The organism is Parafrankia elaeagni (assembly GCF_000374165.1).
Lineage (GTDB): Bacteria > Actinomycetota > Actinomycetes > Frankiales > Frankiaceae > Parafrankia > Parafrankia elaeagni.
Window position 1 is genome coordinate 1 of sequence record NZ_KB893751.1, and the last position, 41,193, is coordinate 41,193.

The 41,193-nt window shown below is 71.3% G+C and carries 40 protein-coding genes and 1 tRNA gene; 32 read left to right on the top strand and 9 right to left on the bottom strand.

Annotated elements, in window-relative coordinates:
- On the top strand, nt 1-243 hold a 243-nt coding region (locus B207_RS35315), incomplete at its 5' end, for an IS66 family transposase (RefSeq protein WP_018637685.1).
- 33 nt (nt 244-276) lie between these two features.
- Here B207_RS35315 and B207_RS35320 read toward each other — a convergent pair.
- Nucleotides 277-1,917: a diguanylate cyclase domain-containing protein gene (locus B207_RS35320; RefSeq protein ID WP_018639286.1), complete on the bottom strand. Its 1,641-nt coding sequence runs from the start codon at nt 1,915-1,917 to the stop codon at nt 277-279.
- A gap of 361 nt (nt 1,918-2,278) precedes the next feature.
- On the opposite strand from B207_RS35320, the gene B207_RS0124320 reads away from it, so the two are divergent.
- Nucleotides 2,279-3,151 (top strand): LLM class F420-dependent oxidoreductase, encoded by an 873-nt coding sequence (locus B207_RS0124320; RefSeq protein ID WP_026311405.1) that lies wholly within the window; start codon nt 2,279-2,281, stop codon nt 3,149-3,151.
- 133 nt (nt 3,152-3,284) lie between these two features.
- Here B207_RS0124320 and B207_RS0124325 read toward each other — a convergent pair whose 3' ends face one another.
- Nucleotides 3,285-4,115, bottom strand: a complete 831-nt coding sequence (locus B207_RS0124325) for a patatin-like phospholipase family protein (protein WP_018639288.1) — start codon at nt 4,113-4,115, stop codon at nt 3,285-3,287.
- A 275-nt stretch (nt 4,116-4,390) separates the two neighbouring features.
- Here B207_RS0124325 and B207_RS0124330 point away from each other — a divergent pair, with 275 nt between their 5' ends.
- Nucleotides 4,391-5,635 (top strand): TRM11 family methyltransferase, encoded by a 1,245-nt coding sequence (locus B207_RS0124330; protein WP_018639289.1) that lies wholly within the window; start codon nt 4,391-4,393, stop codon nt 5,633-5,635.
- Nucleotides 5,632-6,327, top strand: coding sequence for a hypothetical protein (locus B207_RS0124335; protein WP_018639290.1), 696 nt, complete (start codon nt 5,632-5,634; stop codon nt 6,325-6,327). The genes B207_RS0124330 and B207_RS0124335 overlap by 4 nt, the downstream gene beginning before the upstream one ends.
- A gap of 46 nt (nt 6,328-6,373) precedes the next feature.
- Here the strand turns inward: B207_RS0124335 and B207_RS0124340 are convergent, their stop codons facing one another.
- The 4 genes from B207_RS0124340 to B207_RS0124355 form a co-directional block, all read right to left on the bottom strand.
- A complete protein-coding gene (locus B207_RS0124340) occupies nt 6,374-6,799 on the bottom strand; it encodes a nitroreductase family deazaflavin-dependent oxidoreductase (RefSeq protein WP_035742121.1) in 426 nt (141 codons plus the stop codon).
- Nucleotides 6,800-6,948: 149 nt separating this feature from the next.
- Nucleotides 6,949-7,653, bottom strand: a complete 705-nt coding sequence (locus B207_RS0124345) for a hypothetical protein (protein WP_018639292.1) — start codon at nt 7,651-7,653, stop codon at nt 6,949-6,951.
- A gap of 162 nt (nt 7,654-7,815) precedes the next feature.
- A complete protein-coding gene (locus B207_RS35325; protein WP_035742124.1) occupies nt 7,816-8,337 on the bottom strand; it encodes a SigE family RNA polymerase sigma factor in 522 nt (173 codons plus the stop codon).
- A gap of 654 nt (nt 8,338-8,991) precedes the next feature.
- Nucleotides 8,992-9,063 (bottom strand) — tRNA-Arg (locus B207_RS0124355).
- Between the two features lie 73 nt (nt 9,064-9,136).
- Between B207_RS0124355 and B207_RS0124360 the strand changes: the two genes are divergently transcribed.
- The 22 genes from B207_RS0124360 (at nt 9,137) to B207_RS0124470 (ending at nt 32,372) form a co-directional block, all read left to right on the top strand.
- Entirely contained in the window at nt 9,137-9,523 is a 387-nt protein-coding gene (locus B207_RS0124360) for a response regulator transcription factor (RefSeq protein ID WP_018639294.1), read from the top strand.
- Nucleotides 9,524-9,627: 104 nt separating this feature from the next.
- Complete coding sequence (argS, locus tag B207_RS0124365) at nt 9,628-11,331, top strand: arginine--tRNA ligase (protein ID WP_018639295.1); 1,704 nt, start codon at nt 9,628-9,630, stop codon at nt 11,329-11,331.
- Between the two features lie 7 nt (nt 11,332-11,338).
- Nucleotides 11,339-12,676, top strand: a complete 1,338-nt coding sequence (locus B207_RS0124370) for a homoserine dehydrogenase (protein ID WP_018639296.1) — start codon at nt 11,339-11,341, stop codon at nt 12,674-12,676.
- A complete protein-coding gene (thrC, locus tag B207_RS0124375) occupies nt 12,673-13,806 on the top strand; it encodes a threonine synthase (protein WP_018639297.1) in 1,134 nt (377 codons plus the stop codon). Before B207_RS0124370 ends, thrC begins: the two co-directional genes overlap by 4 nt.
- A complete protein-coding gene (thrB, locus tag B207_RS0124380; RefSeq protein ID WP_018639298.1) occupies nt 13,803-14,942 on the top strand; it encodes a homoserine kinase in 1,140 nt (379 codons plus the stop codon). The genes thrC and thrB overlap by 4 nt, the downstream gene beginning before the upstream one ends.
- Before the next feature lie 529 nt (nt 14,943-15,471).
- Nucleotides 15,472-17,850 (top strand): transcription termination factor Rho, encoded by a 2,379-nt coding sequence (gene rho / locus B207_RS35330; RefSeq protein ID WP_018639299.1) that lies wholly within the window; start codon nt 15,472-15,474, stop codon nt 17,848-17,850.
- Between the two features lie 226 nt (nt 17,851-18,076).
- Nucleotides 18,077-18,313, top strand: a complete 237-nt coding sequence (rpmE, locus tag B207_RS0124390) for a 50S ribosomal protein L31 (RefSeq protein WP_018639300.1) — start codon at nt 18,077-18,079, stop codon at nt 18,311-18,313.
- Between the two features lie 204 nt (nt 18,314-18,517).
- Entirely contained in the window at nt 18,518-19,588 is a 1,071-nt protein-coding gene (gene prfA / locus B207_RS0124395) for a peptide chain release factor 1 (RefSeq protein ID WP_018639301.1), read from the top strand.
- A gap of 32 nt (nt 19,589-19,620) precedes the next feature.
- Nucleotides 19,621-20,673 carry a peptide chain release factor N(5)-glutamine methyltransferase gene (prmC, locus tag B207_RS0124400; RefSeq protein WP_407671461.1) on the top strand — a complete coding sequence of 351 codons (1,053 nt, stop codon included), beginning with the start codon at nt 19,621-19,623 and terminating at the stop codon, nt 20,671-20,673.
- A complete protein-coding gene (locus B207_RS0124405; protein ID WP_018639303.1) occupies nt 20,673-21,323 on the top strand; it encodes an L-threonylcarbamoyladenylate synthase in 651 nt (216 codons plus the stop codon). Before prmC ends, B207_RS0124405 begins: the two co-directional genes overlap by 1 nt.
- A gap of 44 nt (nt 21,324-21,367) precedes the next feature.
- Nucleotides 21,368-22,642: a serine hydroxymethyltransferase gene (locus B207_RS0124410; RefSeq protein WP_018639304.1), complete on the top strand. Its 1,275-nt coding sequence runs from the start codon at nt 21,368-21,370 to the stop codon at nt 22,640-22,642.
- 90 nt (nt 22,643-22,732) lie between these two features.
- The gene (locus B207_RS0124415) at nt 22,733-23,842 is read left to right on the top strand and encodes an MraY family glycosyltransferase (protein ID WP_018639305.1); all 1,110 of its coding nucleotides are present in this window, start codon (nt 22,733-22,735) and stop codon (nt 23,840-23,842) included.
- On the top strand, nt 23,839-24,498 hold the full coding sequence (locus B207_RS35335) for a hypothetical protein (RefSeq protein WP_018639307.1): 660 nt from the start codon (nt 23,839-23,841) through the stop codon (nt 24,496-24,498). The genes B207_RS0124415 and B207_RS35335 overlap by 4 nt, the downstream gene beginning before the upstream one ends.
- A 109-nt stretch (nt 24,499-24,607) precedes the next feature.
- Nucleotides 24,608-24,892, top strand: coding sequence for a hypothetical protein (locus tag B207_RS41855; protein WP_230205199.1), 285 nt, complete (start codon nt 24,608-24,610; stop codon nt 24,890-24,892).
- A 372-nt stretch (nt 24,893-25,264) separates the two neighbouring features.
- Nucleotides 25,265-26,149, top strand: a complete 885-nt coding sequence (atpB, locus tag B207_RS0124435; protein ID WP_018639309.1) for a F0F1 ATP synthase subunit A — start codon at nt 25,265-25,267, stop codon at nt 26,147-26,149.
- Between the two features lie 70 nt (nt 26,150-26,219).
- Entirely contained in the window at nt 26,220-26,474 is a 255-nt protein-coding gene (locus tag B207_RS0124440; protein WP_018639310.1) for an ATP synthase subunit c family protein, read from the top strand.
- A 13-nt stretch (nt 26,475-26,487) separates the two neighbouring features.
- Complete coding sequence (locus B207_RS0124445) at nt 26,488-27,066, top strand: F0F1 ATP synthase subunit B (RefSeq protein ID WP_018639311.1); 579 nt, start codon at nt 26,488-26,490, stop codon at nt 27,064-27,066.
- 2 nt (nt 27,067-27,068) lie between these two features.
- On the top strand, nt 27,069-27,911 hold the full coding sequence (locus tag B207_RS0124450) for a F0F1 ATP synthase subunit delta (protein ID WP_018639312.1): 843 nt from the start codon (nt 27,069-27,071) through the stop codon (nt 27,909-27,911).
- A 111-nt stretch (nt 27,912-28,022) separates the two neighbouring features.
- Nucleotides 28,023-29,684 (top strand): F0F1 ATP synthase subunit alpha, encoded by a 1,662-nt coding sequence (gene atpA, locus B207_RS0124455; protein ID WP_018639313.1) that lies wholly within the window; start codon nt 28,023-28,025, stop codon nt 29,682-29,684.
- Nucleotides 29,685-29,687: 3 nt separating this feature from the next.
- Complete coding sequence (locus B207_RS0124460; protein ID WP_018639314.1) at nt 29,688-30,584, top strand: F0F1 ATP synthase subunit gamma; 897 nt, start codon at nt 29,688-29,690, stop codon at nt 30,582-30,584.
- Between the two features lie 91 nt (nt 30,585-30,675).
- On the top strand, nt 30,676-32,115 hold the full coding sequence (atpD, locus tag B207_RS0124465; protein ID WP_018639315.1) for a F0F1 ATP synthase subunit beta: 1,440 nt from the start codon (nt 30,676-30,678) through the stop codon (nt 32,113-32,115).
- Nucleotides 32,115-32,372, top strand: coding sequence for a F0F1 ATP synthase subunit epsilon (locus tag B207_RS0124470; protein WP_018639316.1), 258 nt, complete (start codon nt 32,115-32,117; stop codon nt 32,370-32,372). Before atpD ends, B207_RS0124470 begins: the two co-directional genes overlap by 1 nt.
- A gap of 129 nt (nt 32,373-32,501) precedes the next feature.
- Here B207_RS0124470 and B207_RS0124475 read toward each other — a convergent pair whose 3' ends face one another.
- On the bottom strand, nt 32,502-33,074 hold the full coding sequence (locus tag B207_RS0124475) for a cob(I)yrinic acid a,c-diamide adenosyltransferase (protein ID WP_018639317.1): 573 nt from the start codon (nt 33,072-33,074) through the stop codon (nt 32,502-32,504).
- A 262-nt stretch (nt 33,075-33,336) separates the two neighbouring features.
- Between B207_RS0124475 and B207_RS0124485 the strand changes: the two genes are divergently transcribed.
- Both B207_RS0124485 and murA read left to right on the top strand, forming a co-directional pair.
- Complete coding sequence (locus B207_RS0124485) at nt 33,337-33,774, top strand: NUDIX hydrolase (RefSeq protein ID WP_018639319.1); 438 nt, start codon at nt 33,337-33,339, stop codon at nt 33,772-33,774.
- Between the two features lie 135 nt (nt 33,775-33,909).
- Nucleotides 33,910-35,187, top strand: a complete 1,278-nt coding sequence (gene murA / locus B207_RS0124490; protein ID WP_018639320.1) for a UDP-N-acetylglucosamine 1-carboxyvinyltransferase — start codon at nt 33,910-33,912, stop codon at nt 35,185-35,187.
- Between the two features lie 97 nt (nt 35,188-35,284).
- Here the strand turns inward: murA and B207_RS0124495 are convergent, their stop codons facing one another.
- A complete protein-coding gene (locus B207_RS0124495) occupies nt 35,285-36,328 on the bottom strand; it encodes an IS630 family transposase (protein ID WP_018639321.1) in 1,044 nt (347 codons plus the stop codon).
- 130 nt (nt 36,329-36,458) lie between these two features.
- Between B207_RS0124495 and B207_RS0124500 the strand changes: the two genes are divergently transcribed.
- A complete protein-coding gene (locus B207_RS0124500) occupies nt 36,459-36,806 on the top strand; it encodes a hypothetical protein (protein ID WP_018639322.1) in 348 nt (115 codons plus the stop codon).
- Between the two features lie 37 nt (nt 36,807-36,843).
- On the opposite strand, the gene B207_RS37240 is transcribed toward B207_RS0124500, so the two are convergent.
- Nucleotides 36,844-37,770, bottom strand: coding sequence for a hypothetical protein (locus B207_RS37240; RefSeq protein ID WP_195905343.1), 927 nt, complete (start codon nt 37,768-37,770; stop codon nt 36,844-36,846).
- Between the two features lie 393 nt (nt 37,771-38,163).
- Here B207_RS37240 and B207_RS38885 point away from each other — a divergent pair, with 393 nt between their 5' ends.
- From B207_RS38885 to B207_RS0124520, 3 genes are all read left to right on the top strand, one after another.
- Nucleotides 38,164-38,634, top strand: coding sequence for an STAS domain-containing protein (locus B207_RS38885; RefSeq protein ID WP_154675598.1), 471 nt, complete (start codon nt 38,164-38,166; stop codon nt 38,632-38,634).
- 155 nt (nt 38,635-38,789) lie between these two features.
- Complete coding sequence (locus B207_RS0124515) at nt 38,790-39,437, top strand: hypothetical protein (protein ID WP_018639324.1); 648 nt, start codon at nt 38,790-38,792, stop codon at nt 39,435-39,437.
- A 476-nt stretch (nt 39,438-39,913) separates the two neighbouring features.
- Nucleotides 39,914-41,193: methylmalonyl-CoA mutase family protein (locus B207_RS0124520; protein ID WP_018639325.1), on the top strand; the 1,280-nt coding region annotated here is incomplete at its 3' end.

The following is a 41,193-nucleotide window of genomic DNA, read 5'->3' on the forward strand; positions in this document are numbered from 1 at the left end:
CGGTTCGCGACCGACCTGACGGTCCCGTTCTCGAACAATCTCGCGGAACGCGACGTCCGCCCCGTCAAGATCCAGCAGCGGGTCTCCGGTGGCTGCTGGCGCACGCTCCAAGGCCTCGCTGACTTCGCTGTTGTGCAGTCCTACCTGTCGACCGCCAGCAAATGGGGCGTCGACACCCTCGATGCCCTCACCCGCCTGTTCACCACCGGCGCGTGGCTCCCACCCACCACACACCCGGCCTGAACAGCGCATTCAATCTCGACCTCAGCTGAACAGCTACGCCTCCGGCGTGAGCAGGCCCCGGCTCGGGTGGCGCCACCGGACGAGTGCCTCCACCCCGTGCGGCCGGCCGGACGCCAGCTCGATCTTGGTCTGGTAGTGGACCTCCAGCTGGCCGGTGCCCAGCGCGGCCCGGAGCGATTCGATCATGTCGAGACGCAGCAGTGTGTCGGCCTCGGTGCCCGGGCGGTAGTACTCGACCCCGGTCCGCCCGGACTTCGCTCCGTACATGGCGACGTCCGCGCGCTGCAGCAGCGTCTGCGCGTCGGGCGCGTGCTCCGGGTAGAGAGCGGCCCCGATGCTCGCCCCGACGTGCAGGGTCATCCCGCCGACCTCGAACGGCCCGGACAGCGCGTGCAGAACCCGGTCGGCGACCCGGCGGGCGGTGTCGCTGTCGGCGTTCTCCAGCAGGACGGCGAACTCGTCCCCGCCCAGCCGGGCCTGGACGTCCCCCGGCCGCAGCGCCCCGGAGATGCGGGAGCCGACCTCGACGAGCAGCGCGTCACCCATGTGGTGGCCGAAGGAGTCGTTGATCTCCTTGAACCGGTCCAGGTCCAGCAGGAGCAGCGCGGACGAGTCACCGTGCGAGGCGCGCGCCTCCATCTGGGACAGCCGTTCGAGGAACCCGCGCCGGTTCGTCAGACCGGTCAGATCGTCGGTGTGGGCGAGGATCTTGCTCTCGGCGAGCTGCTGTACCTCGACGAAGGTCAGCGCCGCGCGGGCCAGCGCGGTGAGCACGGTCGCGGCTGCCAGTACCACCGTCACGAACGGCAGGTCGACAGTGGAACCGAGGACGAGCAGCGCCAGCGCCACGACCGTCAGCACCAGCGGGACGGTGATCACGTTCCAGCCGGACATCCGGGCCGGTCGGCGCCAGGGCTGGCGCTGCCAGGCGGCGAACGCCGGGGCGAGCAGCGAGAGCACCCAGACGATGTCCAGCAGCCCGCCGGGGGAGTACTCGTCGTTCGTGATCAGCACGAGCACGCACGAGTCGGCGACCGCGAAGCCGCCGAGGCCGCCGCCGACCAGCCACCACACCCGGCCCGGGCGCCAGCGCAGCAGCCCGAACGCGGTGACCACCAGCAGCAGGAGCAGCAGGTCGGCGAGCGGGTAGATGAGGCCGAACGCGATCGCCGCGGTGTCGCCCTGGCCGGCGCCGATGATCCACGGCCCGATGCCGCTGCTGAGCGCGGCGACCCCGAGGACACCGACCAGCGCGTCGAGCCACACACTCGGGTGGAAGGCGATGAGCCGCTGACGCAGCAACAGGATGACGGCGACGTAGCAGGCGGGGTAGAACAGCAGCCAGCCGGCGTCCGCCGCGGAGGCCGCGCTCGCGGACCCGGCCACGGCCGGCTCCACCGCCAGGCTGAAGTAGACACCGGCCGTGCCGTAGCTGATGATCCCGGCGCCGAAGAGCGCCCACGGCGCCCGCTCGCCGCGCAGAAACGCCGCGCGCAGGATGCACAGCAGGCCCGAGACGAGAATGACGGACGCCCGCAGCGCCACGACCTCCGGTTCGCTCCCCTCCGTCCCGGCCAGGGTGACCGAGGCGAAGAGCCCGGCGGCGAGCACAAGCGCCATCTGCACCAGCCGGATCGCACGGAACCGGCGCGGTGCTGGCGGGGAGGTCGTCAAGCGCCCCTCGCCCGGCCCATGCCTGCCAGGCCGCCCGCGCCCGCCCACCCGGGGCGTCCCACGGAAGCTCCTGGCGCAGGTGCGGAACAGGAACAACGCAGAGGGCTGCAACGCAAAGGGCTGCAACCAGTGCGGAGACGGACTAGCCCGGACATGAGGGGAATTCTCATACATGCCGGCCGGCCCGCTGCGCGGGGTGGTGGTCCGTGGCCGCCGGTCTGGGTACATGTTGTGCGGGTCGTACCGCTGTGTGACCCGAGGTGCCCGCGGTGTCGTCGCGGCAGCGTGTCGGCCCGTGTGCGGGTTCGGACGTGTGACGACACTCCGAACGAGACCTGCTGCTTCAGCGAGGAGACGAGACGTGCGACTTGGAGTGCAGATTCCGGACTTCACCCGCCCCGCCGGGCCCGCGGACCTGGGCCGGGCGCTTGCCGAGGTCGCCGGGGAGGTGGACGGGGCGGGATTCGACTACCTGGCGGTCATGGACCACTTCTTCCAGATCCAGCACGTCGGTCCGGCGGAGCACGACATGCTTGAGGCCTACACCACCCTGGGTTTCCTGGCGGCACATACCAGCCGGGTCACCCTGCTCACGCTGGTGACCGGAACTATCTACCGCGAACCGGGCATTCTGGCGAAAATCATCAGTACTCTCGATGTTCTGTCCGGAGGCCGGGCCATGCTCGGAATCGGAGCGGCCTGGAACGAGGAGGAGTCCGCCGGCCTCGGTATTCCCTTCCCGCCGGTCGCCGAGCGTTTCGAGCGCCTGGAGGAGGCCCTGCAGATCTGCCTGCGGATGTGGTCGGACGACGAGAGCCCCTGGACCGGGAAGCACTACCAGCTGGCCCGGCCGCTGAACGTCCCCGCCCCGCTCACCCGCCCGCATCCGCCGATCATGATCGGCGGTTCGGGGGAGAAGAAGACGCTGCGCCTGGTCGCGCGGTACGGGCAGGCCTGCAACCTGTTCAACGGCCCCGATCTCAAGCACAAGCTGGACGTCCTGCGCCAGCACTGTGACACCGAGGGGCGCGACTACGACGAGATCACCAAGACCTGCTACTACGCCTTCGACGTGGGCCGGTCAGGCGAGAACGTGGGCCGCATCCTGGACGATCTCGGGACGCTGTCCGAGCTCGGCATCTCGGTGGCGCTCGGCGGCGTGGCGAACGTGTGGGACGTCGAGCCGCTGCGGATCCTCGGCGAGCGCGTCGTCCCCGCGGCCGCCGACCTCTGACCTCTGACCTCTGACCTCTGACCTCTGACAGATTCTGCCTCGCACCGCGGATGTCGGCCTCGGGCCGCGCTGGACGTCCAGCGCGGCCCGAGGCCGAAGATCCCGGTTCAGATCCCGGTTCAGATCCCCGGGCTCAGCCCTTCCACAGGTCGCGGACACCGTCCGCCACCGCGGCGGCCTGCGCCCGGCCGGCGGCCGCGGCCGCGGCCCGGATCGCCGGATCGAGAATGTTCGAGCCGAACGCGGCCCGGGACGCCTCGTCCGCGGCCACGACCAGCACCCGGCTGCCGGCGCGCTCCAGGCGGCGCACCTCGGTCGGAATGCCCATGCCGTTGACCGGGGCGAGAATCAGGACCCGTTCGTGGCCTTCCGCCAGGTCCGCATTGATCACGGACCGCATGCCCCCGTCCACGTACCGGCGATGGTCCACCGTGACCGGCGGGAACACCCCGGGCAGCGCGGAACTGGCCGCGACCGCGTCGACCAGGTGGACCCCGGAGTCGCGGTCGAAGGCCACCCAGTCACCTGTCTCGGCGTCGACCGCCACCACTATCAGGCGGCGCCGCGGCCATTCTCGGACGGGAAGCCGCCCGGCGACGATCTGCCACCGATCCTCCTCTGAGGGAACATCGGCGACCAGCGCGTACGCCCCGATCCGGGAACGCGCGTCGCGCGCGCCCCGGGAGCCCGCGGTGACCTGGGCCAGGGTCGACATGAGTTCGCTGTAGTCGAAGTCGACCGTCGGTTCCGCGGTCGGGTCGGCGGGGGCGATCTGCCGCGCGTAGAGCAGATCCAGGTCCGCGCCACTGCTGACCATCGCCCCCACGGCGGAACCCGCCGAGGTCCCGACGACCAGATCGGCCTCGGTGACGTCGATGCCTGCCTCGGCGAGACCGACCAACAGGCCGATCTCCCAGGCGATACCGGCCACGCCTCCGCCGCCGAGGACCAGCGCGTGCCGCATCCAACACACCTCTCCGCGAGGGTCCTCGTCAGGGCCCGTCGCTTTCCGAAGGGCTTTTGGGAAGTACGCACCGGAGGTGGCAAGGCACCGCCGAAATCACCCGAACGTGCCATGCCATTGCGGCATCGAGATCGTGCCGCGGTACCCGGGGGGACGGTGACCTGGGCATATTGTTCCCAAAGCCCTCGTGCCCCCGCGCAAGCCGCCGGGGCGCCGGCGCGGATACTGCGGTGCGGCGGTTCCACGCATCCGCGGGATCATCTGCTGGAGGCACCATGACGGCGGCAATAGACCGGACCTCCCTGGCGCGTAACGAACACCTGACCTTTCGGGCGAACCGGGAGGTCGGCCGGCACGGTTGGCTGCGTCTCACCCCCGCGTACGGCGTCCGGCTCGTGCGCGGCCGAATGTGCGGGCTGCCGCCCGGTTCGGTTGTCACCGACCCCTTCTCGGGAACCGGGACCACCCCGCTGGCCGCCGCCGAGCTCGGGCATGTGGGCCAGAGCACCGATGTGAACCCGTTCCTGGTCTGGCTGGGTCGGGCAAAGGTCCGGCACTATGCGCAGCGCACGCTCGACGAGGCACGTACCGCGGCGCTGGACGTCATGGCAGGCGCCGCCCGGGCTGATCCGGACGGCGCTCTGTGGCAGCCGGGCCTGCACCAGATCGAGAAATGGTGGAGTCCCGGCGCGCTCCACGCGCTCAAGGCGCTGAGGGCCGAGCTGGACGCGTATTGCGGCCCGGTGGCGGACCTGCTGCAGATAGCGCTGTGCCGGGTGCTCATCGCGGTCAGCAGCGCCGCGTTCAACCACCAGTCGATGTCCTTCGCAACCCGGCCGGACCGGTCACCGGCCCGCTTCGACCCGGCCGTGACCGCCACCACCGTCGCGCACTTCGGCGCCGAGGCGGCAGCGCTGATCGAGTCCGCCCGGCATGACCTGCCAGGCACCGCCACCGTGCACCAGGGTGACTCACGGATGTGCGCCGGCGGCCTGCGCGCGGCGGATCTCGTCCTGACCAGCCCGCCCTACGCGAACCGGATGTCCTACATCCGGGAGCTGCGCCCCTACATGTACTGGCTGCGTTTCCTCGACGAGGCCGGCGACGCCGGCCGGCTCGACTGGCAGGCGATCGGCGGCACCTGGGGCAGTGCGACCTCCAACCTGCGAGGATGGAAACCCACGACCGCGACCCCGGTTGACGACGAAATGGGTGTCGTGTGCGCGAGAATAGCGGCCGACGGCGGCCGCAGCGGCCCGCTGCTCGCCGCCTACGTCCACAAGTACCACCATGACATGTGGCTTCACTTCCAGGCCGCCGCAGGCCTGGTGCGGCCCGGTGGGAAGCTCTCCTACATTGTCGGGAACTCAACCTTCTACGGGCACGGGGTGCCCGCCCAGGAGTGGTACGCGTGCATGTTGCGGGAGCTGGGCTACGTTGACGTCCAGGTCGAGGTGATCCGGAAGAGAAACTCGAACAAGGCCCTGTTCGAGTTCGACGTGCGCGCCAGCCGGCCGTGACGGCCCCCGCGACCGGAATTCCGCCGGGGGCGCCACCCGCCGCCCGGGCCGCCGCCATTCTGTGCGAGATCGCGGCACCCACCGTCCTCGTCACGGCACTGCTGCTGCTCATGTCCTGGGCCGACGCGCCGGACGCCTGGCACGGCCTGCTCTGGGCCACGGTCTCGATTCTGTTCTGCACGGTCGTACCGATGGCCTTCGTTCTTCACGGAGTCCGCCGGCGCAGGTGGTCCGACCATCATGTTCCCGAACGCAGCAGGCGCATGGCACCGATGCTGTTCGGCTGCGCCTCGGTGACCACCGGCTACGTTCTCCTGCACGTGATGGACGCGTCGACAGACCTGGTCGCCGTCTACGCGGCCATCGTCGTCGAGGCTTTCGTCCTCGCCGCCATCACGAGGTTCTGGAAGATCAGCGGCCACGTGGCGGCCGCCGCCAGCTGCGCGACCGTCCTCACGCTCGCCTACGGCCCGCTGCCCGCCCTCACCTGGCTGCTTGTCCCCGTCATCGGCTGGGCCCGCGTCCAGGTCCGTCTCACCCGTCTGGCCACCCCCGCCACCCCCGCCGCCGCCTCCGCGAGCGTCGAGGACCACGACGAACTCGACGGCCACACCCCCGCCCAGGCCATGGCCGGCGCCGTCGTCGCCGCTGTGACAGTCACCGCCACCTACCTCCTGGCAGGCGGTTCCTAGCACGATGACCGGCACCAGGCCCTCTCAGGCCCGTCGCCGGTTCAGCTCAGGTCCGTTCGAGGACCACGACCGGGATGTTCCGATCCGTCGCGCTCTGGTAGGCGTCGTACTCCGGCCAGAGCGCCGTCATCGTGAGCCACAGGTGGGCCTTCTCGGCGGGCTCCGCCACCCGCGCCTTCGCCGGGAACCGTTCCGCCCCGACCTGCACCTCGGCCTCCGGGTGGGCGAGCAGGTTCAGATACCACTGCGGGTGCTCGGGAAAGCCGGCCTTCGACGCGACGACGACGTAGTCGTTCCCGTCCCGCCCGTAGATCAGGGGTGTGCGGCGCGGCTTCCCGCTGCGACGGCCCCGGGTCGTCAACAGCAGCGTCGGGGCTCCCTGGGTGAACGAGCCGTCGATGCCGTACCAGAGGTGCCCGTCGGCACCGCCGCTGTCGAGATAGCGGCGAGTGTGATCGGCTATCCAGTCCATCGGGCTGTCGCTGGGCGTCGTCTCGGTCACGCGATCTCCAGGCGAGTCGGTGTCGGGGTGCGTCGTGAGGATCGTGTCTGCGACCTGGACGGTGGCCGGCACCGCACGGATGACGGATTCTCCGAGTCTGGTCGACTTCACACCCTCTGTCAGGCGTTCGGGCCCCCGAAGGCTCCACCGCTACGCCCAGTGCTCGCCCAACGAACCGGCCCGATCGGTGCCGGTGCCCGGCCCGCCAGGCCCGGTCCGTGAGGCTGTCTCCTCGCGCTCCAGGCAGTGGCATGGTCGGGTCGGTGTAGGTGAGCGAGATCGAGGCCACGGCGTGCGTGGCGTCCCGTGGCGCCACCTCGTGCACCGTGGACCCGCAGCGTGCGCGCCAGTCCGGGGTGTTGGGCACGATGGCGCTCAAGACCGGGTGCGAGCTCCTCTCCGTTCTCGACCGCCGCGAGTGTCCGTCCCGTCGGGGTCCCGCCGGTGAACACCTGGGCCACGGCCGCACGGACAGCCCGGTCGAGAGTCGGATCGACGCGCGGCCGCGATCCGACCGTGAGTTCCTCCGAGACCCGGCGCATGTCGTCCTCGCTGACCGGCGTGCCCGCGGCGACGTCAAGGGCAAGCCCGTCCCGCTCGATCCAGACCAGGCTGAACTCCTCCTTGGCCTCCATACGGGTGAGCAGGGCGGATCTGCCTCCGACCGTCGTCCGGGCGAAGGTTCGCTGCGGCTGCGCGGAACGTATGGCGTCCTCGACCGCGGCGAGAGTCGGCACGTTCCCCCACTGCGCGGTGACGGCGACACCGCCCACGTCCCGGCCCGACGCCGGCGGGATGACGGTGCCGACCGCACCAGTGGTCACGGTGACAGGAGTGGGTGCCCCGACAGGAGTGGTCACGGCAGCCGGGGTGGTGGCGGTGTCGACGGAACCGCTCCCGGACGGCTTCCGCCAGGTTCGGCCCGGCTGTGACCCGCACTGTCTCGTCGCGCATGGCAGCCCGCAGGGGGCCCTCGAGATCAGCGCTCATGGCGTCCTCCCCGTCATCGGTAGGGAGCTGTGGAGGTCGACACTCGCCCGCAGCCGGGCGAGCCCGCGGGAGGCCTGGCTCTTGACCGAGCCGACGCTGCAGCCCAGGGCGGCAGCCACCTCGGCCTCCGGCAGGTCGTCGAAGTAGCGCAGCACGAGCACCGCCCGCTGGCGGGCCGGCAGGGTCATGGGCGCGCGGATCAGCTCGTCGCGCGTCGACAGCCGATCCGCGTGGTCGGTCGGCCCGGCCCGGCCGTGTGGCCCCAGCGGCACCTCCCTGACCCGGCTCCGTCGCCATCCGCTCGCCGCCGCGTTCACCAGAGCGTGGCGCACGTATGCCTCCGGATGGCCGGCTGACACCCGCGGCCAGTGCCGATAGGTGCGTTCCAGCGCCCCCTGGACCAGATCCTCCGCCGCGGAGTGGTCTGCGACCAGGAGGACGGCGCAGCGCAGCAGCCGGTCACCGGTGCGTGCGACGAACTCCTCGAACGCACGCTCATCGCGTTCCTCACCCGACACGTCCTCTCCGCGCTCCTGCCCCTTCTGAACGCCACGGAGGCGCCCCAGGTTGACAGGCCCGGCCGACTTCGTCGCCCGAGGCGGTTTTCGCGTCACCGCGGCTCGGATGATCTCCGAGTTGCGCTCCGACGACGCAGGGAACAGCCATCCGTAGTCGGACGAACGGCCGCGCGCGCTGATGGAGGACATGCTGGCCTGCAGCCGGGAGATCCTCGAGGAGGAGCACTCACATAACCGGGCGATCAGTCGAGCCCTGGCCGGCATGGAGAACGACGCGGCCGAACAGCCGAAGCGTCGGCGAGCACACCGCCGATCGACAGCCCTCGGCAAACCGCCCGACAGAGTCCAGCCAGCTTTCGCCAGGAGACCCTCTACCGAGCCGGCCGCGCCGGGCCCCCATCCATCGCGGAGCACGCTGAAGGCCAGGAAACTGCGTCTACCCAGAACCCTTGGCCCTGCAGCCTGTCAGGCCTGCGTCGGGGCACATCCATCACGAAACGCACTAAAGGCCAGAAGGCCATAACCGCCCCGAAACCCGCATCCCCCGCAAGCCACACCAGGCCACTCGGGGGGTATGGGGGGGCTAGGCCCCCCCAACCAACATGACACGACGCCCCGGTCCAGCCCCGCTGGACACATGCAGCCCAAGTCGTGTGCCCCCGGCAGGATTCGAACCTGCGCACCCGCCTCCGGAGGGCGGTGCTCTATCCCCTGAGCTACGGGGGCTCCAGGGCAAGCAGGCATACCGTACCAGGTGGGATCGGCAGACTGCGCAACCCGGTGCCCGTAAGCTTCGCCCGTGTACTTCACCGCCCCCAGGGTGCTCGTCGTGGACGACGATGCCGTGATCCGTCAGCTCGTGGTCGTCAACCTCGAACTGGAAGGCTTCGAGGTGCACACCGCGGTGGACGGGGCTGACTGCCTCGAGCGGGTCCACGAGATCGCGCCGCAGGTGATCACGCTCGACATCATGATGCCGCGGGTGAACGGCTGGGATGTCGCCGCGCGGCTGCGGGACGACCCGGCCACCGCCGGCATCAAGGTGATCATGCTGACGGCGCGCGCGCAGGAGGCGGACGTGAAACGCGGCGCCCGCCTGGGTGTGGACTACTACCTGACGAAGCCGTTCGATCCGGACATGCTGATCGGCGTGGTCAGCCGGCTCGCGGCGGGTCAGCCGGTCTGACGTCCGGGCGTGGCCCGGTGCGGCGCGCCGCCGGTTGCGGGGTCGGGGTCGGGCCGGGGGCGCGCGGCGACCGGATTGGTCGGGCGCGCCGATAGCATCGCGACATGACCCCCGCCGAGCTGGCCGACTCCATCGTTGCGGCCGTTCGTGATGCCGTCGCCAACGGCGAGCTCGACGTGGCCGTGCCTGCCGCGGTCACCGTCGAGCGCCCGCGGCAGCCCGAGCACGGCGACTACGCGTCGCCGGTCGCCCTGCAGCTCGCGAAGGCGGCTCGCCGCCCGCCGCGGGCGGTGGCTGATCTGCTCGCGGCGCGGCTGCGAACGGATCCGGGTGTGGCCGCGGTCGAGGTGGCCGGCCCGGGGTTCCTGAACATCCGGCTGGCCGGCGCGGCTATGGGCGGCATCGCCCGGTCGATCGTGGGCGCCGGTGCGGCGTATGGCCGGGCGGCTGCCGCACGTGGTGTCCGGGTGAACCTGGAGTTCGTCAGTTCGAATCCGACGGGTCCGGTGACGCTGGCGTCGGCGCGCTGGGCGGCGGTCGGTGACGCGCTGGCCCAGGTGATGTCGGCAGCCGGTTTCGAGGTCGGCACCGAGTACTACGTGAACGACGCCGGGGTGCAGGTCGAGCGGTTCGGCGCGTCGATCCTGGCGGCGCTGCGCGGTGAGCCGGCGCCCGCGGAGGGGTACCACGGCGCCTATGTCGCCGAGATCGCGACGAGGGTCCAGGCGGCGAATCCGGCGCTGGAGCAGCTGGTCGGGGCGGGTTCCGACGGGGCTGGCGCCGACGACAAGGCGCTGGCGGTGTGCGCCCGCGACGGCGTCGAGATCATGCTGGCGGAGATCCGGTCGACGCTTTCCGGGTTCGGTGTCGAGTTCGACCTGTGGAAGTCGGAGCGCAGCCTGCACGACGCGGGTGAGCTGACCGCCGCGGTGGCGGAGCTCCGTGCGAAGGGCCATGTCTTCGAGGCGGACGGCGCGGTCTGGCTGCGTACCACCGACTTCGGTGACGACAAGGACCGGGCGCTGGTCAAGAGCGACGGGCGGCCGACCTATTTCTGCGCCGACGCGGCCTACTATCGGGACAAGCGCCGCCGGGGGTTCGACCGGCTCTGCTACCTGCTGGGTGCCGACCATCACGGCTACATCGGCCGGCTGCGGGCCATCGCGGCGTGTTTCGGGGACGATCCCGAGCAGACCCTCGACGTGATCATCGGCCAGATGGTGACGCTGTCCCGGGGCGGCGAGGCCGTCAAGATGTCGAAGCGGGCCGGAACTTTCCTCACCCTGGACGACCTCGTGGGCGCGGTCGGGGTCGACGCGGCACGCTACTCGCTGGTCCGGGCGTCGATGGACTCCGCGCTCGACCTGGACCTCGATGTGATCGCCCGGCAGACCAGCGACAATCCGGTCTTCTACGTCCAGTACGCGCACGCGCGGATCAGCTCACTGATCCGCAACGCGGCCGCGCTGGGCCTGGCGACGTCGGCGGACGAGGCGTTCGACGCCGCTTCGGTCGACGTCTCGCTGCTCAGCCATCCGCGGGAGGTCGATCTGATCCGGGCACTGGGTGAGCTGCCGCGGGTCGTCGAGACGGCGGCGACGCTGCGTGCCCCGCACCGCATAGCCCGGTACCTGGAGGAGACAGCCGGGACATATCACCGTTTCTACGACTCCTGCCGGGTGCTTCCCCAGGGCGACGAGGAGCCCACGGCGGTGACGGCCGCCCGGCTGCTGCTGGTTGAGGCCACCCGGGTGGTCCTGGCGAACGGGCTGCGTCTGCTCGGCGTCAGCGCGCCGGAACGGATGTGAGGGGCGAATGACGACTGACGGGGGCCGCGGGGCCGACAGCCCGCCGAGTGCCGACCGCCCGCTGAGGATCGCGATGCTCGGGTGCGGCGTCGTCGGTTCCGAGGTGGTGCGCCTGCTGGGCATCCATTCCGACGAGCTGGCCGCCCGGGTCGGTACCCCGCTGGAGATCGCCGGGATCGCGGTTCGCGACCCTGGTCGGGTCCGCGGGGCGGCCGTCGACCGGGAGCTGCTCACCACCGACGCGGACGCGCTGATCGCCCGGAACGACGTCGACATCGTGATCGAGGTGGTCGGCGGGATCGAGCCGGCGCGCACCTGGCTGCTGTCGGCGCTGCGGTCGGGCAAGTCGGTGGTCAGCGCGAACAAGGCGCTGCTCGCCACGCACGGCTCGACGCTGCACGACGCGGCGGCCGCGGCCGGCGTCGACCTCTACTACGAGGCGGCGGTGGCCGGCGCGATCCCGCTGCTGCGCCCGTTGCGCGAGAGCCTGGCCGGGGACCGGATCCGCCGTGTCCTCGGCATCGTCAACGGCACGACGAACTACATCCTGACCCGGATGGACGAGACCGGGGCCTCGTTCGCCGAGGCACTGGCCGAAGCCGGGGAGCTCGGGTACGCGGAGGCTGATCCGTCCGCCGACATCGACGGCTTCGACGCCGCCGCGAAGGCCGCGATCATCGCCCAGCTGGCCTTCCACACCCCGGTGACCATCGACGACGTCTACCGGGAGGGCATCGGCGCGGTGACCGCCGCCGACATCGCCAGCGCCCGGGAGCTCGGCTGCACGATCAAGGCCCTGGTGATCGCGGAACGCGCTGGCGACCGCCCCGGCATCAGCCTGCGGGTCCACCCGGCGATGATCCCCCGCTCGCATCCGCTCGCCGGGGTGCGTGAGGCGTTCAACGCGGTCTTCGTGGAGGCGGAGGCCGCCGGGCAGCTGATGTTCTACGGCCGCGGCGCGGGCGGCGCGCCGACGGCGTCGGCGGTGCTCGGCGACGTGGTCGCGGTCGCCCGCAACCGCGTCGCGGGACGGCAGGGGCCGGGGGAGTCCGCGTACGCGGCGCTTCCGATCCTGCCGATGGGCCCGACGGTGACCAGCTATCACGTGCAGCTCGACGTCACGGACAAGGCCGGCGTGCTGGCCGCGGTCGCCGGTGCGTTCGCACGGCACGATGTCTCCATCAGAAGTGTTCGGCAGGACGGCCGTGGCGACGACGCCAGCCTGGTCCTGGTCACCCATCCGGCCGCGGACGCGGCGCTGTCCGCCACCGTCGAGGACCTGCGGGTTCTCGACGGCGTGCGGGCCGTGTCGGGCGTGGTGCGGGTCGAGGGAGTTGAGTCATGACCGCGGTGTCGTCGACGCCGGTATCGAGTGGACCGGGCACGCCGGGTGGGTCGGATGCCTCCGGGCACCTGCCCCGGGCCTGGCGAGGAATCATCGAGGAGTACCGGCACCGGCTTCCGGTCACCATGGACACGCCGGTGGTCACCCTGCGGGAGGGGGGCACCCCTCTTCTGCACGCGGACCACCTCTCCGAGCTGACCGGATGTGATGTTCATCTCAAAGTGGAGGGCGCCAACCCCACCGGCTCCTTCAAGGACCGCGGGATGACGGTCGCGATCAGCCGCGCCGTGGGGGAGGGCTCCCAGGTCGTCATCTGCGCCTCGACCGGGAACACCTCGGCCTCCGCCGCCGCCTACGCCGCGCGGGCCGGGCTCACCTGCGCGGTCCTCGTGCCCAGCGGCAAGATCGCGCTGGGCAAGCTCGCCCAGGCGCTGGTCCACGGGGCACGGCTGCTCCAGGTCGACGGATCGTTCGACGACTGCCTGCGGGTCGCGCGCGAGCTGGCCGACACCTTCCCCGTCACCCTGGTCAACTCGGTCAACCCCTACCGCCTCGAGGGCCAGAAGACCGCGGCCTTCGAGATCGTGGAAGCCCTCGGGCAGGCACCGGACATCCACTGCCTGCCCGTGGGGAACGCGGGGAACATCACGGCCTACTGGCGCGGTTACGTGGAGGACGACACCCGGGCCGGTACCGGGCGCCCGCGCATGTTCGGCTTCCAGGCCGCCGGAGCGGCGCCGATCGTCCGTGGCGAGGTGGTCACCTCCCCGCAGACCATCGCCACGGCGATCCGCATCGGCAATCCGGCGTCCTGGGACTTCGCGACCGACGCACGGGACGCCTCCGGAGGCCTCATCGACGCCGTCAACGACCGCCAGATCCTGGCGGCCTACCGCCTGCTGGCCCGCCGGGAGGGTGTCTTCGTGGAGCCGTCGAGTGCCGCGAGTGTCGCCGGGCTGCTGGCAACACACGCCGACGGCCGGCTGGACCCGGGCCAGCGGGTGGTGTGCACGGTCACCGGCAACGGCCTGAAGGACCCCGACTGGGCCATCAGCGGTGCCGCGAAGCCCGAGACCATCCCGCCGACCGTTGCCGGGGCGGCCGAGGCGCTCGGCCTGCGCGGCCTGTGACGGCCGTCGACCGCCGCGGCGCCAGCTCCACCGACGGCACCAGCTCCACCGGCGGCACCGTCGCGGCCGGTGCCGCCGGTGCCGCCGGGATCCCGGCTCCCACCGAGCCGCTCTCCGGGCCGCGGCACGACGGCGCGGCGCAGGTCGTGGCGGTGCGGGGGGCGGCGGAGACCGGCACGGCGGCGGAGACCGGCACGGCGGCGGGGGAGGCGCCGGCCGGTGCGGTCCGTCTGCTGGTGCCGGCGTCGAGCGCGAACCTCGGGCCGGGCTTCGACGCCCTGGGTCTCGCACTGGGCCTGTACGACGACGTGTCCGTGCGGCTGACGTCCACCGGCCTCACCGTCGACACCGTCGGGGCGGACACCGTCCCCGCCGACGAGGCGCATCTCGTGGTGCGGTCCATCCGCGCCACCTTCGACGAGCTGGGGCTGCCGCAGCCCGGCCTGGCGCTGCGGTGCGTGAACCGGATCCCGCACGGCCGGGGGCTCGGCTCCTCGGCCGCCGCCATCGTGGCGGGCGTGGTGGCTGCCGACGCGCTCGCCGGCTCCCCGCTGGGCCCGGCCGGGCTGCTGCGGGTGGCGACGGCGATCGAGGGCCATCCGGACAACGTGGCGGCCGCTCTGCTGGGTGGCCTCACCGTGGCCTGGTACGAGGCCGGGGTGCCGCGGGCGGTGCGGGTCGCGCCGCCGGCCGAGGTGCGGCCCGTGCTTTTCGTCCCGTCGGTCCGGCAGTCGACCGAGCAGGCCCGGGGTGCGCTGCCGGAGCGGGTTCCGCATGCCGACGCCGCCGTGAACGCCGGCCGGGCCGCCCTGCTGGCCCTCGCGCTCAGCGCCGCCGAGCCGGCGGCGGGTGAGGGCACGGAGCGTTCGAAGCTGCTGCTGGCCGCCACCGAGGACCGGTTGCATCAGCCGTACCGGCTGCCGGCCCAGCCCGCCTCGGCCGATCTGGTGGCGCGGCTGCGCGCGGAGGGCGTTCCCGCGGCGCTCTCGGGGTCCGGGCCGTCCGTGGTCGCGCTGGCGGTCGGCGGCGGCCAGGCGGCCGCGGCGATCGGGGTGCCCGCGCCGGGCTTCTCCGTGATCCCGCTGACAGTCGACACCGAGGGTGCGCGGCTCCAGCCCCTCGACTCCAAGGGGTAGCGCTTCCACTCCGCATGGTGTACTAATGGCGCCGTCCGGGTGGGTTCAGCGCCGCGGAGGGGTGCCGGGCGGTCATCGGAGAGTCCCTCGTGGCGTCATCGAGAGATCCAGAGGTCTCTAGGTTGTTGCCGACGTGTCTCCGTCTGGATAGTCTGATGACTGCACCCGCTGCCGCCGCGGCGCGTGCTCGCCCCGCCAGCCTGATCTGGTCCGCAGTTTTGATCAGGTCCGCAGTGGCGGCCAAGCTGCAGTGGAGCCTCACGGCAGCGGTCGGCCGCACACGGTGGCCGGTCCTGGTCAGGGATCCCGGTGCTTCAAGCCTCGTCGCCGTTGCCTCGGCTGGCGTACCGGCACTCGTCGGCGGGAAATCGGGTTCGCTCGCGGCTGTCGGCCGTCAGCGCCTTTGATGGGCGCGATGCTCGCCGTTCAAAGGGTGCTGCATCTCCTTACATCCGGCATGCGCGCAGGCGAAGAAAATCCACACGCTACGCCCGGCCCGAGAAGCCGGTTCCTTCCAGGAAGGAAAACCTTGAGCGACACCACCGACGTGCTGCCCGACAGCGCACGTGAGTCTGCGGCGCCTGCCTCGCCCGTCGACAGTTCCGCTGCGGCCGGCCTGACGTCCGTAGACACCTCCGGTGCGCCCGGGGCGAACGGCAGCCATGCCGTTCTCTCCGGGCCGGCCGGTGCTTCCGCCGATGCGTCCGCGCCTCGGCGTCGGCGGTCCGGCACCGGCCTGTCCGCCATGCTCCTGCCCGAGCTGCAGGCGATGGCCTCGCAGATGGGCATTCCCGGGGTTGGCCGGCTCCGCAAGGGCCAGCTGATCGCGGCCATCCAGAACGTCCAGAACGGGGAGGTGGCAGCCCGGCCGGAGCCGCGTTCCGCCGAGCCGTCGGGGCAGGCCGAGTCGTCGGCGCCCGCGCCCGCCGTGCGGCCGGTGCAGGAGAGCCCGGGCACCGCCCCGGCGTCTGCGCCCGTCCAGGGAAGCGGCGCGGCGGAGCCGGTCCAGGCCGGCGCCGCCGGTCCGGCCGTCTCCACCGAGTCGGCGCCCACGACGACCCGGGTGCGCGGGCGGCGTGGCTCCTCCCGTGGGGTGACAAGCCCTGCGGGAGAGCAGCAGACCCTCCCCGCCGCCCCGTTGCAGGGTGGCACCGAGCCCGCCGAGGACGCCCCGCGTCCCCAGCCGGCCACCGAAGGCGCCGCGGCGCCGGTCGCCGCGGTGAGCGCCCCGGCCCGGGGGGTCGGGGCGAGCGGATCCGAGAGCACGACCCGTGGCCGTGACCGCTCCGGCGACCGCGAGCGCACGGGTGACCGTGACCGCTCCGGCGACCGCGAGCGCACGGGTGACCGTGACCGTTCCGGCGACCGGGAGCGGTCCGACCGGTCCGGCGAGCGGTCCGAGCGGTCAGCCGACCGGGAGCGGTCCGGTGACCGGGAACGGTCCGGTGAGCGGTCTGACCGCCCCGAGCGTTCTGATCGTTCCGAGCGGCCTGACCGTTCCGGCGATCGTGCTGACCGTGCCGGCAGCGACCGCGGGGGGCGTACTGCGCCCGCCGACCGCGAGCGTGACCGTGGCGGCGCCGACAGGTCGAGGTCCGGTGACCGGACCCAGCCGGGTGACCGGCCCGCCGACCGCTCGCCACAGGGCGACGCGGGTCAGGGCGACGACGAGTTCGGCGGGCGCCGCCGGGGCCGTTTCCGGGAGCGTGGTCGCAACCGCGGGCGCGGCGGCCAGGGCGGTACGACCGACACGGAGCCGACGGTGCGGGAGGACGACGTCCTCGTGCCGGTCGCCGGCATCCTCGACGTCCTCGACAACTACGCGTTCATCCGGACCAGCGGGTACCTGACCGGTCCCACGGACGTGTACGTCAGCCTTGCCCAGGTGCGGCGCAACGGCCTGCGGCGCGGCGACGCCATCACCGGCGTGGTGCGCGCGCCGCAGGAGGGCGAGCAGCGCCGGGACAAGTACAACGCGCTGGTCCGGCTGGACACCATCAACGGGATGGAGCCGGAGGAGGCGCGCGGTCGGCCCGAGTTCCACAAGCTCACCCCGCTGTACCCGCAGGAGCGGCTGCGGCTCGAGACCGAGCCGCACATGATGACCACTCGGGTCATCGACCTGGTGATGCCGATCGGCAAGGGCCAGCGCGCACTGATCGTGAGCCCGCCGAAGGCCGGCAAGACGATGGTGCTGCAGGCGATCGCCAACGCGATCACCACGAACAACCCGGAATGCCACCTCATGGTCGTGCTCGTGGACGAGCGCCCCGAGGAGGTGACCGACATGCAGCGGTCGGTGAAGGGCGAGGTCATCGCCTCGACCTTCGACCGCCCGCCGGCCGACCACACCAACGTCGCCGAGCTGTCGATCGAGCGGGCCAAGCGGCTCGTCGAGCTGGGTCATGACGTCGTGGTCCTGCTGGACTCGATCACGCGGCTCGGCCGGGCCTACAACCTGGCGGCGCCGGCGTCCGGGCGCATCCTGTCCGGTGGTGTCGACTCGACGGCGCTCTACCCGCCGAAGCGGTTCCTCGGCGCGGCGCGCAACATCGAGAACGGCGGCTCCCTGACGATCATCGCGACCGCGCTGGTCGAGACCGGTTCCACCATGGACACGGTCATCTTCGAGGAGTTCAAGGGCACCGGTAACGCCGAGCTCAAGCTGGACCGCAAGATCGCCGACAAGCGGACCTTCCCGGCGGTGGACGTCGACGCCTCCGGAACCCGCAAGGAGGACATCCTGCTGGCGCCCGAGGAGCTTGTGATCATGCACAAGCTCCGGCGAGTCCTGCACACCCGGGAGCCGCAGCAGGCACTCGACCTGCTGCTCGACCGGCTGAAGCAGAGCCGGACGAACTACGAGTTCCTGATGCAGATCGCCAAGACCGCGCCGCCACAGGACTGACCGCACCGTGGGCCCGCCGCACCGTGGGCCCGGCACGTTCCGGGCCCTGGCGCACCGGGGCATCACGGCCGGCGGGACCCGGAACACCGGGTCCCGCCGGCGGTGTTGTACCCGGCGGCGGGCCAGGTCCGGTCGGACGGGTCTGGCACACTGGCAAACCATCGGCTCCGGTTCACGCTGTCCGCGCCCGCGGCAGCGACCCGGCGGCCACATCGGAAGAGGGACCATGAGGGCTGACATCCACCCCACGTACAACGAGACCGTGGTGACCTGCACCTGCGGGAACACGTTCACCACGCGTTCGACCAAGGACGACGGCGCCATCAGCGCCGAGGTGTGCTCGCAGTGCCACCCGTTCTACACGGGCAAGCAGAAGATCATGGACGTCGGCGGGCGTGTGGAGAAGTTCGAGCGGCGGTTCGGCCGGCGCCGCCCCGGCGACGCGGCCGGCGGCGCGAAGTAGGTATCCAGCGGCGCCCGCACCGGGTCTCCCGGGCGGGCGCCGTTCGCGTCCTGCCGTTCGCATATCCGGGGGTGTTCCCGCGTCCGGTGTTCCCGCGTGCCGGCCGGCGCCGCGCGCCGCCGCTCGCGAACTGGCGGTAACGTCGCCACAGCCTTCGCGGCCGCGGGGCCCGCGACGCCGGTCCTGACGACTGAAGGAACTGTGATGACCTCCCCGCTCGCGAGCATGATCGCCGAGCACGCCGACATCGAGAAGCGGCTGGCGGACCCGGACCTGCACAACGACCCGTCGGTGGCGCGGGAACTGACCCGCCGGTACGCCGAGCTCGCGACCCCGGTCGATCTCGCCCGGCAGCTGGAGAGCGTCGAGGGCGACCTGGAGGCCGCCCGGGAACTCGCCGAGCAGGACGTCTCGTTCCGCGACGAGGTCGTGGCACTGGAGGAAAGCCTGGCCGAGCTCAACGGCCGGCTGCGGGCCTACCTGGTGCCGGTCGACCCCGACGACAGCCGTGACGCCATTCTCGAGGTGAAGGCCGGCGCCGGCGGCGAGGAGTCCGCGTTGTTCGCGGGCGATCTGCTGCGCATGTACCTGCGCTATGCCGAGCGGCGCGGCTGGCGCACCCAGGTGCTGGACGCGAACCCCAGCGACCTCGGCGGCTACCGGGACGTGAGCGTCGCGGTGAAGGCCCGCCGCTCCGCCGCGCCCGGCCACGGGGTGTTCGGGCGACTGCGTTTCGAGGGCGGCGTGCACCGGGTGCAGCGGGTGCCGGTGACCGAGTCCGCGGGGCGCATCCACACCTCGGCGGCGGGCGTCCTCGTGCTGCCCGAGGCGGCCGATGTGGACGTCGAGGTCGACCCCAACGACCTGCGGATCGACGTGTTCCGGTCCTCCGGGCCCGGTGGGCAGAGCGTCAACACGACCGACTCGGCGGTGCGCATCACCCACCTGCCGACCGGCGTGGTCGTGTCCTGCCAGAACGAGAAGAGCCAGCTCCAGAACAAGGAGTCGGCGATGCGGATCCTGCGCGCCCGGCTGCTCGCCGCGGCCCGGGAGAAGGCCGACTCCGAGGCGGCGGCGGCCCGGGCCAGCCAGGTCCGCACGGTCGACCGCTCGGAGAAGATCAGGACGTACAACTTCCCCGAGAACCGGATCAGTGACCACCGGATCAACTACAAGGCCCACAACCTCGAGCAGGTGCTCGACGGCGACCTCGACTCGCTGATCGACGCGCTGACCGAGGCCGACCAGGCCACCCGGATGGCGGGGACTCCGTGACCATCCCGCCGGAGACCATCCCGCCGGTGAGGATCCCGCCGGTGAGGACCCCGCCGGCGGCGGTGACGTCGGAGGGCCAGGTGACCCTGGCCGGCGAGCTCGCCGCCGCGGTGGCGCGGCTGGCCGCGGCCGGCGTCGCCAGCCCGCGGGGAGATGCGGAGCAGCTCGCCGCGCACGTCCTCGACGTCTCCCGCGGGCGGCTGGCGCTGGTCGAGGTCATCAGCACTTCGGCCGCCCAGGAGCTGCGCCACCTGGTCGAACGGCGCGCGGACCGGGTCCCGCTGCAGCACCTGACCGGTCTCGCCGGTTTCCGGCGGCTGGACATCGCCGTCGGGCCGGGGGTCTTCATCCCGCGCCCGGAGACCGAGTGGGTCGTGGAGGAGGCCATCCGCCTGCTGCGGGTCTCCGGCGCGGTACGTCCGATCTGTGTCGACCTGTGTGCCGGGTCCGGAGCCATCGCGCTGTCGCTGGCGGACGAGGTCCGCGGCGCCGAGGTCCACGCGGTCGAGCTGGAGCCGGCCGCGCTCGACTGGCTGCGCCGCAACGTCGGGCGCACCGGCCTGCCCGTGCGGGTGCACCAGGCGGACGTGGGTGTCGTCGGCGCCGGTCCTCCGCCTGCCTCCGCAGCCTCGACCCGATCGGCCGCCGAGCCGGTGGGCGGGGTCCTCCGGGCCCCCGGGGTCCTCGGGGTGCTCGGGGTGCTCGGGGAGCTGGCCGGGCGGGTCGACCTGGTGGTCAGCAATCCCCCGTATCTTCCTGACCATGAGCGGTCCCGCGTCGAGCCCGAGGTCGGCCGGCACGACCCGCCCGCCGCACTGTGGGGCGGGCCGGACGGCCTGGACGGCCCGCGGGCCGTGGTGACGGCCGCGGCCGGGCTGCTGCGTCCTGGCGGCCTGCTCGTCATGGAGCATGCCGACGAGCATGGGCAGGCGGTTCCCGCGCTGCTCGCGAGCGGCGGCCCGTGGTCTGGTTCGTGGTCCGACATCGTCGATCATCCCGATCTCGCTGGGCGGGACCGGTTCGTCACCGCCCGGTGGGATCCGCCGGGTCGGGGCCGGCCGGGCAGCGCCGGAGAGGACGCCTGATGCTGGTTTTCGACTGCTCCGACGAGGGGCAGCGCGCTGCCGGGCTGGACGCGGCCGCCGACGCCGTCCGCCGGGGCAGGCTCGTGGTGCTGCCGACCGACACCCTGTACGGCCTGGGCGCGGACGCGTTCGACCGTGACGCGGTGGCCGGGCTGCTCGCCGCCAAGGGCCGTGGCCGGGACATGCCCGTGCCGGTGCTCGTCGGTTCCTGGCGGACGCTGGACGGACTCGCCGAGCAGGTCACCGGGCAGATCCGTGACCTCATGCGTGCCTTCTGGCCGGGCGGTCTGACCCTGGTCATCAACCACGCGCCGTCCCTGCGGTGGGATCTGGGCGACGCCCGCGGCACGGTCGCGGTCCGCATGCCGCTGCACCCGGTCGCGCTGGAGCTGCTCGCCCGGACCGGTCCGATGGCCGTGTCCAGCGCGAACATCAGCGGGCGTCCGGCGGCGACGGATGCACAGGACGCGATGATGCAGCTCGGTGGCGCCGCGGAGGTGTACCTGGACGGGGGCCCGACACCGGTCGGCACCGCGTCGACGATCCTGGACTGCACGGGCCCCGTTCCGGTGGTCGTGCGGGAGGGCGCCGTCGGGCTGGCGGCGCTGCGCTCCGTGCTGCCGCTCGTCCAGGAGCCTGCCCGCCGCTGAGACGTCCTATCCTGGGCCTCATGGCGGCGGGAGGCGGAGACAGCATGAGCACCCCGTTCTGGGGCCCGGACTTCGACCTGCTGCGGGCCACTGATCCGGAGATCGCCTCGGTCGTGCTCGACGAGCTGAGCCGGCTGCGCGGGGGGCTGCAGCTGATCGCGAGTGAGAACCTCACCTCGCCGGCGGTACTGGCAGCGCTGGGGTCGACGCTGTCGAACAAGTACGCCGAGGGCTATCCGGGGCGCCGGTACTACGGAGGCTGCCAGGTGGTGGACCGGGCGGAGGAGCTCGGGATCGCCCGGGCCCGGGCGCTGTTCGGAGCCGACCACGCGAACCTGCAGCCCCACTCGGGCGCCCAGGCGAACTTCGCCGCCTACGCGGCGCTGCTCACCCCCGGCGACACCGTCCTGGCCATGTCACTGCCGCACGGCGGGCATCTCACCCACGGCAGCCGGGTGAACTTCTCCGGCCGCTGGTTCGACGTGGTGGGCTACGGCGTCCGGGAGGACACCGAGCTGATCGACTACGACGAGGTGCGCCGGCTCGCGCTCCAGCACCGACCCAAAATGATCATCTGCGGTGCGACCGCGTACCCGCGGCGGATCGACTTCGCCGCGTTCCGGGCGATCGCCGACGAGGTGGGCGCCTGGCTGCTGGTGGACGCGGCGCACTTCATCGGCCTGGTCGCCGGCGGGGCGCTGCCCAGCCCGGTGCCCTACGCCGATGTCGTGACCTTCACGACCCACAAGGTCCTCCGCGGCCCCCGGGGCGGCATGATCCTCTGCCGCGCCGAGCTCGCGGCCCGTATCGACAGGGCGGTCTTCCCCTTCAGCCAGGGCGGGCCGCTGATGCACGCGGTCGCGGCCAAGGCGGTCGCGCTGCGGGAGGCCGCGAGCCCCGCGTTCGCCGCGTACGCACGGCAGGTGATCGCCAACGCGCGGGCACTCGCGGATGGTCTGGCCTCCGAGGGGCTGCGGCCGGTCGGTGGCGGCACGGACACCCATCTCGCCCTGCTCGATCTGCGGGAGCTCGGCGTGACCGGGCGCGATGCCGAGGCCCGCTGCGACGCGGCGGGGATCACGCTGAACAAGAACGCGATCCCGTTCGACCCGCAGCCGCCGGCGGTCTCCTCCGGCATTCGGGTGGGCACCCCCGCGGTGACGACCCAGGGCATGCGCGAAGGTGAGATGAAGGAGATCGCCGGGCTGATCTCCCGCGCCGTCCGCGACCCGGGCGCGGTGGGGGAGGTGGCGGCGGCGGTGTCGACACTGGTCGACCGCTACCCGGCCTACCCGGCCTACCCGGCCTACCCGAGATAGCCGGGCACCTGGCGACGGGCTGGAATGCCGGTGATGGTCTGGCCTGTCCAGGTCCGCCCAGGCGAACGATGAACTGCGGGATGGGTTGACATGCGTGAGTACGTGCTCGTCTTCGCGGTCGCGGCCGCGGTCACCTTCCTCACGACCCCGATCGCCCGCTGGATCGCTTTCCGTGTCGGGGCGGTCGCCCGACCGCGCGCCCGGGACGTCCACGCGACGCCGACACCGCGGCTCGGCGGCCTGGCGATGCTCGCCGGGCTTTATGCCGGACTGGAAGTGGCAGACCATCTGCCATTTCTGTCCGTGGTCTCCCAGGACTGGTCGGAGACGCGGGCAGTACTGGTCGCCGGCACGCTGATCTGCCTTCTGGGCGCGGCGGACGACCGCTGGGAGCTGGATTCGCTGACCAAGCTCGCCGGTCAGGTGGCCGCTGCGGGCGTGATGGTTCTGCTGGGTGTGCAGTGGTCCTTCGCCATCGACCGGGACAGCCAGACCACGCTCAGCTTCGGCCCGGAGACCGCCGTACCGCTGTCCATTCTCGCGACGCTCATCCTGGTCAACGCGATGAACTTCATCGACGGTCTGGACGGGCTCGCCGCCGGTGTGGCGGCGATCGCCGCCGGGGCGACGTTCTATTTCGCCTACCAGATAGCGGTGATCAACGGCTTCTACCGTGCGTCGCCCGCGGCCCTGCTGGCGGCGGTCACAGCCGGCGTCTGCGTGGGCTTCCTGCCGCACAACTTCAATCCGGCCCGGCTGTTCATGGGCGACTCGGGATCGATGCTCATCGGCCTGCTGTCGGCCGCCTCGATGATCTCCGTGACGGGGCAGGTCGCGTACGGGGGTTACGCTGGACCCTCCAGGCAGCTACCGTCGCTGATCCCGCTGGCGATTCCGCTGGCGGTGCTGGCTGTTCCGGTGCTTGACCTGGGGCTCGCGGTCATCCGGCGCACGAAGGCCGGCCGCTCGCCGTTCGCGGCCGACAAGATGCACCTCCACCACCGGATTCTCTCCATTGGAAACTCCCATGTCAGGGCGGTTCTACTGATGTACTTCTGGGCCGCGCTCGTCGGATTCGGAGGCGTGGCGGCGTCCTTCTCCGACTCGCCGCTCCCGATCCTCGCCGCCACCGTCGGTATCGGGTTGCTGGCGCTCGTGGCGCTGCTCCTGGGCGGGCAGCGAGCGGCTCGTCGGGCATGATCGCGACGGCGCTCCCGGCGCTGCGGGCCGGCCTGTGCATGATGGCGGCACTGCTGGCGGTCGTGCTCGCAGTGGCCGGCGCGGTGCGCGGCGCCGCCGGCGCGGCCGGGGCGGCACTCGCGGTCGGCCTGGTGGCGGCGTTCTTCGCGCTCGGCAAGCTCGCGCTGGTCGCGGTCGCCCGCCGCGGGGCCACCACGATGCTGCTGCCGGCCGCTCTCGGGGTCTACGCGGCGAAGGTCTGCGTTCTCGGCGTCGTTCTGCTGGCCCTACGTGATGTGACCGCGATCGACCTGCAGAGTTTCGCCTGGTCGATCATGGCCGCGACACTGTGCTGGGTGGGAGCCGAGGTCTGGGTCGCCGCCCGGCTGCGGGTTCCGTTCTACGATCCGGCGACCTTCGACCCGGCGCGGGTCGCGCCGCTGCTCGCCGACCGGGGGGACCCTCCCGGAGCGCCCCGTGGAGCCACGAACGTGCCCTCGACCAGCCCGGCGGCACCGTCCACCCGGCCGAGCCAGGCCGGGCGGCCCGGCCAGTCGGGCCAGATCGGCCCGGCGGACCACCAGACGGACCACCAGACGGACCAGGCGAACGGGACCAGCCGTCAGGGGCAGGCAGGACCGCCGGCAGTGGCCGGCGAGCAGCCGCAGGTGCTGTAGGCACCGCAGGGACTGTCAGGCACCGCGGGCAACGGCAGCCAGCCGCCGGCGGACCGGAGCGGTCGTGGGTGGGGAACCGCCGTCGGCCAGGATTAGGAACAACGTGACGGTGAGCGACACCAACGGGCCCTCTCGCGGCCATTCGGGCAAAAAGGACAATGCGAAAAGGGAGGAAAGACTACGATCAGGCTCGGCCCACTCGCCGAATCCGCCGCCCGGTGAAGCCTGGGGCATCATCGGGACCATCCTCGGTGGTGGGGGGTTCTGGGGGCTGGTGGGCTTCGGGGCTGACCGCCTGCTGGGCTTCGAGGCCCTGTTTTTCCCGATCGGTCTGATCGTCGGCGTCATCGCGGCGCTGTATCTGGTCATCTACCGGTTCGGGGCGCCGCGTTGATGGAGCGTTGAGCGACACTTCGGCAACGTAGTGTGACAAGATGTCCAAAAACCCAACGGATGATGAACGTTCGACTGTCTGTCGGAGATCTTAGTCCCGCAACGAGTGCTCTCCAGCGTCCGGCCGGATAGCATCTGCCCTGTCGAGGAGCGTCGTGTGGATGCGATCGGCACTGGACGCCTCCGCTTCGACCGCGCCGGGTCCGGGACAGTGAGTCCCCTGCCGCCGGAGCTGTGAACGGATCGCATCCAGCGGTCATCCGCTTGTCTTCGATTGCCCGGGGCGGCGGCCCACCCCGTATAGGGTGAGGTCGATCCAGCCCTGGGTGGATCGCGAACTTTGTCAGCATAAATGATCTTGGAGGTATCGGAAGTGCCGAGCGGATCGCTGCTCGCGGTGGCCGACGACGGCTTCCATGGGCCGACGCCCGATGTCTTCAAGCCGAAGAGCTGGTTTGAGTTCGACCTAGGACCGATCGACTTCTACTTCAACAAGTGGTCCGCGCTGACCCTGTTCGTGGCGCTCTTCGTCGGAGTCTTCCTCTGGCTGGGGTTCCGCAAGGCGACGCTCGTACCGCGTGGGCTCCAGAACTTCTGTGAGTCGATCTACGACTTCGTCGACATCTCGATCGCCCGAAACGTGATCGGGGAGCGGGGCAAGACCTTTGCTCCGTACCTGACCATTCTCTTCTGCTTCATCCTGGTGTCGAACGTCATGGCGATCATTCCGGTCGCCCAGTTCCCGACCACGTCGCGGATCGCGCTGCCGCTCATCCTCGCCCTGACGAGCTGGTTGATCTTCAACATCGTCGGTATCCGTGAGCACGGATTCGGCGGCTACTTCAAGGACATGCTCGTCCCGGCGCCGACCGCGCCACTGTTCGTGAAGATCATTCTCGCGCCGATCGAGTTCGTCTCGACCATCGTCGCCCGTCCCGCCACGCTTGCGATCCGGTTGTTCGCCAACATGTTCGCCGGTCACATGCTCCTGCTCGTGTTCGCCCTCGGCGCCGACTACCTGCTGCCCAAACCGCAGTTCATCTTCGGTGTGGTGTCCGGTCTGGTGGCGATCGGCCTCACCGCCTTCGAGTTGATGATCGACGTCCTGCAGGCCTACATCTTCACGGTCCTGACAGCCGCCTATATCGGCGGAGCGATCTCCTCGCACGGCGGCGACCACGACGCGGAGCATTCCCCGAGCCACGGCCACGGGGAGAGCGCTGCGCTCACCCCGGTCGCCGCGGCGGCGCGGGCCTGAAGCCAACCGCCCACGCGCACCGTGGGAGAGCCCCTCGGTGCATCGACCACAAGAAGGACGGATCTGAACGATGTCTCTCTCCGCGGCGTCCTCCGCGTTGCTTGCCGCAGATGACGCCATCAGCGGCAACATCGGGACGGTGGCCTACGGCATCGCCACCCTTGGCCCCGGCATCGGCGTCGGCATCATCTTCGGTCTGGGTGTGCAGGCGATCGCTCGCCAGCCCGAGGCCGAGCAGGTGGCCTTCCGATACATGCTGATCGGCTTCGCCGTCGTCGAGGCGCTGGCCCTCATCGGCTTCGTCGTGCCGTTCGTCTTCACCTGAGCCGGAGCGCCTGGTGCTGCAGAAACTCATTCTCGCCGCCGAAGAAGGCGGGGCGCACGAGGACAGCGTCCTCATGCCGCCGCTCGCCGAGCTGATCGTTGGCCTGCTGGCCTTCGGCCTGCTCGTCGGCTTCTTCTTCTGGAAAATCTATCCCCAGATCCGCAGGACCTATGCGGAGCGGGCCGACCGTATCGAGGGTGGCCTCAACCGCGCCGAAGTTGCGGAGCGTGAGGCCAAGGCCCTGCTTGAGCAGTACCGCTCCCAGCTTGCTGAAGCCCGTACGGAGGCCGCCCGCATCCGAGAGGACGCGCAGGCCCAGGGGCGGCAGATCGTTGAGGAACTGCGCTCGCAGGCACAGCAGGAGGTCGCCGAGATCAAGGAGCGGGCCGACGCCGCACTGGTGGCCGAACGGGCCCAGGTCGTCGCCTCGATCCGTCGTGAGATCGGTGAGATCGCGCTTGAGCTCGCCACCCGCATCGTCGGGCACGAGCTCCAGAGCGACGCGCGCCAGCGTCAGCTCGTCGATGACTTCATCGCGGGCCTCGACGAGGCGCCGCGTCCGGCGGTCGCCCCGGCCGGGCCGGGAGTCTGACGATGGAGGGAGCCAGCCGGCAGTCACTTGCCGCCGCCCGGTCGGTCCTCGACCAGGTGACGGCGGTGCCGACCGGCACCGTGACCAGCCCGGCGGCCTCGCCCGACGCGCGGCGGGTCGCCGATGACCTCGGCGCCGTCGCGGCACTGATCGGCCGTGAACCGACGGTGCGGCGCGCCCTCACCGATCCCGGCGCGCCGCCGCAGTCGCGGGTGAGTCTGGTCGGTCGCCTGTTCGGGACGCAGATCGGCCAGGGGTCCCTCGCCGTGGTGTCGGCGGCGGTCGCAGGCCGCTGGTCGCGGCCGGTCGACCTCCGCCTCGCGCTGGAGGAGCTCGCGGTCGAGGCCACGCTGGCCGAGGCCGAGGCCGCGGACGTCCTCGACGAGGTGGAGGACGAGCTGTTCCGGTTCGGCCGCATCCTGGGCCAGAACCCGCAGCTCTCGCTCGCCCTCACCGACCCGGCCGCGCCGGCGTCGGCGAAGGTCGCGCTGGTGGACCGGCTGCTGTCCGGCCGCGCCCACCCGGTGACCGTCCGGCTGGCTCAGCAGACCACCGCGGACCCCTCCCAGGGGGACATCGAGCGGCGGCTGGAGAGCCTGAGCCGGATCGCGGCCGCCCGCCGTGGGCGGGTGGTCGCCGTCGTCCGGACCGCGACCATGCTCGACGATGACCAGACTGCCAGGCTGAAGGCGGCGATCAGCCGCTTCTTCGGCCGCCAGATCCAGCTTCAGATCGACCTCGACCCGTCCGTTCTCGGTGGTCTGTCCGTGCGGGTGGGTGACGAGGTCGTCGATGGCACGGTCCTGCGCCGGCTCGCCGCGGCCCGCCGCGGGCTGACCCGTTAGGCCCGGACGCACGATGGGTGAGCGCAGGCCGGGCCCGGGGGCAGCACGGGTGCAGGGCACGGCAGTGACGACCGATGACCAGATCCACGCCAGCCATGAAGGACCAACGCGATGACTGAGCTGTCCATCCGGCCGGAGGAGATCCGCGACGCCCTCCGGGAGTACGTCGACTCCTTCCAGGCCACCTCCGGTGACCGGGAGGAGGTCGGCCGCGTCGTCGTGACCGGTGACGGGATCGCCCGGGTCGAGGGCCTTCCGCACACCATGACCAACGAGCTGCTCGAGTTCCACGGCGGCGTGCTGGGCCTGGCCCTCAACCTCGAGGTCGGCGAGATCGGCTGCGTCATCCTCGGCGAGGCCGAGCACATCGAGGAGGGCCAGGAGGTCCGCCGGACCGGCGAGATCCTCGCCGTCCCGGTGGGCGACGGCTTCCTCGGCCGGGTCGTCGACCCGCTGGGGCGTCCGATCGACGGCCTCGGCGAGATCGTCGCCGAGGGCACCCGCGCCCTGGAACTGCAGGCGCCGTCGGTGGTCGAGCGCCAGCCGGTGAAGGAGCCCCTCCAGACCGGCATCAAGGCCATCGACGCGATGACCGCCATCGGCCGGGGTCAGCGTCAGCTGATCATCGGCGACCGGCAGACCGGCAAGACGACGGTCGCGATCGACGCGATCATCAACCAGCGTGACAACTGGCTGTCCGGTGACCCGAAGAAGCAGGTCAAGTGCGTCTACGTCGCCATCGGTCAGAAGAAGTCGACGATCCGCGAGGTTGTCAACACCCTTGAGGAAGCCGGCGCGCTGGCCTACACGACCATCGTCGCGGCCCCGGCGGACGAGCCGGCCGGCTTCAAGTACATCGCCGCCTACACCGGCTCCGCCATCGGGCAGCACTGGATGTACAACGGCCAGCACTCGCTGGTGGTCTTCGACGACCTCTCCAAGCAGGCGGAGGCCTACCGGGCCATCTCGCTGCTGCTGCGCCGCCCGCCGGGCCGTGAGGCCTACCCGGGCGACGTCTTCTACCTGCACTCCCGCCTGCTGGAGCGCTGCGCGAAGCTCTCCGACGAGCTGGGCGGCGGATCGCTGACCGGGCTGCCGATCATCGAGACGAAGGCCAACGACATCTCGGCCTACATCCCGACGAACGTCATCTCGATCACCGACGGCCAGATCTTCCTCGAGTCCGACCTGTTCAACCAGGGTGTCCGGCCGGCGATCAACGTCGGTACCTCGGTCTCCCGGGTCGGCGGCAGCGCCCAGGTCAAGGCGATGAAGTCGGTGGCCGGCCGGCTGCGCCTCGACCTCGCCCAGTACCGCGAGCTGGAGGCCTTCTCGGCCTTCGGTTCCGACCTGGACAAGGCGTCGCGTGACCAGCTCGCCCGCGGTGCCCGGCTGGTCGAGCTGCTCAAGCAGCCGCAGAACAAGCCGTTCGCCGTCGAGCGCCAGGTCGTCTCCATCTGGGCCGGCACCACCGGCAGGCTGGACGACGTCCCGGTCGCGGACATCCGCCGCTTCGAGGCCGAGTTCCTCGACTTCGTCGGGCGGGTCCACGGCGGCGTGTACGACACGATCGTCAACACCGGCAAGCTCGGTGACGACACGATCGGGTCGCTGGAGTCGGCGATCGCCGAGTTCAAGCAGCAGTTCACGCTGTCGGACGGCACCCAGCTGGTGAACGAGGCCACTCCCGAGGCCCTCGACCCGTCCGCGGTCGAGCGCGAGGAGATCGCCGTCCACCGCCAGAAGCCGTCCTCCGAGACCACGGGCCGCTGACCCATGGCGGGCCAGCTTCGCGAGTACCGGCGGCGTATCAAGACGGTCAACTCGACCAAGAAGATCACCAAGGCGATGGAACTGATCGCCGCCTCGCGGATCGCCAAGGCCAGGGCGCGGGTCACCGCGTCCCGGCCGTACGCGGAGGAGATCACGCGAGTGATCACCGCCGTGGCGTCCCAGACGACGATCACCCATCCCCTCACCACCGAGCGCCCGACGCCGACCCGCGCGGCCGTGGTCATCGTCACCAGTGACCGCGGCCTGGCCGGCGGCTACAGCTCCAACGCGCTCAAGCGCGCCGGGGAGCTGGTCGAGCTGCTGCGGGAGGAGGGCAAGGAGCCGCTGCTCTACGCGGTCGGCCGCAAGGCGGTGGGCTACTACCGCTTCCGCGGCCGGACGCTCGCCGGCGAGTACACCGGCTTCACCGAGCAGCCGACGTACGCCAACGCCAAGGAGGTGGCGGACGCTCTGATCCAGGCGTTCACCACTCCGACCGAAGAAGGCGGCGTCGACGAGATCCACCTCGTCTTCACCGAGTACATCAGCGCGATGACCCAGACCCCGGCTGCGCACCGGCTGCTCCCGATGGTGCTGCGTGAGCACAACGAGCCGCCGCCCGGCGGCCCGTTGCCGAACTACGAGTTCGAGCCGTCCGCCGAGGCCGTGCTCGACGCGCTGCTCCCGCGGTACGTCGAGAGCCGGCTCTACGCGGCACTGCTGGAGGCGGCGGCCTCCGAGTCCGCCGCGCGCCAGCGCGCGATGAAGTCGGCGACCGACAACGCCGAGGAACTGGCCAAGACCTACACCCGCGCCGCGAACCGCGCACGCCAGGACGCGATCACCCAGGAGATCTCCGAGATCGTGGGTGGCGCGAACGCTCTGGCGTCCAGCAACTAGGGGCAGGGGTGAGACTCCGGCCCGTCGACACCGCAGAACGTCAAGCCCGAAGCCCGCGGCGGCGGGCAACGACAGTGAAACCGAGGACGCCATGACCGTCACCACCAGCTCGCCGGCCACGGCGGAGGGCCGGACTCCGGGGATCGGCCGAGTCGCCCGAGTCATCGGACCGGTCGTCGACGTCGAGTTCGCCCCCGACGAACTGCCCGAGATCTACACCGCCCTGCACGTCGAGCGCACCATCGACGGCCAGACCGCGGTCCTCACCCTCGAGGTCGCCCAGCACATCGGCGACAACACCATCCGTGCCATCTCCATGCAGCAGACGGACGGCCTCGTGCGGGGTGCCCCGGTCCGCGACACCGGCGCGCCGATCTCGGTGCCGGTCGGGGACGCGACCAAGGGCCACGTGTTCAACGTGCTCGGCAAGCCGCTCGACGTCGAGAGCGTCGACGCCGGCACCTACTGGCCGATCCACCGCTCGGCGCCGACCTTCGACCAGCTCGAGTCGAAGACCGAGATGTTCACCACCGGCATCAAGGTCATCGACCTGCTCGCCCCGTACGTGCGAGGCGGCAAGATCGGTCTGATGGGCGGTGCCGGTGTCGGCAAGACCGTCATCATCCAGGAGATGATCCGCCGGGTCGCCAAGGAGTTCGGCGGTGTGTCCGTGTTCGCCGGTGTCGGCGAGCGCACCCGCGAGGGCAACGACCTGTTCCTGGAGATGACCGAGGCCGGCGTCATCGACGACACCGCGCTGGTCTTCGGCCAGATGGACGAGCCGCCCGGCACCCGGCTGCGGGTCGCCCTCGGCGCCCTCACCATGGCCGAGTACTTCCGGGACGTGCAGAAGCAGGACGTGCTCCTGTTCATCGACAACATCTTCCGGTTCACCCAGGCCGGGTCCGAGGTGTCGACGCTGCTCGGCCGGATGCCCAGCGCCGTCGGTTACCAGCCGACGCTGGCCGACGAGATGGGCGCCCTGCAGGAGCGGATCACCTCGACCCGGGGTCACTCGATCACCTCGCTGCAGGCGATCTACGTCCCCGCCGACGACCTGACCGACCCGGCCCCGGCGACGACGTTCACCCACCTCGACGCCAACACGGTGCTCGACCGCGCGATCTCCGACCTCGGTATCTACCCGGCCGTGAGCCCGCTCGACTCGAACTCCCGAATCCTGGACCCGCGCTACATCGGCCAGGCGCACTACGACACGGCCCGCGAGGTGCAGCGGATCCTGCAGCGCTACAAGGACCTGCAGGACATCATCGCCATCCTCGGCATCGACGAGCTCTCCGAAGAGGACAAGATCCTCGTCAACCGGGCTCGCCGGATCCAGCGGTTCCTGTCCCAGCCGTTCTTCGTGGCGGAGCAGTTCACCGGCATCCCCGGCAAGTTCGTCCCGCTCGAGGAGACGATCGAGTCGTTCCGCCGCCTCACCCAGGGCGACTACGACCACCTGCCCGAGCAGGCGTTCTTCATGTGCGGCGGGATCGAGGACGCCGAGAAGAACGCGGAGAACCTGTAATGCCGATGCGGGTGGCGATCGTCTCGCCCGAGCAGGAGGTGTGGTCCGGCGACGCCGACATGGTCGTCGCCCGGACCGTCGAAGGCGACATCGGCATCCTGCCGGGCCACGTCTCGATGCTGGCGGTGCTGGTCGGTGACCAGACCGTCCGGGTGAAGGTCGGCTCGCAGGAGATCTCCGCCGGTGTCGACGGAGGCTTCCTCTCGGTCACCAAGGAGGGCGTCAGCATCCTCGCCGAAAGCGCGACGATCGCCTGACCCGGTTCGACCTGGTGCTTCTCCCTGGCCCGGTTCCGGTGCCGACAGCCGTGTCTGTCAGCCTCCGGACCGGGCCAGCGTCATGTCAGGACGTCAGGCGCCAGGACTTCAGGACTCGGGCGCCCGGCCTCAGCTGCCGGCGCCCGGCTTCCACAGCACGTCGCCGTCCGGGTTCGCGACCCGGGAGAGAATGAACAGCAGGTCGGACAGCCGGTTCAGATAGCGGGCCGGCAGCGGGTTCGTCGTCTCCGGCTCCGCATCGAGCAGCGCCCAGCAGGACCGCTCGGCCCGCCGCGCCACCGTCCGCGCCACGTGCAGCAGCGCCGCCGCCGGAGTACCGCCGGGCAGGATGAACGAGTTCAGCTTCGGTAGCGCCTCGTTGTACCGGTCGCACGCCTCTTCCAACCGGTCGACATAGACGTCGGTGATCCGCAACGGCGGGTACCGCGGCTCGGCGACCACCGGAGAACACAGATCGGCGCCCACGTCGAACAGGTCGTTCTGCACCTGCGCCAGGGTCTCGCGGACGTCCGCGCCGACCTCGCCCAGCGCGAGCACCACGCCGATCGCCGCGTTCGTCTCGTCGACGTCGGCATAGGCGGCGAGCCGCGCCGAGGTCTTCGGCACCCGTGACATGTCACCCAGGGCCGTCGTTCCGTCGTCGCCGGTCCGCGTGTAGATCCGGGTCAGGTGCACCGCCATGCCGTCACTGTAGGGGGGCGGCTGCGCAGGTGCCTGCGGTTGTGTCCTTCGTCTGGCCGCCTGCCTGGCCGCCTGGGTGACCGACCGGTTCGAGGACGGCGTGCACGACGCTCGCGTCGTCACTGATCCCGAACCGGGGATGCCGGCCCCGGTCGGGGTCCTCGTTGTGAGCCTTCAGTGACCAGCTCCTCGCCACCGTGACGTGCATGCTGAGCAGCCTCCAATGCGGACATCGGCGCTGCCCGCCGGTTAGCGTCCCGACATGCATTCCGTGAGCGTAGCCGGCTTGGCGCAGAGAGATGACAATCATGTTCTCTGCATCCGGCGGCGGGACAACGGGGCGTGGCAGATTCCCGGCGGGGTTCTCGAACAGGGGGAGACCCTTCACGAGGCGCTCATCCGTGAGGTTCGCGAGGAGACGGGAATCGCGGTCGAACCGGTACGCCTCACCGGGATCTATCTGAACCTGCCGCGGGCGGTCGTGGCGCTGGTGTTCCTGTGTCGGGTCGCTGACGCGGAGGCTCGGCCGGCGACAGAGACCGAAGAGGCCACCGCGGTGGAGTGGCTGCCGGTCGACGAGATCGTGCGGCGGTCGGTGCCCGCCTTCGGCGTGCGGGTCACCGACGCGCTGGCCGGTGAGCAGGAGCCTGTGTTGCGCCATCATGACGGCGTTCATCTGGTGACGTCCCGGTTGGGGTGACACCGGCGTCTCGCCGGCCACTGGGCGGCTGGCCGCTGCCGGGCCGCTGACGAGCCGCGGTCCGGGCGTGGTCTGGACCGTCGAATCCCGGGGTTGTTCTGAAGATCCACCCTGGAGCACCTAGCATCGGTGCCCGTGGAGCGCTTCGTCGTGACAGGCGGGACCAGGCTGGTCGGCGAGGTCGCCGTTCCGGGCGCGAAGAACTCGGTGCTCAAGCTGATGGCGGCGAGCCTGCTCGCGCCCGGCCGCACCACCCTGGAGGCGGTGCCGGACATCCTTGACGTGTCCGTGATGGCGGACGTCCTACGTGGCCTCGGTGCCGACACGCGGCATGACCGGGACGAGGGGCAGGTCGTCATCGACGTGCCCGACACGGTCGAGTCGACCGCCGACGCGGACCTGGTGCGCCGGATCCGGGCTTCGGTGGCGATCCTGGGGCCGCTGGTCGCGCGCTGCGGCGAGGCCCGGGTGGCGCTGCCCGGTGGGGACGCGATCGGCGCGCGGGCGCTCGACATCCACATGAACGGCCTGGCGAAGCTGGGTGCGGTCGTGGACGTCGAGGCCGGCGTGCTGGTGGCGCGTTCGTCCGGGCGTCTGCAGGGGGCGTCGATCTGGCTCGACTTCCCGAGCGTGGGGGCGACCGAGAACCTGGTGATGGCCGGTGTGCTGGCCAAGGGCACCACGGTGATCGACAACGCGGCGCAGGAACCGGAGATCGCGGACCTGTGCGCGCTGCTCACGGCGATGGGCGCGCGGATCGACGGTGCCGGCACGTCGACGCTGGTCGTTGACGGGGTCGAAGGGCTGAGTCCGGTGGTGCATCGGACGGTCCCGGACCGGATCGTCGCCGGCACCTGGGCGATCGGCGCGTTGATGACCGGTGGGGACGTGATGATCCGCCACGGCCGCGCCGAGCATCTGGGGATCGTGCTGGAGAAGCTCACCGCCGCCGGTGCGTCGGTGGAGCTCTGCCCGGACGGCTTCCGGGTCAAAGCCCAGGGCCGCCCGCGGTCGATCGACGTCGTCACGCTGCCCTACCCGGGCTTCCCGACGGACCTGCTGCCGCAGGTGATCGCGCTGGAGGCGATCAGCGAGGGCACCTCGCTGATCACCGAGAACGTGTTCGACAGCAGGTTCGTCTTCTGCCGGGAGCTGCACAAACTCGGCGCGGACCTGCGCACCGACGGCCACCATGTGGTCGTCCGGCCCACCCCGCGGCTGGCAGGTGCCTCGGTGCTGGCCTCGGACGTCCGCGCCGGCGCGGCGCTGGTCCTCGCGGGTCTGGTCGCCGAGGGCACGACGGAGGTCCGGGACGTCCACCACATCGACCGGGGCTACGCCCGGTTCGTGGAGACCCTCACCGCGCTGGGCGCCCGGATCCGCCGCGAACCGTCCACTGTCGCCGCCGCCTGACCCCGCCGACCACCCGCTCGGTGCCCGCGCACCCGCTCGGTGCCCGCTCCCGCAGGAGGCCTAGTGCAGCTCCGCGTAAGTCTTGCTGGGGTTGTCGTCAGGCGGCTTTGAGGGGTTCGCCGGTGTAGGTCCAGCGGTAGGGCCTGGCGGTGCGGTCGTGGACCTCGATGAAGTGGAGGATCTTCTCCGCGAGGTCGTCGCGGGAGGTGAAGTCGCCGCGTCGCAGGAGCTGGCGGGTGAGCGTCGAGAAGAAGATCTCGACCATGTTCAACCAGCTGGCGTGTTTCGGGGTGTAGGTCACGACGAACCGGGGGTGGGCCGCGAGCCACGCCCGGGTCGCGCGTGCGGTGTGACTCGACCCGTTGTCCATCACCAGGTAGATCCTCAGCGCGGGATCGATCGCCTCGTCGAGCCTGGTCAGGAACCAGGTGAAGTTCGCCGAGTTGTTCTTCCCGGGGATGATCTCGCCGAGGACCTGCCCGGTGGCGACGTCCATCGCCGCGACCAGCGACACGGTGTCGTGCCGGACGTACTCGAACTCGCGTTTCTCGGGGGAGCCGGAGCAGACCGGGCGGGTCGGGTGGCGCCGCGAGCGGGCCTGGATCGCGGTCTTCTCGTCGACGGAGATCACGACACCGTCCGCGGGCGGGTGCAGGTAGAGGTCACAGACCGCGGCGGCGCGGTCGGTGAAGTCGGGGTCGGCGGGCCGGTTGAGCCAGCCGCGGACCCGGTGGGGCTTGAGGTCGAGGTCGGCCAGCACCCGGCCGATCTGTGCCGGTGACATCCCGACCGTCGGGGCGAGATGCTCGGCGAGTAGCCGGTGCGACCACTGCGACGCCGCCTCCGGTGCGGTCTCGGTGACCGCGGCCAGCACCGCGAGCCGGGCGTCCGCACCGTAGCGGCGCGGCCGGCCGGAGCGAGGCCGGTCGACCAGCGCCGCCTCGCCGTCCACGGCGAACCGGGCGCACAGCCGGCGGACCGTGTCCGCGTGCACGCTGTGACGGCGGCCGAGCGCGGCCGGCCCCCACCGGCCATCAGCCGCGTCCAGCAGGATCCGGGCCCGTCTGACCTGGTCGAACGGGGCACTCACCGTTCCGGCGAGCTTTTTGAACCGCCGCCGCTGCGCGGCCCCGAGAACCACCCGTGGACCACCCGCCCGTCTACTCACCGCTCACCACGCACATCCTGGAAGGGACAGTTCCAGGACGACAGGGAAGAACCGGCCGGGCCCGGACACGGGCCCGACACACCGGGACGGGCAGGATGAAGACGTGGCGAAGATCCCCGAGACGGCCCGGGTAGTGCTGCAACACCGCCTGCACACCCGGCACACCGCCCGCTGGCCCCAGCTGCGTGACCTGACCGTCCGCTACCGCGGCGACTTCGCCTACCTCGACGCGGTCTTCGTCGACGAGCCCGCCGACGCCGACCCCTACCCACTGTGCCGGCTGCGTTACACCGGCCAGCCCGACCGGTGGGGCTTCGCGATCTACCTCGACAGCCGCGGCGCCTACGAGGACTCCTACCTACCGGACGGGCAACCCACCGCCACCCCCGAACAGGCCCTCGACTGCGCCTGCGGGCTCTACGCCAGCGACCCCGCAGCCTGGACCGAATGACCACCAACCAAGCCAGCAAGACTTACGCGCGGCTGCACTAGGCCAGCCGCAGGATGCGCCGGGCGCGGGCGAGGTCGTCGGTGAAGACCAGGACGTGCCTGCGCTGCGGCGCGGGCGGGCGTTGCGGCTGGTCGTCCCCTGAGCCACCGTCGGACGGCACGGGCAGGACGGGGGGAGGGCTGGCCTGTCCCAGGGTGGCACGGACTCCCTGGGCGCCCAGCAATGCCCGCAGCGCGGCGGCCCGGGCCTCCGGCGCCGTGGCGACCGGTACGAGCAGCCCGAAGTCCTCCACGGGACCCGTCAGGTCGGTCGCGCCGGTCAGGTCGGTCGGACCCGTCAGGTCGGTCGCGCCGGTCAGGTCGGCCAGGCCGGTCACGTCGGTTGCGCCCGACACGCTCGCCGGCCACTCCGGCACCTCGTGCGAGTCCTGCCGGCCAGGCCAGTCCGACGCGCGGTACGGGTCCGACCCGCTCTGCCAGTCCGTCCCCCGGTACGAGTCGGACCTCTGGTACGAGTCGGAGCCCTGGTAGGAGTCCGACCTCTGGTAGGAGTCCGGCAGGCTCTGCCGGTTCGGGCTCCGGTACGGGTCCGACCGGTTCGGCCAGTCCGGCAGCTGGTACGTGTCCGATCCGCTCTGCGGGTCGGAGCTTCGGGGCGACTCCGGCCCGGGGTGTGAGTCCGGCCGCCTGCGTCGGTCCGGTCCGGTCGGCCAGGCGGAGCGGCCGGTCCGGTCCGGCCCGTCGGCCCCGTGCCGGTTCGTCCCGCCCGGGGCGTGCGTCCCGGCTGGCCTGCCTGGTCCCTGTCGCCTGCCTGACCCGCCTGGCTCGTCCGGCAGATCATCGACCGCGAGGCCGCTTCCGGCCGGCGCGGAGGCCGACATGAAGCGCGTGGCGATCACGAGTGCGCCGACGGCGAGGAGTACCAGGGTCGGTCCGTAGAGGAATCCGAGCGCAGTGGTCTCCACGAGCATCCCCCTGGGTTGCCGGACCTGCCGCTGGGCCATTCCGCCCAGGACTGAGGTTCGTCGTTGGAGAGCCCATGGTCGCACCGCGGACGCCCAGGGAGCGGGCACTTGGGCCCACATCCGGCGGATGGACCGGTCAAACGGAACATATGGGCGACTTTGGTGAGATCATCCGCCTGGGTGGGCTGCGCGTGGCCCACTCCTGTGATCGGACGTCGGCGTGGTGGCGGGCGTCTCGACCGCAGCTGCAGGTGCCCAACGGCGGGCCCCGACGCGACAGGCCTCGGGCAGCCGACGAAAGGCGGATCGGAGGCCACAGTGGACGTGGTGTCGACGGCACAGGTGACGCGCACGGCGCGACCGGTGCGGAGGCCGGCGCGGGAGCCGCACCCGATGTCAGGCCACACGCCGGGCTCGGAGCCGGACCGGGAGCCGGGCTCGGAGTCGGACCGGGAGCCGGGCCGGGTGCGGGCGGTCGGCGTGGAACCGGCCGAATCCGGTGGGAGCCAGACACTGCGGATCGTCGGCACGGTCGACGTCCGGTCCGTCGGCGAGCTGCGGACCCTTCTCCACGCCGCGATCGACGCGGGCCGGGGCCCGTTGCACGTGAACGTCGGAGGCCTGGAGCTCACGGACCATGCCGGCGTCGGAGTGCTGCTCGGCGGAGCCCGCCGGGCACGGTCGATCGGCCGCTCACTGGTCCTGCTGGACGTCTCCGCGGCGCTGTGGCCACTGCTCGCGGTGGACCGTCTGGGCCGGCTGCTCCGGGTCCGCCCGGCGGCCGACACCGGCGGACCGGCCGGAACGCAGGCGGGGAGCCGGTCACCCGGTCCCGTTCCGGCCGTGGTCGGCGGCGTGGCCTGACCCGTGCGGAGCGGCCGTGAAATTCGTCACCAGGAACGACCGGCGGCGAACATTGAGTGATCGAGGTAAGCCCATCGGCGGACGCCGAAGCGCCATAGGGCATGCTTTCCCGATAATCAGGCCGGGCCGTGGCATGGTGGAGGGCAGACACAGACATGCTGGACGTGGAGGTGCCCGCAGGGGTGAACCCAGCCAGTGGCCGCGTGGCCGGAGCCGGCGCGACATGGGCCCAGCAGAACCGGTCTGTCCTCGTCGCCGGCTCGTTCGTCGTCGCGGTGGTGCTCGGTGTGGTCCTCGGTCTCGCCTGGGCCTCCGACACCTCGGTTCCGGCCGGCCCCACCGTCGCCGAGCAGCCTGACAATCCGACCCTGCGGCTGCCCACTCCGCCGATCATCCCCTGGGACTCCCAGAACCCCCGGGTCGCTGTCGGTGACGCGCTCTCCCTCAGCCTGCAGCCCGCCGAGCGGGAGGCGTTGCGGGAGCCGTTGGGCTGGCTCGTCGCCCACGAGGTCCGCGAGCGCACGGGCGCGGAGACCCCTGTCCCCGCGGACGTCAAGATCACTGAGAACACGCTGTTCTACGGCGCGGTCCGCGGTGCGGACGTCCAGCAGGACGAGTTCTGGGCTGTCGGGATGACCGAGATCAACGGCGTCTCCGGGGCCGAGGCCCCCAACCCGCACGTCTGGATGCGCGTCCGCACCGGTCCCTGGACGCTCGTCGACAACGGCCCCCAGGCGTGCGCGAAGATCCCCGCTGTCCTGCAAACCGTGTGGGGCGGTCCCAGCTCCTGCGCCGCAGCCTGACGAGGCCCGGCCTCTCACAGCGGACAGCCCCGTTCTGATCACGTCGGGCTGAACCGCGTTCCGGTGGGTGTCGCCACTGGGTGTCGCCACCTTGCCGGACGGGCGTCGCGGGGCTGTCCGGCAGGCGTCCTCCCGGTGCCGTACGGGGGTTCACTCCAGGAGCGGGCGGCGTCCGGGCCGTGACCGCCGGACGTCCGAGGGGCGACCGGGGGACGTCCGAGGGGTGACCGGGGGGCGTCCGGCCGGGAGTCGGGACGCTCACATCCCAGGCGCCCGAGGGGCTCCGGCCGTTACTCTGCTCCGGTCGCCGACGGCTGGAGATGCGGCGAACAGTGTCCCTGCCCCCGTCCGGCGAAGGTGACCACCACACGACGATGCGCTGGCGCGGGCCGGCACGTTCGTAACTGCTGGTGCAGCCACCTGTGGTCGCTGGTTCGCGGGCACCCCCGGGCCGCACGGAGCGCGAGGAGACGGCTATGACGGACAGTGTTCTGCCGGAGCGGGATCGGCCGTGGATTATCCGGACGTATGCGGGTCATTCGAGTCCGGTGGAGAGTAACGCGTTGTATCGGCGGAATCTGGCGAAGGGGCAGACGGGGTTGTCGGTGGCTTTTGATCTGCCGACGCAGACGGGGTATGACCCGGATCATGTGCTGGCGCGGGGTGAGGTGGGGAAGGTGGGGGTGCCGGTCGCGCATCTGGGTGATATGCGGGCGTTGTTCGAGGGTATTCCGTTGGGCAGGATGAACACGTCGATGACGATCAATGCGACGGCGATGTGGTTGTTGGCGTTGTATCAGGTGGTGGCGGAGGAGCAGGGGGCCGCGCCGGGGGAGCTGACGGGGACGACGCAGAACGACATTGTGAAGGAGTATCTGTCGCGGGGGACGTATGTGTTTCCGCCGGGGCCGTCGTTGCGTCTGGTGACGGATGTGGTGGCGTACACGGTGACGGAGGTTCCGCGGTGGAACCCGATCAATATCTGTAGTTATCACCTGCAGGAGGCGGGGGCGACGCCGGTGCAGGAGCTGGCGTATTCGTTGTGCACGGTGATCGCGGTGTTGGATGCGGTGGTGGCGTCGGGGCAGGTGCCGGCGGAGCGGATGGGGCAGGTGTGTGCCCGGATGTCGTTCTTCGTGAACGCCGGGGTGCGGTTCGTGGAGGAGCTGTGCAAGATGCGGGCGTTCGTCGAGTTGTGGGATGAGCTGTTGCGGACGCGGTACGGGGTGACGGATCCGGCGCAGCGGCGGTTTCGGTACGGGGTGCAGGTGAACTCGTTGGGGTTGACGGAGGCGCAGCCGGAGAACAACGTGATCCGGATCGTGTTGGAGGCGCTCGGGGTGACGCTGTCGCGGGACGCGCGGTGTCGGGCGTTGCAGTTGCCGGCGTGGAACGAGGCGTTGGGGTTGCCGCGGCCGTGGGATCAGCAGTGGTCGTTGCGGATCCAGCAGGTTTTGGCGTTGGAGACGGATCTGTTGGAGTACCCGGACCTGTTCGAGGGGTCGGTGGTGGTGGAGAAGCGGGTGGGGGAGCTGGTGGCGGCGGCGCGGGAGGAGATCGATCGGGTGCAGGCGATGGGTGGGGCGATCGCGGCGGTGGAGAGCGGCTATATGAAGTCGGCGTTGGTGGCGTCGCAGGCGGTGCGTCGGGCGCGGATCGAGTCGGGGGAGGAGGTGGTGGTGGGGGTGAACCGGTTCACGGAGTCGGAACCGAATCCGTTGCTGGCGGATCTGGACGCGGCGGTGCAGACGATCGA

Excerpts from the sequence above, each read along its gene's own strand:
- prfA (WP_018639301.1), top strand. The coding sequence starts at position 18,518 with ATGACCTCCCCGCTCGCGAGCATGATCGCCGAGCACGCCGACATCGAG.
- B207_RS0124330 (WP_018639289.1), top strand. The coding sequence starts at position 4,391 with ATGACGGCGGCAATAGACCGGACCTCCCTGGCGCGTAACGAACACCTG.
- B207_RS0124460 (WP_018639314.1), top strand. The coding sequence starts at position 29,688 with ATGGCGGGCCAGCTTCGCGAGTACCGGCGGCGTATCAAGACGGTCAAC.
- B207_RS0124325 (WP_018639288.1), bottom strand. The coding sequence starts at position 4,115 with ATGCGGCACGCGCTGGTCCTCGGCGGCGGAGGCGTGGCCGGTATCGCC.
- B207_RS0124470 (WP_018639316.1), top strand. The coding sequence starts at position 32,115 with ATGCCGATGCGGGTGGCGATCGTCTCGCCCGAGCAGGAGGTGTGGTCC.
- B207_RS0124440 (WP_018639310.1), top strand. The coding sequence starts at position 26,220 with ATGTCTCTCTCCGCGGCGTCCTCCGCGTTGCTTGCCGCAGATGACGCC.
- B207_RS0124340 (WP_035742121.1), bottom strand. The coding sequence starts at position 6,799 with ATGGACTGGATAGCCGATCACACTCGCCGCTATCTCGACAGCGGCGGT.
- B207_RS0124370 (WP_018639296.1), top strand. The coding sequence starts at position 11,339 with ATGACGACTGACGGGGGCCGCGGGGCCGACAGCCCGCCGAGTGCCGAC.
- B207_RS0124415 (WP_018639305.1), top strand. The coding sequence starts at position 22,733 with ATGCGTGAGTACGTGCTCGTCTTCGCGGTCGCGGCCGCGGTCACCTTC.
- rpmE (WP_018639300.1), top strand. The coding sequence starts at position 18,077 with ATGAGGGCTGACATCCACCCCACGTACAACGAGACCGTGGTGACCTGC.
- B207_RS0124515 (WP_018639324.1), top strand. The coding sequence starts at position 38,790 with ATGCTGGACGTGGAGGTGCCCGCAGGGGTGAACCCAGCCAGTGGCCGC.
- atpD (WP_018639315.1), top strand. The coding sequence starts at position 30,676 with ATGACCGTCACCACCAGCTCGCCGGCCACGGCGGAGGGCCGGACTCCG.
- B207_RS0124485 (WP_018639319.1), top strand. The coding sequence starts at position 33,337 with ATGCATTCCGTGAGCGTAGCCGGCTTGGCGCAGAGAGATGACAATCAT.
- atpA (WP_018639313.1), top strand. The coding sequence starts at position 28,023 with ATGACTGAGCTGTCCATCCGGCCGGAGGAGATCCGCGACGCCCTCCGG.
- B207_RS0124405 (WP_018639303.1), top strand. The coding sequence starts at position 20,673 with ATGCTGGTTTTCGACTGCTCCGACGAGGGGCAGCGCGCTGCCGGGCTG.
- B207_RS38885 (WP_154675598.1), top strand. The coding sequence starts at position 38,164 with ATGTCAGGCCACACGCCGGGCTCGGAGCCGGACCGGGAGCCGGGCTCG.
- B207_RS0124475 (WP_018639317.1), bottom strand. The coding sequence starts at position 33,074 with ATGGCGGTGCACCTGACCCGGATCTACACGCGGACCGGCGACGACGGA.
- B207_RS0124410 (WP_018639304.1), top strand. The coding sequence starts at position 21,368 with ATGAGCACCCCGTTCTGGGGCCCGGACTTCGACCTGCTGCGGGCCACT.
- argS (WP_018639295.1), top strand. The coding sequence starts at position 9,628 with ATGACCCCCGCCGAGCTGGCCGACTCCATCGTTGCGGCCGTTCGTGAT.
- B207_RS0124450 (WP_018639312.1), top strand. The coding sequence starts at position 27,069 with ATGGAGGGAGCCAGCCGGCAGTCACTTGCCGCCGCCCGGTCGGTCCTC.
- thrC (WP_018639297.1), top strand. The coding sequence starts at position 12,673 with ATGACCGCGGTGTCGTCGACGCCGGTATCGAGTGGACCGGGCACGCCG.
- B207_RS35335 (WP_018639307.1), top strand. The coding sequence starts at position 23,839 with ATGATCGCGACGGCGCTCCCGGCGCTGCGGGCCGGCCTGTGCATGATG.